The sequence below is a fragment of the Amycolatopsis sp. NPDC004378 genome (assembly GCF_053602455.1).
Map to the genome: position 1 here is coordinate 54,487 of NZ_JBSGDR010000011.1, position 52,293 is coordinate 106,779.

75 protein-coding genes and 1 pseudogene (1 of these 76 only partly in view) are annotated in these 52,293 nt (G+C 71.3%); 59 read left to right on the top strand and 17 right to left on the bottom strand.

The window, feature by feature from the left end:
• The 5 genes in view from ACWEN0_RS28555 to ACWEN0_RS28575 are tightly spaced (at most 33 nt apart) and all read right to left on the bottom strand, a layout consistent with a single transcriptional unit that may run on beyond the window.
• Positions 1-311: the beginning of a TIM-barrel domain-containing protein gene (locus ACWEN0_RS28555; protein ID WP_451979996.1), read on the bottom strand. 1,696 nt of this gene lie to the left of the window's left edge; 311 of the gene's 2,007 nt are visible here — the first part of the coding sequence; its start codon is at positions 309-311; its stop codon lies off the left edge, out of view.
• 9 nt (positions 312-320) lie between these two features.
• Positions 321-1,124, bottom strand: a complete 804-nt coding sequence (locus ACWEN0_RS28560) for a carbohydrate ABC transporter permease (protein WP_451979999.1) — start codon at positions 1,122-1,124, stop codon at positions 321-323.
• Entirely contained in the window at positions 1,121-2,059 is a 939-nt protein-coding gene (locus ACWEN0_RS28565; protein WP_451980002.1) for a carbohydrate ABC transporter permease, read from the bottom strand. Before ACWEN0_RS28565 ends, ACWEN0_RS28560 begins: the two co-directional genes overlap by 4 nt.
• Positions 2,056-3,285 (bottom strand): sugar ABC transporter substrate-binding protein, encoded by a 1,230-nt coding sequence (locus tag ACWEN0_RS28570; protein ID WP_451980006.1) that lies wholly within the window; start codon positions 3,283-3,285, stop codon positions 2,056-2,058. The genes ACWEN0_RS28565 and ACWEN0_RS28570 overlap by 4 nt, the downstream gene beginning before the upstream one ends.
• A 33-nt stretch (positions 3,286-3,318) precedes the next feature.
• Positions 3,319-4,326 carry a LacI family DNA-binding transcriptional regulator gene (locus tag ACWEN0_RS28575; RefSeq protein WP_451980009.1) on the bottom strand — a complete coding sequence of 336 codons (1,008 nt, stop codon included), beginning with the start codon at positions 4,324-4,326 and terminating at the stop codon, positions 3,319-3,321.
• Positions 4,327-4,672: 346 nt separating this feature from the next.
• On the opposite strand from ACWEN0_RS28575, the gene ACWEN0_RS28580 reads away from it, so the two are divergent.
• A complete protein-coding gene (locus ACWEN0_RS28580) occupies positions 4,673-5,200 on the top strand; it encodes a glycoside hydrolase family 3 N-terminal domain-containing protein (protein ID WP_451980012.1) in 528 nt (175 codons plus the stop codon).
• Between the two features lie 107 nt (positions 5,201-5,307).
• Positions 5,308-5,904, top strand: coding sequence for a hypothetical protein (locus ACWEN0_RS28585; RefSeq protein WP_451980015.1), 597 nt, complete (start codon positions 5,308-5,310; stop codon positions 5,902-5,904).
• Positions 5,905-6,010: 106 nt separating this feature from the next.
• Here ACWEN0_RS28585 and ACWEN0_RS28590 read toward each other — a convergent pair whose 3' ends face one another.
• The gene (locus ACWEN0_RS28590; RefSeq protein ID WP_451980018.1) at positions 6,011-6,145 is read right to left on the bottom strand and encodes a hypothetical protein; all 135 of its coding nucleotides are present in this window, start codon (positions 6,143-6,145) and stop codon (positions 6,011-6,013) included.
• Here ACWEN0_RS28590 and ACWEN0_RS28595 point away from each other — a divergent pair.
• Both ACWEN0_RS28595 and ACWEN0_RS28600 read left to right on the top strand, forming a co-directional pair.
• Positions 6,117-6,188: pseudogene (locus tag ACWEN0_RS28595) on the top strand (hypothetical protein); the annotation flags it as partial. The gene ACWEN0_RS28590 and the pseudogene ACWEN0_RS28595 sit on opposite strands and share 29 nt — an antisense overlap.
• A 31-nt stretch (positions 6,189-6,219) precedes the next feature.
• Positions 6,220-6,633, top strand: coding sequence for a carbohydrate-binding protein (locus tag ACWEN0_RS28600; protein ID WP_451980021.1), 414 nt, complete (start codon positions 6,220-6,222; stop codon positions 6,631-6,633).
• Here the strand turns inward: ACWEN0_RS28600 and ACWEN0_RS28605 are convergent, their stop codons facing one another.
• A complete protein-coding gene (locus tag ACWEN0_RS28605; RefSeq protein ID WP_451980023.1) occupies positions 6,634-7,449 on the bottom strand; it encodes an SAM-dependent methyltransferase in 816 nt (271 codons plus the stop codon).
• A 102-nt stretch (positions 7,450-7,551) separates the two neighbouring features.
• Here ACWEN0_RS28605 and ACWEN0_RS28610 point away from each other — a divergent pair, with 102 nt between their 5' ends.
• From ACWEN0_RS28610 to ACWEN0_RS28620, 3 genes are all read left to right on the top strand, one after another.
• Positions 7,552-8,880 carry a cytochrome P450 gene (locus ACWEN0_RS28610; RefSeq protein ID WP_451980026.1) on the top strand — a complete coding sequence of 443 codons (1,329 nt, stop codon included), beginning with the start codon at positions 7,552-7,554 and terminating at the stop codon, positions 8,878-8,880.
• Between the two features lie 72 nt (positions 8,881-8,952).
• Positions 8,953-10,044 carry an alpha/beta hydrolase gene (locus tag ACWEN0_RS28615; RefSeq protein ID WP_451980030.1) on the top strand — a complete coding sequence of 364 codons (1,092 nt, stop codon included), beginning with the start codon at positions 8,953-8,955 and terminating at the stop codon, positions 10,042-10,044.
• Positions 10,045-10,134: 90 nt separating this feature from the next.
• Positions 10,135-12,234, top strand: a complete 2,100-nt coding sequence (locus ACWEN0_RS28620) for a putative bifunctional diguanylate cyclase/phosphodiesterase (protein ID WP_451980033.1) — start codon at positions 10,135-10,137, stop codon at positions 12,232-12,234.
• Here the strand turns inward: ACWEN0_RS28620 and ACWEN0_RS28625 are convergent.
• On the bottom strand, positions 12,224-12,886 hold the full coding sequence (locus ACWEN0_RS28625) for a nitroreductase family protein (RefSeq protein ID WP_451980036.1): 663 nt from the start codon (positions 12,884-12,886) through the stop codon (positions 12,224-12,226). The genes ACWEN0_RS28620 and ACWEN0_RS28625 overlap by 11 nt on opposite strands.
• Before the next feature lie 219 nt (positions 12,887-13,105).
• Here ACWEN0_RS28625 and ACWEN0_RS28630 point away from each other — a divergent pair, with 219 nt between their 5' ends.
• Positions 13,106-13,540 carry a hypothetical protein gene (locus ACWEN0_RS28630; protein WP_451980039.1) on the top strand — a complete coding sequence of 145 codons (435 nt, stop codon included), beginning with the start codon at positions 13,106-13,108 and terminating at the stop codon, positions 13,538-13,540.
• 31 nt (positions 13,541-13,571) lie between these two features.
• Positions 13,572-15,674, top strand: coding sequence for a (Fe-S)-binding protein (locus tag ACWEN0_RS28635; protein WP_451980042.1), 2,103 nt, complete (start codon positions 13,572-13,574; stop codon positions 15,672-15,674).
• A gap of 5 nt (positions 15,675-15,679) precedes the next feature.
• Here the strand turns inward: ACWEN0_RS28635 and ACWEN0_RS28640 are convergent, their stop codons facing one another.
• Positions 15,680-17,173 carry a CBS domain-containing protein gene (locus ACWEN0_RS28640; protein ID WP_451980045.1) on the bottom strand — a complete coding sequence of 498 codons (1,494 nt, stop codon included), beginning with the start codon at positions 17,171-17,173 and terminating at the stop codon, positions 15,680-15,682.
• A 140-nt stretch (positions 17,174-17,313) separates the two neighbouring features.
• Here ACWEN0_RS28640 and ACWEN0_RS28645 point away from each other — a divergent pair, with 140 nt between their 5' ends.
• The gene (locus tag ACWEN0_RS28645) at positions 17,314-17,859 is read left to right on the top strand and encodes an FHA domain-containing protein (protein WP_451980048.1); all 546 of its coding nucleotides are present in this window, start codon (positions 17,314-17,316) and stop codon (positions 17,857-17,859) included.
• 29 nt (positions 17,860-17,888) lie between these two features.
• On the opposite strand, the gene ACWEN0_RS28650 is transcribed toward ACWEN0_RS28645, so the two are convergent.
• Together ACWEN0_RS28650 and ACWEN0_RS28655 are read right to left on the bottom strand one after the other, a co-directional pair.
• On the bottom strand, positions 17,889-19,205 hold the full coding sequence (locus ACWEN0_RS28650; RefSeq protein ID WP_451980051.1) for an MFS transporter: 1,317 nt from the start codon (positions 19,203-19,205) through the stop codon (positions 17,889-17,891).
• Positions 19,206-19,556: 351 nt separating this feature from the next.
• Positions 19,557-20,201: a TetR/AcrR family transcriptional regulator gene (locus ACWEN0_RS28655; protein WP_451980053.1), complete on the bottom strand. Its 645-nt coding sequence runs from the start codon at positions 20,199-20,201 to the stop codon at positions 19,557-19,559.
• A 113-nt stretch (positions 20,202-20,314) separates the two neighbouring features.
• Here ACWEN0_RS28655 and ACWEN0_RS28660 point away from each other — a divergent pair, with 113 nt between their 5' ends.
• From ACWEN0_RS28660 to ACWEN0_RS28695, 8 genes are all read left to right on the top strand, one after another.
• A complete protein-coding gene (locus tag ACWEN0_RS28660; protein WP_451980056.1) occupies positions 20,315-21,163 on the top strand; it encodes a shikimate dehydrogenase in 849 nt (282 codons plus the stop codon).
• Complete coding sequence (locus tag ACWEN0_RS28665) at positions 21,153-22,955, top strand: TIM barrel protein (RefSeq protein WP_451980059.1); 1,803 nt, start codon at positions 21,153-21,155, stop codon at positions 22,953-22,955. Before ACWEN0_RS28660 ends, ACWEN0_RS28665 begins: the two co-directional genes overlap by 11 nt.
• 312 nt (positions 22,956-23,267) lie before the next feature.
• A complete protein-coding gene (locus tag ACWEN0_RS28670; protein WP_451980062.1) occupies positions 23,268-24,572 on the top strand; it encodes a sugar ABC transporter substrate-binding protein in 1,305 nt (434 codons plus the stop codon).
• Complete coding sequence (locus ACWEN0_RS28675) at positions 24,569-25,555, top strand: carbohydrate ABC transporter permease (RefSeq protein WP_451980065.1); 987 nt, start codon at positions 24,569-24,571, stop codon at positions 25,553-25,555. Before ACWEN0_RS28670 ends, ACWEN0_RS28675 begins: the two co-directional genes overlap by 4 nt.
• On the top strand, positions 25,552-26,382 hold the full coding sequence (locus ACWEN0_RS28680) for a carbohydrate ABC transporter permease (protein ID WP_451980068.1): 831 nt from the start codon (positions 25,552-25,554) through the stop codon (positions 26,380-26,382). The genes ACWEN0_RS28675 and ACWEN0_RS28680 overlap by 4 nt, the downstream gene beginning before the upstream one ends.
• 3 nt (positions 26,383-26,385) lie before the next feature.
• Positions 26,386-27,825, top strand: a complete 1,440-nt coding sequence (locus ACWEN0_RS28685; RefSeq protein ID WP_451980071.1) for a glycoside hydrolase family 3 protein — start codon at positions 26,386-26,388, stop codon at positions 27,823-27,825.
• Positions 27,826-27,972: 147 nt separating this feature from the next.
• Positions 27,973-28,245, top strand: coding sequence for a hypothetical protein (locus tag ACWEN0_RS28690; RefSeq protein ID WP_451980074.1), 273 nt, complete (start codon positions 27,973-27,975; stop codon positions 28,243-28,245).
• Positions 28,246-28,263: 18 nt separating this feature from the next.
• Positions 28,264-29,850 carry a recombinase family protein gene (locus ACWEN0_RS28695; protein ID WP_451980076.1) on the top strand — a complete coding sequence of 529 codons (1,587 nt, stop codon included), beginning with the start codon at positions 28,264-28,266 and terminating at the stop codon, positions 29,848-29,850.
• Between the two features lie 46 nt (positions 29,851-29,896).
• On the opposite strand, the gene ACWEN0_RS28700 is transcribed toward ACWEN0_RS28695, so the two are convergent.
• Positions 29,897-30,193, bottom strand: coding sequence for a hypothetical protein (locus tag ACWEN0_RS28700; RefSeq protein ID WP_451980079.1), 297 nt, complete (start codon positions 30,191-30,193; stop codon positions 29,897-29,899).
• Between the two features lie 211 nt (positions 30,194-30,404).
• Complete coding sequence (locus ACWEN0_RS28705) at positions 30,405-30,821, bottom strand: hypothetical protein (protein ID WP_451980082.1); 417 nt, start codon at positions 30,819-30,821, stop codon at positions 30,405-30,407.
• 165 nt (positions 30,822-30,986) lie between these two features.
• Between ACWEN0_RS28705 and ACWEN0_RS28710 the strand changes: the two genes are divergently transcribed.
• The 41 genes from ACWEN0_RS28710 to ACWEN0_RS28910 all read left to right on the top strand — a co-directional run bounded on the left by ACWEN0_RS28710 (position 30,987) and on the right by ACWEN0_RS28910 (position 50,712).
• Positions 30,987-31,235, top strand: coding sequence for a helix-turn-helix domain-containing protein (locus ACWEN0_RS28710; RefSeq protein ID WP_451980085.1), 249 nt, complete (start codon positions 30,987-30,989; stop codon positions 31,233-31,235).
• Entirely contained in the window at positions 31,235-31,390 is a 156-nt protein-coding gene (locus ACWEN0_RS28715; RefSeq protein ID WP_451980088.1) for a hypothetical protein, read from the top strand. The genes ACWEN0_RS28710 and ACWEN0_RS28715 overlap by 1 nt, the downstream gene beginning before the upstream one ends.
• Before the next feature lie 73 nt (positions 31,391-31,463).
• Entirely contained in the window at positions 31,464-32,264 is an 801-nt protein-coding gene (locus ACWEN0_RS28720) for a hypothetical protein (protein WP_451980091.1), read from the top strand.
• Positions 32,261-32,614: a hypothetical protein gene (locus ACWEN0_RS28725; protein WP_451980094.1), complete on the top strand. Its 354-nt coding sequence runs from the start codon at positions 32,261-32,263 to the stop codon at positions 32,612-32,614. Before ACWEN0_RS28720 ends, ACWEN0_RS28725 begins: the two co-directional genes overlap by 4 nt.
• Entirely contained in the window at positions 32,611-32,880 is a 270-nt protein-coding gene (locus ACWEN0_RS28730; protein ID WP_451980097.1) for a helix-turn-helix transcriptional regulator, read from the top strand. The genes ACWEN0_RS28725 and ACWEN0_RS28730 overlap by 4 nt, the downstream gene beginning before the upstream one ends.
• Positions 32,880-33,230, top strand: a complete 351-nt coding sequence (locus tag ACWEN0_RS28735) for a hypothetical protein (protein ID WP_451980100.1) — start codon at positions 32,880-32,882, stop codon at positions 33,228-33,230. Before ACWEN0_RS28730 ends, ACWEN0_RS28735 begins: the two co-directional genes overlap by 1 nt.
• Positions 33,227-33,736 (top strand): hypothetical protein, encoded by a 510-nt coding sequence (locus ACWEN0_RS28740; RefSeq protein ID WP_451980102.1) that lies wholly within the window; start codon positions 33,227-33,229, stop codon positions 33,734-33,736. The genes ACWEN0_RS28735 and ACWEN0_RS28740 overlap by 4 nt, the downstream gene beginning before the upstream one ends.
• The gene (locus ACWEN0_RS28745; protein WP_451980105.1) at positions 33,733-33,969 is read left to right on the top strand and encodes a hypothetical protein; all 237 of its coding nucleotides are present in this window, start codon (positions 33,733-33,735) and stop codon (positions 33,967-33,969) included. The genes ACWEN0_RS28740 and ACWEN0_RS28745 overlap by 4 nt, the downstream gene beginning before the upstream one ends.
• Positions 33,966-34,880: a PD-(D/E)XK nuclease-like domain-containing protein gene (locus ACWEN0_RS28750; RefSeq protein WP_451980108.1), complete on the top strand. Its 915-nt coding sequence runs from the start codon at positions 33,966-33,968 to the stop codon at positions 34,878-34,880. The genes ACWEN0_RS28745 and ACWEN0_RS28750 overlap by 4 nt, the downstream gene beginning before the upstream one ends.
• Positions 34,877-36,103, top strand: a complete 1,227-nt coding sequence (locus ACWEN0_RS28755) for a hypothetical protein (protein ID WP_451980111.1) — start codon at positions 34,877-34,879, stop codon at positions 36,101-36,103. The genes ACWEN0_RS28750 and ACWEN0_RS28755 overlap by 4 nt, the downstream gene beginning before the upstream one ends.
• Positions 36,100-36,348 (top strand): hypothetical protein, encoded by a 249-nt coding sequence (locus tag ACWEN0_RS28760; protein WP_451980114.1) that lies wholly within the window; start codon positions 36,100-36,102, stop codon positions 36,346-36,348. The genes ACWEN0_RS28755 and ACWEN0_RS28760 overlap by 4 nt, the downstream gene beginning before the upstream one ends.
• Before the next feature lie 172 nt (positions 36,349-36,520).
• Positions 36,521-36,874 carry a hypothetical protein gene (locus tag ACWEN0_RS28765; RefSeq protein ID WP_451980117.1) on the top strand — a complete coding sequence of 118 codons (354 nt, stop codon included), beginning with the start codon at positions 36,521-36,523 and terminating at the stop codon, positions 36,872-36,874.
• A complete protein-coding gene (locus ACWEN0_RS28770) occupies positions 36,871-37,395 on the top strand; it encodes a hypothetical protein (RefSeq protein ID WP_451980120.1) in 525 nt (174 codons plus the stop codon). The genes ACWEN0_RS28765 and ACWEN0_RS28770 overlap by 4 nt, the downstream gene beginning before the upstream one ends.
• The gene (locus ACWEN0_RS28775) at positions 37,392-38,345 is read left to right on the top strand and encodes a hypothetical protein (protein ID WP_451980123.1); all 954 of its coding nucleotides are present in this window, start codon (positions 37,392-37,394) and stop codon (positions 38,343-38,345) included. Before ACWEN0_RS28770 ends, ACWEN0_RS28775 begins: the two co-directional genes overlap by 4 nt.
• The gene (locus tag ACWEN0_RS28780; RefSeq protein WP_451980126.1) at positions 38,342-38,497 is read left to right on the top strand and encodes a hypothetical protein; all 156 of its coding nucleotides are present in this window, start codon (positions 38,342-38,344) and stop codon (positions 38,495-38,497) included. Before ACWEN0_RS28775 ends, ACWEN0_RS28780 begins: the two co-directional genes overlap by 4 nt.
• A complete protein-coding gene (locus ACWEN0_RS28785) occupies positions 38,488-38,895 on the top strand; it encodes a response regulator transcription factor (protein WP_451980129.1) in 408 nt (135 codons plus the stop codon). The genes ACWEN0_RS28780 and ACWEN0_RS28785 overlap by 10 nt, the downstream gene beginning before the upstream one ends.
• Positions 38,892-39,638 (top strand): hypothetical protein, encoded by a 747-nt coding sequence (locus ACWEN0_RS28790; protein ID WP_451980132.1) that lies wholly within the window; start codon positions 38,892-38,894, stop codon positions 39,636-39,638. The genes ACWEN0_RS28785 and ACWEN0_RS28790 overlap by 4 nt, the downstream gene beginning before the upstream one ends.
• The gene (locus ACWEN0_RS28795; RefSeq protein WP_451980135.1) at positions 39,635-39,757 is read left to right on the top strand and encodes a hypothetical protein; all 123 of its coding nucleotides are present in this window, start codon (positions 39,635-39,637) and stop codon (positions 39,755-39,757) included. Before ACWEN0_RS28790 ends, ACWEN0_RS28795 begins: the two co-directional genes overlap by 4 nt.
• Positions 39,757-40,290: a DUF6011 domain-containing protein gene (locus ACWEN0_RS28800; protein ID WP_451980138.1), complete on the top strand. Its 534-nt coding sequence runs from the start codon at positions 39,757-39,759 to the stop codon at positions 40,288-40,290. The genes ACWEN0_RS28795 and ACWEN0_RS28800 overlap by 1 nt, the downstream gene beginning before the upstream one ends.
• Positions 40,283-40,636, top strand: a complete 354-nt coding sequence (locus ACWEN0_RS28805) for a hypothetical protein (protein WP_451980140.1) — start codon at positions 40,283-40,285, stop codon at positions 40,634-40,636. Before ACWEN0_RS28800 ends, ACWEN0_RS28805 begins: the two co-directional genes overlap by 8 nt.
• The gene (locus ACWEN0_RS28810; RefSeq protein ID WP_451980143.1) at positions 40,633-41,523 is read left to right on the top strand and encodes a DUF2303 family protein; all 891 of its coding nucleotides are present in this window, start codon (positions 40,633-40,635) and stop codon (positions 41,521-41,523) included. The genes ACWEN0_RS28805 and ACWEN0_RS28810 overlap by 4 nt, the downstream gene beginning before the upstream one ends.
• 213 nt (positions 41,524-41,736) lie before the next feature.
• A complete protein-coding gene (locus ACWEN0_RS28815) occupies positions 41,737-42,009 on the top strand; it encodes a hypothetical protein (RefSeq protein WP_451980146.1) in 273 nt (90 codons plus the stop codon).
• The gene (locus tag ACWEN0_RS28820) at positions 42,009-42,923 is read left to right on the top strand and encodes a hypothetical protein (RefSeq protein WP_451980149.1); all 915 of its coding nucleotides are present in this window, start codon (positions 42,009-42,011) and stop codon (positions 42,921-42,923) included. Before ACWEN0_RS28815 ends, ACWEN0_RS28820 begins: the two co-directional genes overlap by 1 nt.
• Positions 42,923-43,351: a hypothetical protein gene (locus ACWEN0_RS28825; protein ID WP_451980152.1), complete on the top strand. Its 429-nt coding sequence runs from the start codon at positions 42,923-42,925 to the stop codon at positions 43,349-43,351. The genes ACWEN0_RS28820 and ACWEN0_RS28825 overlap by 1 nt, the downstream gene beginning before the upstream one ends.
• A 226-nt stretch (positions 43,352-43,577) precedes the next feature.
• Positions 43,578-43,949: a hypothetical protein gene (locus ACWEN0_RS28830; RefSeq protein ID WP_451980155.1), complete on the top strand. Its 372-nt coding sequence runs from the start codon at positions 43,578-43,580 to the stop codon at positions 43,947-43,949.
• 49 nt (positions 43,950-43,998) lie between these two features.
• Positions 43,999-44,379, top strand: a complete 381-nt coding sequence (locus ACWEN0_RS28835; protein WP_451980158.1) for a hypothetical protein — start codon at positions 43,999-44,001, stop codon at positions 44,377-44,379.
• Complete coding sequence (locus tag ACWEN0_RS28840) at positions 44,372-44,785, top strand: hypothetical protein (protein ID WP_451980161.1); 414 nt, start codon at positions 44,372-44,374, stop codon at positions 44,783-44,785. The genes ACWEN0_RS28835 and ACWEN0_RS28840 overlap by 8 nt, the downstream gene beginning before the upstream one ends.
• Positions 44,778-44,993, top strand: coding sequence for a hypothetical protein (locus ACWEN0_RS28845; RefSeq protein ID WP_451980163.1), 216 nt, complete (start codon positions 44,778-44,780; stop codon positions 44,991-44,993). Before ACWEN0_RS28840 ends, ACWEN0_RS28845 begins: the two co-directional genes overlap by 8 nt.
• Positions 44,986-46,014, top strand: a complete 1,029-nt coding sequence (locus ACWEN0_RS28850) for a hypothetical protein (RefSeq protein ID WP_451980166.1) — start codon at positions 44,986-44,988, stop codon at positions 46,012-46,014. The genes ACWEN0_RS28845 and ACWEN0_RS28850 overlap by 8 nt, the downstream gene beginning before the upstream one ends.
• Complete coding sequence (locus ACWEN0_RS28855) at positions 46,007-46,423, top strand: hypothetical protein (protein WP_451980169.1); 417 nt, start codon at positions 46,007-46,009, stop codon at positions 46,421-46,423. The genes ACWEN0_RS28850 and ACWEN0_RS28855 overlap by 8 nt, the downstream gene beginning before the upstream one ends.
• Positions 46,420-46,602, top strand: coding sequence for a hypothetical protein (locus ACWEN0_RS28860; RefSeq protein WP_451980172.1), 183 nt, complete (start codon positions 46,420-46,422; stop codon positions 46,600-46,602). The genes ACWEN0_RS28855 and ACWEN0_RS28860 overlap by 4 nt, the downstream gene beginning before the upstream one ends.
• Complete coding sequence (locus ACWEN0_RS28865; protein WP_451980175.1) at positions 46,595-46,912, top strand: VRR-NUC domain-containing protein; 318 nt, start codon at positions 46,595-46,597, stop codon at positions 46,910-46,912. Before ACWEN0_RS28860 ends, ACWEN0_RS28865 begins: the two co-directional genes overlap by 8 nt.
• Positions 46,909-47,895, top strand: coding sequence for a hypothetical protein (locus ACWEN0_RS28870; RefSeq protein ID WP_451980178.1), 987 nt, complete (start codon positions 46,909-46,911; stop codon positions 47,893-47,895). Before ACWEN0_RS28865 ends, ACWEN0_RS28870 begins: the two co-directional genes overlap by 4 nt.
• Positions 47,892-48,164 (top strand): helix-turn-helix domain-containing protein, encoded by a 273-nt coding sequence (locus ACWEN0_RS28875; protein WP_451980181.1) that lies wholly within the window; start codon positions 47,892-47,894, stop codon positions 48,162-48,164. The genes ACWEN0_RS28870 and ACWEN0_RS28875 overlap by 4 nt, the downstream gene beginning before the upstream one ends.
• 7 nt (positions 48,165-48,171) lie before the next feature.
• A complete protein-coding gene (locus ACWEN0_RS28880) occupies positions 48,172-48,750 on the top strand; it encodes a hypothetical protein (RefSeq protein ID WP_451980184.1) in 579 nt (192 codons plus the stop codon).
• A complete protein-coding gene (locus ACWEN0_RS28885; protein ID WP_451980187.1) occupies positions 48,747-49,253 on the top strand; it encodes an NUMOD3 domain-containing DNA-binding protein in 507 nt (168 codons plus the stop codon). Before ACWEN0_RS28880 ends, ACWEN0_RS28885 begins: the two co-directional genes overlap by 4 nt.
• 29 nt (positions 49,254-49,282) lie before the next feature.
• Positions 49,283-49,540 carry a hypothetical protein gene (locus tag ACWEN0_RS28890; RefSeq protein WP_451980190.1) on the top strand — a complete coding sequence of 86 codons (258 nt, stop codon included), beginning with the start codon at positions 49,283-49,285 and terminating at the stop codon, positions 49,538-49,540.
• Positions 49,537-49,797 (top strand): hypothetical protein, encoded by a 261-nt coding sequence (locus ACWEN0_RS28895; RefSeq protein ID WP_451980193.1) that lies wholly within the window; start codon positions 49,537-49,539, stop codon positions 49,795-49,797. The genes ACWEN0_RS28890 and ACWEN0_RS28895 overlap by 4 nt, the downstream gene beginning before the upstream one ends.
• Positions 49,794-50,192, top strand: a complete 399-nt coding sequence (locus ACWEN0_RS28900) for a hypothetical protein (protein WP_451980195.1) — start codon at positions 49,794-49,796, stop codon at positions 50,190-50,192. Before ACWEN0_RS28895 ends, ACWEN0_RS28900 begins: the two co-directional genes overlap by 4 nt.
• Entirely contained in the window at positions 50,189-50,419 is a 231-nt protein-coding gene (locus ACWEN0_RS28905) for a hypothetical protein (RefSeq protein ID WP_451980198.1), read from the top strand. Before ACWEN0_RS28900 ends, ACWEN0_RS28905 begins: the two co-directional genes overlap by 4 nt.
• Positions 50,416-50,712 carry a hypothetical protein gene (locus ACWEN0_RS28910; protein ID WP_451980201.1) on the top strand — a complete coding sequence of 99 codons (297 nt, stop codon included), beginning with the start codon at positions 50,416-50,418 and terminating at the stop codon, positions 50,710-50,712. Before ACWEN0_RS28905 ends, ACWEN0_RS28910 begins: the two co-directional genes overlap by 4 nt.
• 223 nt (positions 50,713-50,935) lie before the next feature.
• Here the strand turns inward: ACWEN0_RS28910 and ACWEN0_RS28915 are convergent, their stop codons facing one another.
• The 4 genes from ACWEN0_RS28915 to ACWEN0_RS28930 all read right to left on the bottom strand — a co-directional run bounded on the left by ACWEN0_RS28915 (position 50,936) and on the right by ACWEN0_RS28930 (position 52,232).
• A complete protein-coding gene (locus ACWEN0_RS28915) occupies positions 50,936-51,256 on the bottom strand; it encodes a hypothetical protein (RefSeq protein ID WP_451980204.1) in 321 nt (106 codons plus the stop codon).
• A gap of 140 nt (positions 51,257-51,396) precedes the next feature.
• A complete protein-coding gene (locus tag ACWEN0_RS28920; protein ID WP_451980208.1) occupies positions 51,397-51,585 on the bottom strand; it encodes a hypothetical protein in 189 nt (62 codons plus the stop codon).
• Positions 51,576-51,809 (bottom strand): hypothetical protein, encoded by a 234-nt coding sequence (locus ACWEN0_RS28925; protein ID WP_451980211.1) that lies wholly within the window; start codon positions 51,807-51,809, stop codon positions 51,576-51,578. Before ACWEN0_RS28925 ends, ACWEN0_RS28920 begins: the two co-directional genes overlap by 10 nt.
• A gap of 12 nt (positions 51,810-51,821) precedes the next feature.
• Complete coding sequence (locus ACWEN0_RS28930; RefSeq protein WP_451980214.1) at positions 51,822-52,232, bottom strand: hypothetical protein; 411 nt, start codon at positions 52,230-52,232, stop codon at positions 51,822-51,824.
• Positions 52,233-52,293 lie beyond the last annotated feature (61 nt).

The window sequence follows — 52,293 nt, forward strand, 5'->3', positions numbered from 1 at the left end:
CGCTGCTCGGACAGCAGCTCCTCGCCGGTGTCGGTCCGGACGAACGTCAGCTGCGCGTCGATGCCCGTGTCGGTGTCGGCGATCTCGACGACGACGGTGAGCGCGCCGTTGACCACCCGGCCGGTGCGGCCTTCGGCCGACGCCGTCGCCGCCGAGGGCTTCGCGGGCAGCAGGGCCCCCGGGACGTCGTCGAGGATCCGGTGCCGTCCCGCGCGCACGCGCAGGCTGCCGTCGCCCCACGGCTCGACGCGCAGCACCTCGTGCCGCACGGTCACTTCGAGCGAGCGGCCGTCTTCGGTCGTGGCGATCACGCGGTCTCCTTAGTCTTTGACGGCGCCGCTGGTCAGCCCGGCGACGACGTACCGCTGGGCGACGACGAGCAGGACGGCCGCGGGGATCGCGGCGAGGACGGCGGTGGCCATGATCCCGTTCCAGTCGGCGGACTGGTTGCCGACGAATCGGTAGATGCCCACCGTGACGGGTTCGAACGACTGCCCGGTGGTGAGGGTGACGGCGAACAGGAAGTCCGCCCAGGCGAACAGGAACGCGAACAGCCCGGCCGTCACGAGCGCGTTGCGGCTGACCGGGAGGACGATCGAGAAGAACGTCCGCCAGTGCCCGGCACCGTCCACCCGGGACGCTTCGGTCAGCTCTCGCGGCACGGAGATCATGAACGCGCGCAACAGGAGCACGGCGAACGGGATGGTCGCGGTCGAGTCGGCGAGGACCAGCCCGAGGTAGTTGTCGATCAGGCCGAGGTTGCCGAACACGGTGTAGAGCGCGTTGGCCATCACGATGCCCGGGATCATCTGCACGATGAGCAGCACGAACACCAGCACCGGGCCGCCGCGGACCTTGAGCTGCGCCAGCGCGTAGGACGCGGGCGCGGCGATCGCCAGCGACACGACCACCGTGCCGAGCGCGACGACGACGCTGGAGAGCAGGTGCGGGCCTTGGGAGGACAACGCCTTCCGGTAGCCGTCCAGGGTGCCGCCGACCGGGAAGAACGCCGGGTCCGGGCGCAGGAGCGCGCCGCTGGGCTGCAGCGACGCGTTGACCATCCAGTACAGCGGGAACAGCAGGACCGCGACGATCAGGACGCCGAAGACCGTCCGGGCCTTCACGACGCCGCCTCGGCCAGCGTCGCCTTCGCCGAACGCAGGTAGAGCAGCCCGAACACCGTCGCGACGACGATGAGGACGTTGCCGACCGCCGCGCCCTGGCCGAACGCGAAGTCCTGGAACGACAGCCGGTAGGACCACGTGGTGAGCGTCTGGGTCGCGTTGGCCGGCCCGCCGCCGGTGACGACCATGATGACGTCGAACACCTTGATCGTGTAGACCAGCCCGAGCATGAGCACGATCCCGGTGACCGGCCGCAGCAGCGGCCAGGTGATGTGCCGGAACCGCTGCCACGCGCCCGCGCCGTCCAGCGACGCGGCTTCGTAGAGCGTCGCCGGGATCGCGCGCAGCCCGCCGTGCAGGATGACGAGGTTGAACGGGATGCCGATCCAGACGTTGGTGAGGATCACCGCGGGCAGCGCCCAGCTCGTGCTGCTCAGCCACGGCACCGCGTCGAGGCCCAACAGGCGCAGGGCCGCGTTCAGCACGCCGTGGTCCTGGTCGAACATCCACCGCCAGACCGCGCCGCTCACCACCAGCGGCAGCAGCCACGGCAGCAGGAGCAGCGAGCGCAGCAGGGAGCTGCCGGGGAACCGGCCGCTGAAGAACACCGCGAGCGCCAAGCCGAGGCCGAACTGGAAGACGAGCGACCCGGCGGTGAACAGGACGGTGGTGAGCGCGGCCGTCGAGAACAGGGGGTTGTCGAAGACGGCCGAGTAGTTGGCGAAGCCGACGAAGGGCGCTTCGCCGGTGTAGAACGACTTGACCGTGTAGTTCTGGGTGCTCATCACGACGTTCGCGGCCAGGGGATAGCCGAAGAACACCGCGAGGTAGGCCAGCGCGGGCAGCAGGAACAGCCAGGCGGCGAACCGGTTGTCCCGCTGGGGTTTCCGGCCGGCGCGGGGTGGGGCCGCGACGGCCGGGGCGGCCAGCGTCACGACCCGCTCGCTTGCTGGGCCGCCTTCAGGGCCTGGTCGGCCGGCTGCTTCCCGGTCAGCGCCGCCTGGATCGCGTCGGCCAGCGCCTGCGAGACCTTCGGGTACTTCTCGCCGAGTTCGGCGGTGCGGGAGCGGGCCGAGCCGACCTCGTCGACGAACGCCTGCATCGCCGGCTGCTCGGCGCCGAACTTCGTGGCCGCGGCCGTCTTCGACGGGACGTAGGCGTGCGCCTTGCTCCACTGCAGCATCGTCGGCTCGGACAGGATGCAGGAGAGCACCTTCCCGGCGGCCTGCTGCGCCGGCCCGCTGGTGACGGGCACGGTCCCGACCTCGCCGCCGAGCGCGACCACCGGCTTCGCGCCCGCCTGCGGCACCGGGATCGGCACGACGCCGTAGTGCAGCGACTTCTGCTCGTCGAGCCGGGCCAGGTTCCACGACCCGTTGACCATCATCGCCGCGTTGCCCGCGACGAACTGGTCCGCGACGTCGTTCTGGTTCCAGGTCACCACGGACTTGGACGCCGAGCCGGAGTTCACGAGGTCCGTGACGAATCGAAGCGCTTTCACGGCCTGCGCGGAGTCCACTTGCGACAGTTCCGCGCCGGTGCTCCAGAAGAACGGGAGGAACTGCCAGGTGCCCTCTTCGGACGGGATCGCCGAGAACGCGAGGCCGTACTTGCCGTCCTTGGTGAGCTTCGCCGCGGCGGCCTTCAGCTCGTCCCACGTCCGGGGTGGCTGGACCCCGGCCGCGGCCAGGAGGTCCTTATTGTAGATCAGCGCGAGGCCGTTGACGCCGGGGGCGACGCCGTACACCTTGCCCTGGTAGGTCCCGGCCTTCACGATGCTGTCGAAGTACCCCTCGGTGGTGATGCCGTAGCCGTCGAGGGGAGTCAGCGCGCCGGTGGCGGCGACCTGCTGCAGCGTCGGGTTGTCGGTGAAGAGCAGGTCGGGCAGCGTTTTCGAGCTCGCGCCCTGCAGCACCTTCGGCAGCATCTGCGCGGTCGGCACGGTCTGCCGCTCGACCTTGATGCCGGTCTGCGACGCGCAGGCGTCGAGGATCTTCTGCCACGCCGCGGAACCCTGCTCGTCGGCGTAGTAGTCGAGCTCGGTGATGGACGACGCGGGCGCGGCACCCGAGCCGACCGGCGGGGTGGCGGGGCTGGGGCTGCAGGCGGCGGCGAGCGCGGCGCTCGCGGCCAGGACGAGGGCGCGACGGGGTAGGGACATGGTGATCCTCCTTCGGCGCTGGAGCAGAACCGGTCAGGCGCGCGGCGCGGCGGTGCTGGCGCGCCGGGTGAGGCGGGGCCCGAGCAGCCGGACCTCCGGGGTGGTGTGGCCGGCGAGCCGGCGCACGGTCATCTCGACGGCCTGGGCCCCGACCTCCTCGGCCGGGATCGCGACGGTGGTCAGCGCGACCGGGTGCTGCTCGGCCATGGTGTCCGGGCAGACCGCGACGACGGAGATGTCCTCGGGCACCCGCAGGCCGCGGTGGCGCAGGTCGGAGAGCAGCCCGGGCAGGACGGCCTCGTTGTGCACGACCAGGCCCGTCAGATCCGGGTCTGCGGCGAGCAGCTCGTCGAGGCAGGCGCTCACCGCTTCGTAGGAGTGGGCGCACGGCCGGTTGGTCGCGCGGACGTCGTGGCTCTTCGCGGCATCGTCGAACCCGCGCAGGAACCGGGTCGCGTAGCTCGTGCCGCGCCGGTAGACGGCGGGGGAGGGGCCGATCAGCGCGATCGAGCGGTGGCCGAGCTCGGCCAGGTGCGCGACGCACGCCGAACCGGCGGCGGTGAAGTCCAGGTCCACGCAGCTCAGCCCGGCCGGGTGGTCGGGCACGCCGATGAGCACCACCGGCCGGTCGAGCGCGATGAGCATCGGCACCCGCGGGTCGGCGGCTTCGACGTCCATCACCATCAGCGCGTCGGCGATCGCCGACGACGCCACCCGCTGCAGCGCGGCGGGTCCTTCGTCCTTCGTGAGCAGGAGCAGGTCGTGGTCGTGCGCGCGGGCCGCGGTGACCGCCGAGGCGACGAACTCCATCACGACGGCGACGTTGAGGTCCGTGCGCAGCGGCACGACGAGGGCCAGCACGTTCGTCTTGCTGCTGGCGAGGGCCCGGGCCCCGGCGTGCGGGTGGTACCCGAGCTTGCGGATACTCTCCTCGACCAGCCGGCGGGTCTTCGGCGAGATCGAGCGCTTGCCACTGATCACGTAGGACACCGTGCTCGGTGCCACGCCCGCCGCCGTGGCGACGTCGTTGATCGTGACCACGGGCGGCCTCCTGGGGACGGTGCGAGCAGAGGTTGTCGAAGCGCATCGACGGTGGCACGAAGGTAAGTGACGGACGGCCGGAACACAAGCGTGATTTACCGTCCGCGAATATTCGATTCCCCTTCGACGAGCACCACCTCCGTCGAAACTTTCGAACGTCCCTGATGGCGCGACTTCCCGCAGCTCAACGGCCGGATTTCCGGACGGCCCGGAGTTACTGGGTGCGCTCCCAGCGCGGGCTTGACCGGGTACTCGGGCGGCTGTAATAGTCGTCACCATCTTCACCTCCGGCGTGTTTATCCACGCCGTGCTGTCGAAGCGATTCGACGAATTCGGGAGGCCGTCCGTGCGCCACTTCCCGCTCCGCCGCGCCCTCGTGCCCGTGCTGACCGCGACCCTGCTGGCGCCCGCGCCGACGGCACCGCCGATGCCGTTCCGCGACCCGGCCCTGCCGCTCGCGACGCGGATCGACGACCTGCTGTCCCGGCTCACGGCGGACGAGAAGATCTCGCTGCTGCACCAGTACGAGCCCGCCATCCCGCGGCTGGGCATCGGCGTGTTCAAAACCGGGACGGAAGCGCTGCACGGCGTCGCGTGGTCGACCGACCACGACGACAACGGCGCGGTCGTGAAGGCCGACGGCACGGTGTTCCCGCAGGCCGTCGGCCTGGCCACGACCTGGGACCCCGCGCTGGTGAAGCGGGTCGGCACGGCCGTCGGGGAGGAGGCGCGCGGGTTCAGCGCGCGCAACCCGGCGCTGTGGGGCCTCAACCTCTGGGCGCCGGTGAACCTGCTGCGCGACCCGCGCTGGGGCCGCAACGAAGAGGGCTACTCGGAGGACCCGTACCTCACCGGGCGGCTCGCGACCGCGTAGAAGAAGGTCGCCGTCGTCGGCCCGCTGTCGGACACCCTGTACGAAGACTGGTACAGCGGCGCGATGACTTACCGCGTGACGCCAAAGCCGGGCATCTCGGCGCCCCGGTGACGTCCTCCGAAGGCGTCGACCGGATCGCGCTGAACGACCTCGCGACCGGCCGGTACCTGACCGCGCCCGCGGCGCCGGGCAAGGTGACCGCGGGCGGAACCACGGCGGGCCCGGCGGAGTCCTTCGACTGGGGCGCGGGCAGGTACACCCTGCGCGCGGCGGCGAACGGCAAGTACCCGAGCTATTCGGGCGGGGCCCTGGTGAACGACGCCGACCAGCCCACCGGCTGGTTCGCGCAGCAGCAGCTCAAGCTCGACCCGCAGCCCGACGGCAGCTCCGTGCTCGAGTACGCGGGCAACGAGGTGACCGAACCGTGGTTCGGCCCGGACCGCTACGCCGTCGTCGGCGCCGACGGGATCCTCACGATCTCCGCGCCCGACGCGGCCCACGCGACGAAGTTCGGCCGCGACATGCTGCGCGGCGGCGTCTCCGACGCGGTCGCCGCGGCACGGGGTGCCGACACGGCGGTGGTCGTGGTCGGCAGCATGCCGTTCATCACTGGACGAGCCACGCGGGGCAGGAAACCGGGCACGCGCTCGCCGACGCCGGGTTGCCGAGCATCCTGGACTACGACATCGCGAAGACCGGCATGACGTACCAGTATCACCGCGGGAAGCCGTTGTACCCCTTCGGATACGGGCTCGGCTACACGAGCTTCCACTACGGCGCGATCCGTGCTTCGCTCGCCGGTCCGGCGGTTCAGGTCAGTGTCGACGTGACGAACGCCGGCGCCCGTTCCGGCACCGACGTCGTCCAGCTGTACTCGAAGGCGTCCGGCGTGCAGCGGCTGCGGGACTTCTCGCGCGTGACACTGGCGCCGCGCGAGACGCGCACCGTGCGGTTCTCGGTGCCCGTGGCCGACCTGGCCGCCTGGAACGCTTCGCTGGGCCGATCCGCGGTGATGGCCGGTGACTACGACTTCGCGGTGGGCCGCAACGCCACCGACCTCTCCGCGGCGCAGCGGGTTTCCGTGCCGGGCGAGCGGCCGGCGCCGCGCGACCTCAGCCTACTCCGGGACGACGCTGACGGACACGGCGAAGACGGCGGGCACGTCGGTGGCGGCCGCCTCCGGCAGCTGGCGCGTCTACCGCGATGTTGCCTTGGCCGGACCGTCACGGTTCACGGCCTCGGTGTCCACAATGGAGTCAGCGCACGTCACCGTCCGGCTGGACTCGCCGACCGGCCGGATCCTGGGCGCGGCCGCGGTACCGTCCACCGGGGACCACTACGCCTCCACGTCGGTGACAGCCGGCCTGACCACCGTGACCGGCCGCCACGACGTCTGCCTCGCGTTCGACGGGCCGGTGAACCTGGTGCGGTGACTAGGGTTTCCGGCCGACCCCGGCGTAGGGCAGGGTGTTGATCGCCGGGTCCTCGGACATGTCGCCGACGCCTTCGGGCTTCCACATCGCGCAGCCGACCACACCCGGCTCGACCATCTCGAAGCCGTCGAAGAAGGCGAGGACCTCGTCGTGCGTGCGGGGGACCGGCTGGTTCTGCTGGTCCTGGTTGCTCTTGTACACCTCGACCGCCTCGTCGAGCCGCTCCGACTCGGAGTCGGCCGCGACGTGCGAGACCGCCAGGAAGCTGCCCGGGGCCAGGCGGTCGCGGTAGCGGGCCAGGATGCCCACCGGGTCCCACGAGTCCGGCACGAAGTGCAGCAGCAGCAACATGAACACGCCGACCGGCTCGTCGAGGTCCAGCAGCTTGCCCGCGCCGTCGAAGATGTCGTTCACGTCGCGTAGATCAGCCTGCAGCACTGCGCAGCCGGCGTTGTCCTGCAACAGCAGTTCGCTGTGCGCCACGGCCACCGGTTCGCGGTCGACGTAGACCACGCGGCACGACGGGTCGGCCTGCTGGACGATCTCGTGCAGGTTCCCCACGGTCGGGATGCCGGAGCCGACGTCGAGGAACTGGCGGACGCCGGAGTCCACCATGAACTTCGCCGCGCGGCGCAGGAACGCGCGGTTGAGGCGGGCCGCGTCGCGCACACCCGGCATGATCTTGAGGATCTGCTCCCCGAGGGCCCGGTCGGCGGCGAAGTTGTGGTCGCCGTCGAGCCAGAAGTCGTACACCCGCGCCGGGTTCGGCACCGCGGTGTCGATCTCCGGCGGTACCCAGCTCAGCTCCCCGGTCACGGGACCTCCCACCCTCGCTTCGAGGTGTCGGAGTGTAGCGCTCTCCTCCGTTCGTGTGGACTCGCGCTCGGCGGCCCGGCCGCCCCGTTAGGGTGACGCGACATGACCGACGCGCGTCCCGTGCCCGGCCGCCGGCCCGTGCTCGGGCATTCGGTGGCGCTCCTGCGCGACCCGCTGAAGCTCTTCACTTCCCTTCCGGCGCACGGAGATGTCGTCGAACTCCGGCTCGGGCCGCTGCCGGTGCACGTGGTCACCACGCCCGAGCTCGCGTGGCAGGTGCTGGCCACCGACGCCGACAAGTTCGACAAGGGCCTGGTCTTCGACAAGATGCGCCCGCTGTTCGGCGACGGGCTCGCGACCTCGAACGGCGAGCTCAACCGCCGTCAGCGCCGGCTGGTGATGCCCGCCTTCGGCCGCACGCGGATCGCGGGCTACGCCGAGCACACCATGACGAAGCTGGCGGACGGGCTGGCGAGCTCGTGGCGGCCCGGCGAGGTCGTCCAGGTCGACCGGCGGATGCAGGACCTCGTGCTGACCATCGCCGGCCAGACGCTCTTCTCCACCGCGCTGGGCGAAGACGCGCTCGCCGAAATCCAGCGCTCGATCCCGATCATGCTGAAGTACGTGCTGGTCCGGGCGTTCTCGCCGAAGTTCGTCGAGAAGCTGCCGATCCCGCCGAACCGGAAGTTCGACGCGGCCGCCGCGCGGTTGCGCGACGTCATCGGCGAAACCGTCGTCACCGCGCGGGAACAGGGCGCCGACCACGGCGACCTGCTGTCGATGCTGCTGCTGGCCCGCGACGAGGACACCGGCGAAGGCATGTCCGACCGGCAGGTGCACGACGAGGTCATCACGATCCTCACCACCGGCGCCGAGACCACCGCCGTCGCGCTGGCCTGGTTCTTCCACGAGCTCGGACAGCACCCGGACGTCGAACGGCGGTTCCACGCGGAGGTCGACGACGTCCTCGGCGGCCGGCCCGCGCGCTTCGAGGACCTGCCGGACCTGGTGTACACGCACCAGATCGTCAACGAGATCGTCCGCCGCACGCCGCCGCTGATCCTCATGCGCCGCGCCCGCGAAGACGTCGAACTCGGCGGCGTGAGGATCGCCGCGGGGAGCGAGGTCGCGGTCAGCCAGCACACGCTGCACCGGGATCCGCGCTGGTTCCCCGATCCCGAGCGGTTCGACCCGGACCGCTGGACGCCCGGGCACACGGCCGAGTTGCCGAAGGGCGCGTACATCCCGTTCGGTGCGGGCGCCCGGCTGTGCCCGGGGCACGTGTTCGCGCCGACGGAGATCGGCATCGTCGCCGCCACGATCGGGGCGCGCTGGCGGCTGGTTCCCGTGCCGGGCAAGAAGGTCCGGGCCCAGCTGAAGGCGACGATGCAGCCGAACCGGCTGCCGATGACCGTGGTGCCCTGGACCTGACGGTACCCGTTCGGCTACCGGGTGTAGTGTTCCGGAGTTCCTTCACCTGTCCGAGTTCAGAGGGAGTGCGGCGTGAAGCTGCCCGTAAAGGTGACGTCGGCCCTGTTCGCCTGCGGTGTTCTGCTCGCTTCGCTGACGGCCGCGATGCCCGCGGAGGCCGCCGCGATCTCCTGCAGCGACACGGATCTGCCGGTCAGCGGCCCGGGCCTGCCTCCGCTGGTGCCGGGCGCGCCCGCGACGATCCACGGCCGGCTGTGCCTGCCCGGCGGCGACGCCCCGGACACGGTCCAGCTCCTCGTGCACGGCGGGACGTACAACAGCGCGTACTGGGACCTGCCGTACGAGCCGGAGCGCTACTCCTACCAGCGCGACATGGCCGCGCACGGCTACGCGACCTTCGCCGCGGACCAGCTCGGCGCCGGGCAGAGCAGCCACCCGCTGAGCCTGCCGCTGTCGGTCTGGGCGGCGGCCGAGTCGATGCACGAGGTCGTCGGCCACCTGCGTGCCGGGCACATCGGCGGGGTGCCGTTCGCGAAGGTCGTCATCGTGGGGCACTCGGTCGGGTCCGGGGTCGTCGCGGTGGAGGCGTCGACCTACCACGACGTCGACGGCGTGGTCCTGACCGGCATCACGCACCTGCCCGCGCTGCCGGTGCTGGCCCTCGGCGCGGCTTTGGGCCTGCAGCCCGCGTTCCTCGACGGCCAGCTCGGCCAGGTCGGCAGCGACCCGCTGTACTTCACGACGCGGCCGGGCGCGCGGGCCGGGCTGTTCTACGCGGCCGGGGACGCCGACCCGGGCGTGATCGCCGCCGACGAAGCCACCAAGGACCAGGTCTCCGTGCCCGGTATGGGCACGGTGGCCCTGTTCGGGATCGTCTTGCCGGCGACGAAGGGGATTACCGTACCGGTTTTCCAGGTGGTGGGGGAAAAGGACGTCCTTTTCTGCGGTTTGCTCGCCCTGCGTGACTGCGCGGACCCGAACGTCCTTCGCGCGCAGGAAGCGCCGTATTACGCCGATCCGTCGAAACTGTCGATGTACGTCCTTCCGGGTGCGGGTCATTCCGTTGCGTTGCACGAGAACGCCGGCGAATACCGTGACGCCACCCGGTCGTGGCTGCGGGATCAACTCGAGATCGCTCCGCAGGGTTATCACTCGATTGGATGAATGCTGTTTCGTGCGCCGGACACGAATTCGCGCCAAGATATATCGGCTACCCGAACCGGAGTGTCTGCGTAGAACCCAGGACAGGCTGACGTGACTGCTCCCCACCCCCGTGGTGAGGTCCCGCGGAAGAAGCCGTCCGCCGAACGAGCGGCGCGACGGCTCGGCACCCTCGCGCGCAAGTGGGGCTACCTGATCAGCACCACCGCGTACCTGCCGCACACGCCCGAAGAAATCGAGCGTGAGCTGTCGGTCCTGGTGGGCCGGCTGTTCGAGGCCGTCGCGAGCGACCCGCCGGGCCTCGAGGACGCGGCCGCCGCGGGCGGGCGGCTGGTCGAGCTGCGCTGCGTCGGCGCCGACAGCCTGCGTCGCAGCCTGGAGGTGCTCGGGAAGGCGCTGCTGCGCGAGCCGGAGCTGCGCCGGGTCGACGACCTGGCCGAGCGGGTGGTGCTGGTGCTCGGCGCGCTCAGCTCCGGCTACGGCGAGATGCTGCGCGAGGACATCCAGAAACGCCAAGAGGGCCTGAGCCGCGCGTTGCTGAAGGTCGAGCAGGAGACGCGGGCGAAGCAGGTCATCACGCGCGCGCAGTTCGAGGAGGTCTTCGCCGGTTCGGCCAGCGGTGTCGCGCTCACCGAGCTGGACGGCCGGGTGCTGCGGGCCAACGCGGCACTCGCCAAGACGCTCAACCGCACGCCGGCCGAGATCGCCGCGCTGACCCTGTTCGACCTGGTGCACCCGGACGAGGTCGAGCAGCTGCGCGAGGCCTACCGGGAGCTGGTCGCCGGCCGGCTGCACCGGCTGCGCGTCGGCCGCCGCCTGGTCGGCAGCGACGGCGAGCCGATGTGGGCCACGTTCGCGGCGTCCGTGATCCGCGACGCGGTCGGCACGCCCCGGCAGCTGATCACGATCGTCGACGACGACACCGAGGTCTCGCTGCTGCAGCGGCGGCTGTCCCACCAGGCGCTGCACGACGTGCTCACGGGGCTGCCGAACCGGCAGTTCTTCGGCACCCGCTTGGAAAACCTCCTTCGCGACGCGGACGCGTCTCGCGGCGTCACGCTGTTCCACCTGGACCTCGACGGCTTCTCGCAGATCACCGGCGGGCTCGGCCAGGAGCTCGGCGACCGGGTGCTGCGCGGGGTCGCGGCGAAGCTGAAGACGGTCTTCGACGGCGAGAAGGCGCTCGTCGCCCGCCTCGGCGGCGACGAATTCGGCGTGCTGGTGCAGAACGCGGAAAACACGCCGGACGTGGTGACGCTCGTCCGCCGGATCACCCACGAGCTCGCCGAACCGGAGTACGTCGACGGGCACCGCGGCGTCGCCGTCTCGGCCAGCATCGGCGTCGTGCACCGCCCACCGCGCGACGTCGCGCCGGACGAGCTGCTGCGCGCGTCGGACCTGACGCTGCGGCGCGTCCAGCGGGCCGGGAACCAGTGGGGCCTGTTCGACCGCGAGCTGGACCGCCGCGACCGGCACGACTTCGGCCTCGCCGCGGCGATGGCGGGCGCGTGGGAGACCGGCGAGATCGAGGTCGGCTTCCGCCCGCTGACCTCCGCGGCGGACGGCTCGGTCCACGGCGTCGAGGCGCGGATGCGCTGGAACCACCCGGCCGAAGGCGTGCTGCCGCACGAGACGTGCGTGCGGCTCGCGGCGGAGACCGGGCTGGCGCTGCCGCTGGGCGCGTGGCTGCTGCGCACGGCGGCCGAGCACCTCGCGGCCGCGGACGTCTGCCTGCCGCTGACCGTCGAGCTGACCCCGCACCAGGCCTCGGATCCCGAGCTGGTCGGCGAGATCCGCGGTGTGCTGGAGGCCACCGGCCTGGCGCCGGACCGCCTGCGGCCCGGCTTCCCGGCGGCGTCTCTGCTCGCCGACACCGGCGACGCGGCCGACAACCTCAAGGTGCTGGCGGAAATCGGGGTCGTGGCGGAGATCCACGACTTCGCCGACGTCACCTGCCTGACCGAGCTCGCGGCCGGCGCCGTGCGCGTCGCGGCCTCGCTGGCGGCGCGCCGGGAGCACCCGCTGGTGACGGGCTCGCTGGTGGCCCTGATCGAGGCCGCGCACGCCGCCGGCGCCGAGGTCGGCGTGGCCGGGGTCGACTCGTGGGAGCAGGCCGAGTGGTGGCGGGAGCGCGGCGCGGACCGGTTGTCGGGCCCGCTGTTCGCCGAGCTGCCGGGCGGCCTCAAATCCTGACGAGAACCTCGTCGAGCGCCTTGCGCCGCAGGTCCGGCACCACGCAGTCGTCGGCCGGGTAGCCCACCGGGACCACCGCGAACGCCCGTTCGTTGCGGGGCCGGCCCAGCAGCTCGCCGAGGAACCGCATCGGCGACGGCGTGTGCGTCAGGGCGGCGAGCCCGGCCACCTGCAACGCCGTCAGCAGCATGCCGACCGCGATGCCGACCGACTCGTCGACGTAGTAGTGCTTGCGGACGCCGCCGTCGGCGGAGAGCGCGAACCGTTGCTGGAACACGACGATCAGGTAGGGCGCGTCGGTCAGGTGGGGCTTGACCGCGTCCGTGCCCAGCGGCCGCAGCGCGTCGAGCCACTCCTCGCCGAGCCGGCCGTCGTAGGAGACCCGTTCCTCCGCTTCGGCCGCTTCGCGGATCCTCCGCCGCACCGCGGGATCGGTGACGAGGACGAACGTCCACGGCTGCTGGTGCGCCCCGCTCGGCGCCGTCGAGGCCACCGCGATCGCGTCGAGCACCGCGCACTCGGGAACCGGGTCGGGGGAGAACATCCGGACCGAGCGCCGCGCTTCCATCCGGCGGCGCAGGGCGGCGGACTCGGCGACGGCTTCGGCGGCGGGGAGCCGGGCCGGCCGGTACGGGACGGGGCGATACGTCATGCCCGGATTGTGGCGGGGGCCACGCCCGGGACAGCAGGGCCGAACGTACGATTTTCGCGACAGCAGCGTCCGCCATACGGACAGTAAGGTCATCCTTGCCTCGATTTTTACGCCGAACGGCGCAATGTAACTAGGCTGTTTGGTCCTGTCGCGTGAAGTGACCTCCTCATTACCCTCCAGTAGTCAGTGGTGCCGATCACAGTCGCCGGAGGAGGCCCCATGGCGTCGCGCGTCCGAGGACCCCGTTCCGGAGACCCGCGCGAACAGGACCGGCGCGAGCTGCGGCTCAGGCACATCGCGGGCTGCCTCTCCTGCACCCTCAAGTGCGGGTACTGCGGGCTTCCGGTGCGGCTCACCGGGCTGGGCGACCACCCCGGCTACGGCGTCGTCGAAGAAGTCGGCGGCGACCTGGTGCTGCTGCACCGCTTCTGCCGCGGCGCGCTCGGCCGCTGCCGGACGCGGGGGTGCGTGCTGCGGCGCGCCCACCTCGGCCGGGCGACCGAGCAGTACGAAACCGGCCGCCGCCGTCCGGGGCGCTACCAGCGCCTCGGCGTCCGCCGGTCGGCCGACCTCGATCTGTACCGGAAACACTGGCGGGTCGCGAAGATGCGGTACGCGTGCAAGGCGTGCCGGTACTACACCGGCTCGCACTGAGCCGGTCCTTCACAGTACGTCCGGAGGACTCGTGCTCGTTCGTCTCATCCTCGGCCTGCTCATGACGGTCGTCGGCCTCGCCGTCGCCGGCAAGCGAGTGGCCTTCCTGTACCGGCTGATCAAGGCCGGCCAGCCCGACCACAAGCGGTCGGACGAGCTGGGGGCCCGCCTCTTCGCCCAGGTGCGCGAAGTGTTCGGCCAGCGCAAGCTCCTGAAGTGGTCCGTGCCCGGCCTGGCGCACTTCTTCACGTTCTGGGGCTTCGTGATCCTCGCTTCGGTGTACCTCGAGGCGTACGGCGCGTTGTTCGACGAGCGGTTCGCGATCCCGTGGATCGGCCACTGGGCGGTGCTCGGCTTCCTCCAGGACTTCATCGCCGTCATGGTGGCCGTCTCCCTGGGCGTGTTCACCGTGATCCGGATCCGGCAGGCCCCTGAGCGCAAGGACCGCGCGTCGCGCTTCTACGGCTCGCACACCGGCGGCGCGTGGCTGATCCTGTTCATGATCTTCAACGTCGTCTGGACGATGTTCTTCTTCCGCGGCGCCTCCTCGGCGTCCGGCAACTTCCCCTACGACAACGGCGCGTACGTCTCGCTCGGGGTCGGGAACCTCCTGGAACCGCTGGGCCACTCGACGACCGAGGTGCTCGAAACGGTCGGGCTGCTGCTGCACATCGGCGTCATGCTGGTGTTCCTGTCGATCGTGCTCTACTCCAAGCACCTGCACATCTTCGTCGCGCCGATCAACGTCTCGGCGAAGCGGCTGCCGGACGCCCTCGGCCCGCTGCTGCCGATGGAGTCGGCCGGCAAGCCGATCGACTTCGAGGACCCGGGCGAGGACGACACGTTCGGCCGCGGCAAGATCGGCGACTTCACGTGGAAGGGCATGCTCGACTTCGCGACGTGCACCGAGTGCGGCCGCTGCCAGTCGCAGTGCCCGGCGTGGAACACCGGGAAGCCGTTGTCGCCCAAGCTGCTCATCATGGGGCTGCGCGACAACCTGTTCGAGGAGGCGCCCTACATCCTCGCGGGCAAGGAGCACGAGGACGCGCGCCCGCTGGTCGGCCCGGAGGCCGACGGCGGCGTCATCGACCCGGACGTGCTCTGGTCGTGCACCACGTGCGGTGCGTGCGTCGAGCAGTGCCCGGTCGACATCGAGCACGTCGACCACATCGTCGACATGCGCCGCTACCAGGTGATGATCGAGTCGGCGTTCCCGACCGAGCTGGGCGGGCTGTTCAAGAACCTGGAGACCAAGGGCAACCCGTGGGGCCAGAACAACTCCGAGCGCCTGGCCTGGACGAAGGACCTCGGCTTCGACGTCCCGGTGTTCGACGGCGAGCTCGCCGAAGACGTCGAATACGTCTACTGGGTCGGCTGCGCGGGCGCGTTCGACGACAACGCCCGCAAGACCGTCCGCGCGACGGCCGAGCTGCTGCACATCGCCGGCGTCAAGTACGTGGTCCTCGGCAAGGAGGAGTCGTGCACCGGTGACCCGGCGCGCCGCGCGGGCAACGAGTTCCTGTTCCAGATGATGGCCCAGCAGACGGCGGAGACGCTCAACGCCGTGTTCGAGGGCCGCGAGCCCCGGCTGCGCAAGATCGTCACGACGTGCCCGCACTGCCTCAACACCCTGAGCCGCGAGTACCCGGACCTGGACGGCCACTACGAGGTGGTCCACCACACGCAGCTGCTGAACCGCCTGGTCCGCTCGGGCGTCTTGACCCCGGTCAAGCCGGTCGAGGACGGCCCGCGCGTGACCTACCACGACCCGTGCTACCTGGGCCGCCACAACAAGGTCTACACACCCCCGCGCGAGCTGGTCGGCGCGGCGGGCGCCTCGTTGACGGAGATGCCCCGCCACGCGGACCGGGCCCTCTGCTGCGGCGCGGGCGGCGCCCGCATGTGGATGGAAGAGCAGATCGGCAAGCGCATCAACCTGGAGCGCGTGGACGAGGCGATCGCCACGGACGCCGAGACGATCGTGACGGGCTGCCCGTTCTGCCGGGTGATGCTGACCGACGGGCTGGTGCAGCGGCAGAGCGAGCAGAAGGCGGAGAACGTCGACGTCCGCGATGTGGCCCAGCTGCTGCTGGAACGGGTGAAGACACCGGAGGAGGCGCCGAAGCCGTCCTGACGAGTTCAGTGCGCGATCTGGTCGACGGCTTTGATCGTCGAGCAGAACCCTTCGATGGCCGGGAGATCCTGGTCCTGGATCTCGTCGCCGGAGAAGTGCATCAGCTCGTTCCTGATCCGGCGCGCGTCGCGGAGCAGTTGGAGGAATGCCTCGTGATCGAGCGGCCAGTTCAGCATGTCGAAGTGGTGCTGCTTCTCGAAGAGACTCACGTAGTTGCCGAACGTCGGGTTGCCGTTCGCCCACTTCGGTGCCGCTTTCTCCAGCACGTCCTCGGGCAGGCACCGCTTGGTGTGCCGGCGAAGCCGCAGCTCGGCCTCTTCGAGCAGGGCGAACGGCCGGGCGAGCTTGCCGAACTGCAGAGCCAGGTCGTTCGCGGTCACGACGCCGATGAGCGTCCGGCGGTCCTCTCCTTGGACGAAGACGTACCCGCGGCGGTAGATCTCGTCGATCTGGCCGAACAGTTCTTCGTCGATGCCAATGACCCGAACCTGGACAGTGGCGTCCTGCAAGGTCGGCTCGGGGTGCGCCAGGCGGGCCCTCCCGATGGACTCCCAGCTGACCGCTCCGGCGTAGTAGCCGTCTTCCGTGATCACCGCCAGCTGTGAGTAGTTCTTGGCCAGCATCAGGGTCACGGCGGCGGCGAGCGGCTTGCCGACGGTGACGGATTCGATGGCCGGCTCGTCGGGCAGGATCGCGCGCACCATCCACTTGGTTGGCAGGTCGTCCGGCACCTCGACCTCCCGGGAATCCTGCTCCGGATCCGCCGTGTTCGGCTCGACGGCGACCGGGACCAGCTCGACGACCGTGTCCATCCTGGCCGTCGTGAACGGCGGCCGGGTCGAAAGTCCCCGGTCGGCCAGCTCGGACTGGACGGTCACCAGTGAGGTTGCGGTGCGTCGCCGGTAACCCCATTTCGACAGCAGTTCCCGGACGGTGAGTTTGACGGGCGCGTCCCCGGTCTCGACGGCTTCCCAGAGGTCGGCTCGGGTCGCGTCCGGGTCGAGGTTCGCCGCAGCGTGCTGCCAGCCGGGGTCGGGTCGCCCGGCCGCGATCTCCCCGATCCGATGTGCGGCGTCGTGGCGGGTCAGCCGGCAGACTGTCAGGAGCGAGCCGAGGCTGCTGCGCAGGTCCGCCTTGAACTCGGCGGTGCCGATGTCCGTGCGGAGCCAGCGGACCGGCCGGGCGTGGCGGCATTCCGGCACTGCGTCGGCACGGAAGCGGTACGGTCCGGTGATCTCCCCGATGGCGAACCGCCGCACGTTCTTCAGCGGCATCACGACAAGGTCGCCTTCAGCCATCTCATGGTAGAAGCGCCACAACTGGCCGGTCCAGTTCCCGAGGACGGAGTTGGATCGCTGGGGATAGCAGTCGCGGAGCCCGGCCTTCAGTGATTCCCGGCTGTCGAAGTCGCTGAGATCCGGCACGCCGCCCCAGCCGACGATGGTGAGGCCTTCGGTGAGGGATTCGTGGTCGCGTTCGCCGTTTCTCCCGGCACGCACCTGCCAAGCTGAGGTCATACGCACCAAGTCGGCCGAAGCCTGACCGCCGTCGCCGAAAGTCCGACGAGTTCACCCGTTCGCCGGATATCTTCCGCGCCTGGCCCGGCTCTGAGAGGAGCCGGGTCAGGACGGGAGGGGCGATGGGGCGACAGGAGGCGGCGACGATCGAGATGCTCGACGGCGCCGTGGCGAGGCTCGAGGTGCGGCGGGGTTCGTGGCTGGTCGGCCGGGGGCCGGATGCGGACCTGCGGGTGCACTCGGACCACGTGAGCACGCGGCACGCGTGGGTGCGGCGTGACGCGCGTGGCACCTGGGTCAGCGATGCGGGGTCGCGCAACGGCACCTGGGTGAACGGGCAGCGGCTCGCCGTGCGGGAGGCGCGGCTGCTGCGTGACGGGGACCAGCTGTCCTTCGGGCCGATCGGTGCCGTCTACTCGGACGCCGCAGGGGTGCCGCAGGACTTCGGTGTCTCCCTCGGGGAGGTCACCGCCGGGACGGTCAACGACGCCGGGCGCGCGATCGTGGTGGTGGGGCTGCTGGTGCTGCTCGGCGGGTTCGGGATCTGGGCGTCGGGCACCGTCGGGTTCGTCAAGGACATCCCGCTGGGGCTGGTGCTGGCCGGTCTCGGCGGCGTCGTGACGCTCTCCGGGACGGTCCTGTCCAAGGGGCCCCGGCGGAGGCGATGAGATTCCCCCGCGACCGCCGGGGTTCCGGACTAACCGTCCACAGTGGAAGGGACCACAGTGGACGACGGCGTCGCCGCCACGCGGCTGCCGAGCTGGGCGGTCGGCACGCGGTAGGTCTCCCGGGCCGTCGCCGCGGCGGCCGCCGCCACCAGGCAGACCACCGCGGTGAAGACCGCGACGCCGAGCCAGTCCTCCTTGGCCGAGCCGATCGCCGCCACGACGCTGGGGGCGAAGCCCGCCACCGCGAAGCCGATCTGGGTGCCGATCGCCATGCCCGAAAGGCGGACTCGGGCGCTGAACATCTCGCCGTACAGCGACGGCCAGACGCCGTTGACCCCGGAGTACGCCACGCCGAACAGCGCGACGCCGAGCACGAACAGCAGCGCGTACGAGCCGATCGAGATCGACCACAGGTACGGGAAGATCAGCACGCCGCAGGCGAGGCAGCCGGTGATGAACACCGGCTTGCGGCCGATCCGGTCGGCCAGCGAGGCCAGCAGCGGGATCGCCGCCAGCGCGACGATGTTCGCCAGCACGCCGACCCACAGCATCGGGGTGCGCGCCAGGCCGATCGTGTTGACCGCGTAGCTCAGCGCGTACACGGTGAAGATCGTGCTGACCGAGGCGATCGTCGCGGCGACGACCACGCGCAGGACGTCGGCCCAGTGCGTCCGGAACAGCACCGCGACCGGCAGCTTCGCGACCTCGGTGCGTTCGAACACCGGCGTCTCGTCGAGCTTGCGGCGGATGACGAACCCGACGACCACGACCGCCGCGCTGCACCAGAACGGGATCCGCCAGCCCCACGTCAGCAGGTCGGCCTGGGGGAGCGCGGCGACCGGCAGGAAGATCGCCGTCGCCAGGATCTGGCCGGCCTGCGTGCCGCTGAGGGTGAAGCTGGTGAAGTACGCGCGCCGCCGTTCCGGGGCGTGTTCGAGCGACATCGAGTTCGCGCCCGCCTGCTCGCCGGCGGCCGAAAGTCCTTGCAGCAGCCGGAGAGCGACCAGCAGGACCGGCGCGAGCACCCCAACGCTCGCGTACGTCGGGAGGCACCCGACGGCGAACGTCGCGACGCCCATCAGGAGCAGCGTGAAGACGAGGACCCGCTTGCGGCCGAACCGGTCCCCGACGTGGCCGAGGATGAACGCGCCGACCGGCCGCGCCAGGTAGCCGACGCCGAAGGTGGCCAGCGCCAGCAGGGTGCCGGTCGCGGGGGAGGAGGCGGGGAAGAAGACCTTGTTGAACACCAGCGCGGCGGCGGTGCCGTAGATGAAGAAGTCGTAGTACTCGAGCGCGCTGCCGATCCAGGCGGCCAGCGCCGCCTTGCGGGGCATCGATCCGGTCACGGGGATGAGCTCCTGACGTCCGTGCTTCGTTGCTCAGAGTCGGCGGGAAGCAATGTACGGTCTAGTTAGTTAATAAAGAGTGCGAGAAGCGTGCGCGGGTGTCAAGAGATCCTTTTTCGGCGGCCGCCGGGCGCTGCTGGTGAGGCGGGGTGTGCCGCGGCGGACGGCCGCTGGGTGCTGGCGGTCGGCTGAGGTTGTGCTGCGGGCGAACGGTCGCCGGGTGCTCGCGGTCAGGCGGGGGCGAGCGGCGCCGAGCAGGCGAGTGCGCGGCGGCGGATGGTGCCTCAGCGGGCGGTCAGGCGGGGGCGTGCGGCCCCGAGCAGGCTGGGGCGCGCCGCAGGGGGCGGGGCGTCAGCGGGCGGTCAGGTAGTCGATCAGCAGGTCGCCGAGCATGGTGCGGTAGTGCTCGCGGCGGGCCGGGTCCAGCATGTCGCGGCCGAAGATCGCCTGGAACGTGTGGCGGTTCGCGAGGCGGAACACGCAGAACGAGCTGATGACCATGTGGACGTCCAGCGGGTCGGCGTCTTCGCGGAAACGGCCGGCCGCGCGGCCGCGCTCGAGGACGATCGTCAGCCCGCCGAGTGCCGGGTCGGCCAGGCCGGCCAGGATCTCCGACTGCTTGAGGTGCTCGGCGTGGTGGATGTTCTCGATGCTGACCAGCCGGATGAAGTCCGGGTGCGCCTCGTGGTGGTCGAAGGTCAGTGCGGCCAGCCGCCGCAGGGCGTCCTCCGGCTCGAGGTGCCGGACGTCGACCTGGGCCTCGAGCGTGCGGATCTCGGCGTACGCCTTCTCCAGCACGGCCAGGTAGAGCTGTTCCTTGCCGCCGAAGTAGTAGTAGATCATCCGCTTGGTGGTGCTGGTGCGCGCGGCGATCTCGTCGACGCGCGCGCCGGCGTAGCCCTTGTCCGCGAACTCCCGCGTGGCCACCGCGAGGATGTCCGCCCGCGTTCGTTCCTTGTCGCGCTGGCGCTCGGCCTCCGACGACGGTGCGGCCACCGGGCTCCCTCCGCTGCAGGTGAACGGCCCCACTCTAGCCCAGCCCTTCCGCCGGGGCGGACACCGCGCTAACGTGAACGTACTAGTTCGTACATTAATCCGGAGGACGCGGCGTGACCAGCTACCTGATCGGACTCGTCGGCTCGGGCATCGGGCCGTCCGCCAGCCCGGCGTTGCACGAGCGGGAGGCCGACGAGCTCGGCCTCCGCTACGTCTACCGCCTGCTGGACCTCGACGTGCTGGGCCGCCCGGTCGCCGACGTCGTCGCGGCGGCCCGTCTCGCCGGGTTCGACGGCCTCAACGTCACGCACCCGGCCAAGCAGGCCGTCCTCCCGCACCTGGACGAGCTCTCGCCGGAGGCCGCCGCGCTCGGCGCGGTCAACACCGTCGTCTTCGAGCAGGGCCGCGCGATCGGCCACAACACCGACGCGACCGGCTTCGCGCGCAGCCTCACCCGCGGCCTGCCCGACGTCCGGATGGACGACGTCGTCCTGCTCGGCGCCGGGGGAGCGGGCGCCGCGGTCGCGCACGCGCTCCTGTCGCTCGGCGCCGGGCGGCTGACGGTCCACGACGTCGACGGGACGCGCAGCGCGAACCTCGTCCAGGCGCTGCAACGCCGCTTCGGCGCCGCCCGGGCCGAGGCCGGCGGCCTGGACGCGGTCGAGAAAGCCGACGGCCTGGTGCACGCGACCCCGACCGGCATGGCCGCCCATCCCGGCTCGCCACTCCCGGCGGAGCTGGTGCGTCCCGAGCTCTGGGTGGCCGACATCGTCTACCGGCCCCTGGAAACCGCGCTGCTCGCCGCCGCCCGCGCCCGCGGCTGCCGGGTCCTGCACGGCGGCGGCATGGTCGTGCTGCAGGCCGCGGAGTCGTTCCGGCTGTTCACCGGCGTCGAGCCGGACCCGGCCCGGATGCTGCGCCACTTCGACGCGCTCGAAGGCGAGGCCGCCCGTGCTGCCTGAGCCGCGCACCGCGATCGCCACCGTCTGCCTGTCCGGCACCCTCGAAGACAAGCTCGCCGCGGCGGCCGCGGCCGGGTTCGACGGCGTCGAGCTGTTCGAAAACGACCTGCTCGTGTCGCCGTCGCGCCCGGCCGAGATCCGCCGCCGCTGCGCCGACCTCGGCCTGTCGATCGACCTCTACCAGCCGTTCCGCGACTTCGAGGCCGTTCCGCCGTCCGTGCACGCGGCCAATATGCGCCGCGCGGCCCGCAAGTTCGACGTCATGGCCGAGCTCGGCACGGACACGGTCCTGGTCTGCTCGTCGGTGTCGCCGGACGCGATCGACGACGACGAACTGGCGGCCGGGCAGCTGCACGCGCTCGCCGAGCTGGCGCAGAAGCGCGGCCTGCGGGTCGCCTACGAAGCCCTGGCCTGGGGCCGGCACGTCCACGGGTACGAGCACGCGTGGCGGATCGTGCGGAAGGCCGCCCACCCCGCGCTCGGCGTCTGCCTCGACAGCTTCCACATCCTGTCGAAGGGCCACGACCCGGCGCCGATCCGCGCGATCCCGGGCGACAAGATCTTCTTCCTGCAGCTCGCCGACGCGCCCGAGCTGCCGATGGACGTCCTGCCGTGGAGCCGGCACCACCGGCTCTTCCCCGGCCAGGGCGACTTCGACCTGACGGCCTTCACCGGGCACGTGCTCGCCGCGGGTTACCGCGGCCCGTTGTCGCTCGAAGTCTTCAACGACGTGTTCCGCCAGGCCGACCCGCGCCCGGCCGCGGTCGACGCGATGCGGTCGCTGCTGGCGTTGAAGGAGTCCTTGGGCGTCCTCGACGTGCCGGCCGCGCCGAGACTGACCGGGCACGCGTTCGCCGAGGTCGTCACCGATCCCGGCGCGGGCCGGGTGCTGGCTTCGCTGGGGTTCACGCGCACCGGCGTGCACCGCACCAAGCCGGTCGAGCTGTGGGAGCAGGGCGACGCCCGGGTGGTGGTCAACGAAGGCGGCGCGGCGCATGGCGCCGTCGGCGCGGTCGCCCTGGCCAGTACCGATTCGGCCCGTTCGGCCCGCCGGGCGGAGGCGTTGCTCGCGCCGGTGCTGCCGCGGACGCGCGGTCCGCGGGAGGCGGACCTGGCGTCGGTCGCGGCCCCGGACGGCACCGAGGTCTTCCTGTGCGGCGGCGACGACTGGCGCGGCGACTTCGTGCCGGCCGGCGAGACGGCGGACGGCTTCGGCGTCCTCGGGATCGATCACGTCGCCCTCACGCAGCCGTTCGACCACTTCGAGGAGGCGGCCCTGTTCTACCGGTCGGTGTTCGGGCTGACGCCGTCGCCGGTCACCGAGTTCGCGGCGCCGTTCGGGCTGGTCCGCAGCCGCGCGATGGCGGCGGGGGAGGTGCGGCTGACGCTGGACAGCGCGCTGGTCCGGCGTGGTGGCTGGGCGCCGGCGGTGCCCGAACCGCAGCACGTGGCGTTCGCCTGCGCGGACGCCTTGGCGGCGGCCGCGGCGATGCGGGCGGCGGGGGCGCCGCTGCTGGACATCCCGGCCAACTACTACGACGACCTCGAGGCTCGGCTCGAGCTGCCGCCGGACCGGCTCGCCGGGCTGCGGGCGCATTCGGTGCTCTACGACCGCGACGAGGACGGCGAGTTCCTGCACTTCTACACCGCCCTGGCCGGGGCCCGGGTGTTCTTCGAAGTGGTCCAGCGCATCGGTGGGTACCGCGGGTTCGGGGTGGTCAACGCGCCCGTGCGGATGGCCGCGCACCGCGCCCGGCGACACGCGGCCCTACCAGCGACAACGCCGGCCTGATCGACTTCGCCGCCCCGGGATTTCTTTCCCGGGGCGGTTTTCGTCGTGCCCGCCGCGTGCCGGTGCACGGCTTTCGGCTTCGCTGCGGTGAAAAACGGCCCGGACACCTTCCTATTCGGACGACTTCTGGCACGCAGGCGTCGCCCTCCGGTAACCACCCGGCTACTCCCTGTACAACTCCCGGGCGGGTTTACAACGTTCCGGCAACCGCCTTGACAGGGCCTGTGGTACGTACCACTCTAGCTCCAACATTGGTCTACACCATTTGGGGCGCTCGGCCGCGGTGGCCGGGCAGGGAAAGGACGGCATCGAGTGAAACGCTGGCTCAAGCTGGCGGCGGGCGCCGCCGCACTCACGCTCGCGACCGCAGGCTGCGCGGGCTCCAGCGGAACCGACACGGCCGCTTCGTCGAGCGGTGCTCCCGCGCAGATCACGGGCGACGTCACGGTCTGGCTGATGACGGGGTCCGCGCCGGCTTCGCTGACCGACGCGCTGAACAAGGAGTTCGAGGCCGCGCACCCCGGGGTCAAGGTCAAGTACGAAGTCCAGCAGTGGGACGGCATCCAGCAGAAGCTGACCACCGCGCTCGCCAGTGGCGCGCCGCCGGACGTGATCGAGATCGGCAACACGCAGACCGCCGCGTTCGCTTCGCAGGACGGCGTCCTGACCGACCTGACCGCCGACAAGGACAGCTTCAACGGCGCGCAGTGGCTGAAGGGTCTCGCGGACTCCGGCACCTACGACGGCAAGGTCTACGGCGTCCCGTTCTACGCGGCCAACCGCGAGGTCATCTACCGCAAGGACATGTTCGAGCAGGCCGGCATCGCCAAGCCGCCGACCTCGAACGACGAGTGGATCGACGCGATCACCAAGCTGAAGACCAAGTTCGGCTCCGACCCGGACTTCCAGGCGCTCTACATGCCCGGCCAGAACTGGTACGCCCTGCTGTCCTTCATCTGGGACAACGGCGGTGACATCGCCCAGCCCGACGGCAAGAACTTCAAGGCGACGCTGGACAGCGCCGGCGCGAAGGCGGGCCTGGACTTCTACAAGAAGCTCGTCGACACCTCCGGCACCAAGGCGCCGAAGGACGCCGACGAGGCCAAGCCGCAGCAGGCGACCATCTACGGCGGCGGCAAGGTGGCCATGATGATCGGCCTCCCGTGGGAGCTGGCCACCGCGGCCAAGACCGACGCGAGCCTGACCGGCAAGACCGGCGCCTTCGCCATCCCGAGCAAGACCGCCGGCCAGAGCGCCCCGGTCTTCCTGGGCGGCTCCAACCTGGCGATCCCGGCCAACAGCAAGAACGTGGCCGCCGCCAAGGAGTACATCAAGCTCCTCTCCAGCCCGAAGTACCAGAGCCAGCTCGCCGCGGCGGGTGTCGTGCCCGGCACGTCGACCGACCTCTCCGGCCTGGACAAGGACCCGCTGGGCAGCGTGATGGCCAAGGCCTCCACCAACGGCAAGGCCGTGCCGGCCAGCCCGAAGTGGGGTGACGTGGAGTCCGGCCAGAACCCGGTCAAGGACATGCTGACCGCGTACCTGACCGGCAAGAAGACGCTCGACCAGGCGACCGCCGACGCCAACGCAGCGCTGAACAAGCTCATCGGCGGATGACAGCGACCGCGAACGTGACGATGCCGGCGGGGGCCACCCCGCCGGCATCGCCGCGCGACGCCCGGGCCAAGAAGCGCAGGCGGGGCCGGTTCGGCGACCGGGTGCTCCCCTACCTGCTGCTGCTCCCGGCCGTCGCCGCGATCCTCGTGCTGCTCGCCTGGCCGCTGGTCCAGGTCATCGCGATCAGCTTCCGCAAGCTCGACGTCGGGCAGCTCATCTCCGGCAAGACCGTCTGGGTCGGGTTCGACAACTACACCAACAACCTCGCGGACCCCGAGTTCTGGACGATCACCGTCCGGACGCTGGTCTTCACCGCCTCGATCGTGGCCGCGACCATCGTCGGCGGCCTGCTGCTGGCGGTGCTGATGCGCCACCTCGGCCCGGTCGTCCGGGTGTTCGTCCAGGTGACGCTGGTGCTCGCCTGGGCGACGCCGGTGATCGCCACGACCACGGTGTTCCAGTGGATCTTCGACGAGCAGTACGGCATCCTCAACAAGACCCTCGACCGGCTCGGGTTCCACGGCTTCATCGGCTTCTCGTGGTTCTCCAGCGGGGCCAGCACGCTGACCGTGATCGGGCTGCTCATCGTGTGGCAGGCCGTGCCGTTCGTGACGTTCGCGCTCTACGCGGGCCTCCTCGGCGTTCCGCAGGAGCAGTACGAGGCCGCCGGCATGGACGGCGCCGGGCCGTGGCAGACGTTCCGCGCGGTCACCTGGCCGTCGATCGCGCCGATCACCACGATGGTGACCTTCCTGTCGGTGCTGTGGGACTTCAACGCCTTCGCCCAGATCTGGGCGATCCGCGAGGGCGGCCCGGACGGCGAGAGCACGACGCTGGCCGTCGTGCTCTACCTCAAGGGCATCGCGGGCAACCACTTCGGCGCGGCGGGCGCGATCGCGACGCTGATGCTGATCCTGCTCGCGCTCATCACGGGGCGGTACATCCAGCTGCTCATCCGGACCCCGGAAGGTGATCTCAAGTGAGGAAGTCGCTCCCGCAGCGGATCGCGCTTTCGGTCGTCGGCGTGGTCGTGGCGCTGCTGATCCTCTTCCCGACGTACTGGATGTTCGTCACCTCGCTGCGGACGCCCGGCGAGATCCTCTCGCCCAAGTACGACCTGATCCCCACGTCGTTCTCGTTCGGCAACTTCGCCACGGCGCTCGGGCGGGACAACTTCCCGACGTACCTGCTCAACAGCCTGATCGTCACGGTCGGCGCGGTGCTCTGCGCGCTGGTCGCCGGGACGCTGGCGGCGATCCCGCTGTCGAGGCTGCGCTTCACCGGGCGCCGGGGGTTCCTCCTGCTGGTCATGGTGTCGCAGCTGGCCCCGACGTCGGCCCTGTTCCTCCCGCTGTTCCTGCTGATGCGGGACGCCGGGCTGCTCGACACGCTGCCGTCGCTGCTGCTGATCTACTTCGCGACGACGCTGCCGTTCACGGTCTGGATGCTCTACGGGTTCGTCAACGGGATCCCGTACGAGCTGGAGGAGGCCGCGATGATCGACGGCTGCAGCCAGACCGGCGCCTTCCGCCGGGTGACGCTGCCGCTGCTCGCGCCCGGGCTGGTCACGACGTCGGTGTTCAGCTTCATCACGGCGTGGAACGAGTACCTGTTCGCGCTGGTGTTCATCAAGAGCAAGGACCGGGAGACGCTGCCGGTGTGGCTGGCGACGTTCCGCACGGCGTTCGCGACCGACTGGGGCGGCGTGATGGCGTCGTCGGTCATCTACGCCCTCCCGGCGCTGGTGTTCTTCCTGATCGTGCAGCGCAAGCTCGTGTCCGGCGTCGCCGCCGGCGCGGTGAAGGGATAGCCGTTGAGCTCACCGGAGAAGCTCGCCGAAGCCGTTCTCCTGCCCGGGTTCGCCGGGACCACCGCGCCGGACTGGCTGCGCGGACGCCTCGCCGACGGCCTGGGCGGGGTGGTGCTGTTCGGCCGCAACGTCGTCGACGACGAGCAGGTCGCCGCGCTCACCGCGCAGCTGCGGGGCGAGCGGGACGGCGTCGTGGTCGGGATCGACGAGGAGGGCGGCGACGTCACCCGGCTCGACGTCAACACCGGGTCGTTCGTGCCGGGGCCCCTGGCCCTGGGCGCGGCCGACGACCCGGAGCTGACCACGGCGGTCGCCGCCGCGCTCGGCGAACGGCTGGCGGCCTGCGGCGTCACGCTCAATCTGGCGCCGTGCGCGGACCTGACCCTGGCGGCCGAGGACCCGATCATCGGCGTCCGGGCGTTCGGGTCCGACCCGGCGAAGGCGTCGCCGCACGTCGCGGCGTACGTCACGGGTTTGCAGAAGTACGGCGTCGCGGCGTGCGCGAAGCACTTCCCGGGCCACGGCGCGGCGACCGAGGACTCGCACGTGGCCCTGCCGGTGCTGCCCCGGACGCCCGAGGAGCTGCGGGAGATCGAGCTGGTCCCGTTCGCCGCGGCGATCCGGGCCGGGGTGCGCTCGGTGATGTCGGGCCACCTGGTCGTGAAGGCGTGGGGCGAGGAACCCGCGACGCTCAACCGCGTCGCACTCACCGACGTCCTGCGCGGCGAGCTGGGCTTCACCGGCGCGGTGATCACCGACGCGCTCGAGATGGGCGCGGTGTCCGGCGCGTACGGCAAGCACGACGGCCTCGGCCGCTCGGCCGTGCGCGCGCTGGCCGCCGGTGCCGACGCGCTGTGCCTCGGTGGCGCGGCGTTCGAGGCCGAACACCTCGACGCGTGCGTGTCGGCGATCGTGGCCGCCGTCGCGGCGGGGGAGCTGCCCCTGGAGCGGCTGGCGGAGGCGGCGGCGCGCACGGCGGCGCTGGGCACCGACCCGGTACCGGCTTCGGTGGGCCCGGTGGACCGCCGCCTCGGTCTGGAGGCGGCTCGCAAGGCCCTCCGGATCCGGGGTGACGTGCGGCTGGCCGGGCCGGCGCTGGTGGTCGACGTCCAGACCGAGCCGACCATCGCGGCCGGCCCGATGCCGTGGGGCCTCGGCGCGCACCTGGCCGAGCTGGTGCCGGGCACGCGCACGCTCACGGCGACGCCGGAGGACGCCGACGCGATCCTCGAAGCGGCCCAAGGGGTGCGCAGCGTCGTCGTGGTCACCCGCGAGGCGCACCGGCACCCGCGGGTGCGCGCCCTGCTCGACCGGATGTCCACAGTGGACTACATTCGCGTCGAAACCGGGGCGCCGGGCCCGGTGGACGGCGGCGGCCCCCGGATCGACACGTTCAGCGGCTCCTACGTGAGCCTGCGCGCGGCGGCCGAGTACCTGGCCTGAAGGACCGACGACGAAGCCCCGCCGGACGCGTTCCGGCGGGGCTTCGTCCGGTTTGCCGCATCTTCAGAAGGCGGCCGGGCTTTTGTACGGGCCTTGTACCGGCGCTCGCCATGCTGTCCCCACAACGAATCCTGGAGGGACGGACCAATGAGAATTCGGATCGGGAAGCGGACGGCCGCGGTGCTCGGCGCGGCGGCGGCGATCGCGCTGGCCGGCGCCACCCCGGCCCTGGCGGCCTCGGGCACGGTGCACACCGACTCGGGAGCCGCGCTGACCGTGCGGGCCACCCCGAGCACCAGCGGGAGCGCGGTCGGGTCCATCGCCGACGGCACCGCGGTCACCATTTCCTGCCAGACCAACGGGTCGACCGTCGACGGCAAGTACGGCACCTCGGACATCTGGGACCATATGCCCCTCTAGAGGGCTACAATACGCCGTGTGACAGGCACTCGTCCAGGAACAGCTCAAAGTCCCCCGGTCCTCGCAGCTCACAGCGGCCAAGAGCGCTCCCAGGCCGAGCAGCACAGGCTTCTCCTCCGCCCCTACCTCCGCGTCTCCCAGGACCAGAGTGGCCGCGAGCGCTCGCCCGCCGAGCAGAACAGCGACCTCAATCGCGACACCGAAACGCAGAACTTCGACCTGCACCCCGACCCCTACCGGGACATCGGCAGCGCCTCGATCTATGCCCGCAAAGCCCGCGATGACTTCGAGCAGATGATCGCCGACCTCATCTCCGGTGAGTTCGGCGCCGACGGCCTCGCCCTCTGGGAATCCAGCCGCGGCAGCCGCAAAGTCAGCGAGTGGGCGCACCTCATCGAGTTGCTCGCCGACCGCAAGATGAAGGTCTGGGTCCACACCCACGGCCGCGTCTACGACATGACCCGCGCCCGCGACCGCCGCACCCTCCAGGAAGACGCGGTCGACTCCGAGTACGAGTCCGCGAAGACCTCCGACCGGTCGAAGCGCAGCCACAACGAACGCGCCGAAGAAGGTGGGCCGGCCGGACGGCTGAGCGTCGGCCAGATCGCCGAGTACGACCCACGCACCGGCCGTCTGATCCGCCGCAGCTGGGACCCCGAGGTCTCGAAACTGCCGCTGGAGCTGTTCGACCGGATCCGCGCGGGCGATGCGCTCTCCAGGATCGCCCGCGACTGGAAGGAGCGCGGCATCCTCAACGGAGTCGGCAAGCCGTACACGAGCTCGCAGCTGCTGTCGATCGCCCGGAACCGGGCCTACATCGCGCAGCGCGTGCACATCGTCGGCCAGCCGGGCAAGTCCTGGTGGCAGGTTCCGCCCGAGACGGTGTCGATCACCCCGGGGAAGTGGGAGCCGCTGCTGAAGACCAAGGACGACGAGCCGGACTTCAAGCTGTTCGACGACGTCCAAGCGCTCCTCGCCACGGACGACCGGCGCAACACCTACCGGCCGGCCCGCGCGCGTCATCGGCTGTCCTCGGTCGCGCTGTGCGACCCGTGCGGAGGCCCCCTGCGCACGAAGACCCTGCGCGGGGAGCCGGTGTACACCTGTGCGGCGAAGACCTGCGTGACCGTTCCTGAGCACGACCTGGACAAGTTCGTGACGGAGATGATGCTGGCCTACCTCGCCGACCCTGAGCAGTACGGTCAGCTCGATCATGGCCGCAGCACGCCGCAGGAACTGCGGGCCGCGCGTGCCGAGCGGGACCGGTGGCAGACCCACTACGACGACATGAAGGCGCAGCTGAGGGCGCTTCGCATGTCGGCGGCGGCGTTCGCGGAGACGGAGCCGAGCGTGGTTGCGTCCCTTGAGGAGTGGAAGGTGAAGGTGCAGCGGCTGGAGCGTCCGTCTCGGCTGGCCGGTTTGATCGAGCCTGGTCCGGATGTGGCGGATCGGTGGCCGGAGGACATCGTGGTCGAGCGGAAGATCGCGGCGGCGTTGCTGCAGCGGGATGCGCTGGGCGAGCTGCGGATCGTGCATACGCCGCGGCGGGGTCCGGTGCGGGCGCCGATCGAGGATCGGGTGCGGTTCGTGACGGACGAGGGCTGAGGCCGGGGAGACTGGCCGGGGGAAGCGGCCTGCCCTCCCTTCGGCGTCATGCAGTGCCGTCGCCGTTCCCGCGGAACTCGCGGAGTTGGCGGGTGATCGCGTCGAAGCTGTCGACGGTCTCGTCCGGCTCCGGCTCGGTGGCGGCTCTGCCTAGTTCGGCTCGCCAGCCTCCGCCGACAAGCAGCAGCACCACCAGGAGGTGCGCGTTGAACGGCTGGGCTGGCCAATCCCCCACGATCGACAGGACGAGGTGCGGGACGAGCATGGCTCCTGCCAGGATCGCGGCGATGAACAGCCGGTCCGAGGTGTGGAGTCGCCTGCGGGTTGATGCTGGGCTCGTCACGGACGTTGCCTCCTTTGGCTGTGTGTAGTCACCTGATTGCGGCGCTGGATTGCGCCGCTTGCAGGAGGCTTATCCGTCGTCCGTGACGGGGTGTTAATCCCGAAAAAGAAGATGACCCGGTTAGACGAAGATCACGGTCACGGGAAGGGCACAGTTCGGTACAGGGTTCACTTTTGCTCGTCGTACCACTACGGTGTCGCGCCGCGACAGATCACAGAGGACTGTCCTCCGGGGACAGTGCGGCGTCTCTTTCCTTTGCCCATTCCTGTATCCAGACGACTGCCGTGTGTTCGCCCTCGTCGGCTTTCAACTTCCGACCGAACATAATCGCGTCATCGAGGTCCATTGACCGCATTACGGCGCGCTGTTCGGCTGACCATTCGTGCGGCGTTGTTTCGCCGAGCAGTCGGTCGACTTCGTTGCGTGGCCATTTGAAGACGCGTTCGAGGGCGCGGCGGCGGCGCGGTGGGATGCCGCTGGGGCCCTTGCGGATGTTCCGGATGCCTTCGGTCGTCATGCCGGCGGCGGCGGCCACTTCGCGCCAGGTGAGGTCGAGTTCGGCGCGGCTCTCTTCCATGGCTTCGTCGAGGCGCGCTCGCGCGGCGGGATCTATCGGGTCCGTCGCCATGGATTTTCCTCTCCCCCCTGGTCGGTGTGGCAAAAGTACCGCAAGTGACAACAGATCACAACAAGTCTGTGACCTCGTGATCACGCAGAGGGGCGTGACCGTTCTGTGACCCCAAACTTGGCGAAACTTGTTGTCCTCTGGTGGAACTTGGCCTAACTTGGCGTCATGCCCCACGGATCACCCAGCTACCAGATCGACGGCCCCGAGCTCCGTCGACGCCGGGAGAACGCGGGCTGGTCGCTGCGTGACTTCGCAGAGAAGTGCCGCGAGACCGGACAGCCCGTGGACCACTCCCAGATCTCCACCTACGAGCAGGGCCGACGTAACCCGCGGCCGCGCGCGCTCAAGGCCATGGCCGAGGCCCTCGGCTGCGAGCCGGACGACCTGAAGCGCGCCCTGCCGGAGGCGTCGTGATGGCCAGCGTGCAGAAGCGGCCGGACGAGACGCGCGAGCAGTTCATCGCCCGCGTCGTCGCGAACGCCCGGCCGCTCCCGGACACGCGCATGGCGCTGATCCGCCGCCTGCTCCCGCCCGTCCGCCGCCCGGCCACCAACGCCGACGCGGCCTGAACCCCCACAAGAAGACGCCCGCCCCGGCCGGACCAGGGCCAGAGGCGGGCTCGACCAGAGAGAAAGGGCTCTCATGATCGAAGGAAATGGTACGGCGCTCGCCGACAACGCGTTCGAGGACGCGATCGAGGCGACCGTCTTCATGGCCACCGTGCACGTCCGCGAGGGCGAGCTGGCGCTGCCGGAGCGGATCCGCGGGCACCTCGCCGACGGGCCCGTCATCGTGCACCTGGTGCGCGGCGAGAACGACGTCGCCGTGCACGAGGCCACGCTGACCTCCCGGTCGACGCTCACCGGGATCGTGTGGCCGGAGGACGTCAAGCCGCGCACCTCGCTGACCGTGCTCGCCCCGCGCGGCGCGGCCGGCCACGACATCGGCGTGCTGCTGCCGGACCTGCCGGACCAGGTGCCCGATGTCGCCGAGCCGGAGCCGGTGCAGGAGGTGGTCGCGGGGCTGCTCTCCGCGCTGGCCGAGGCGGAACAGCCCGCCGTCGAGACCGAGCTGCCCGGCCCGGCCGAGTACGACGTCCCGACCGCTCCGCTGGTGGTGACCGGCGAGCTGCCCGCCGCCGAGCCGACCTGGCCGGGCGACGAGGATTCCGAGGAGCGGACCGACCTCCTGCCCGCCGTCGTCGTGCCGGACCTGGTCGAGGACGACGACCCGCGCACGGTGTTCTCCGCCGCGCTGATCGCTGTCCGCACCCCGCCGCCGCCGAAGCCGCAGCGCGGTTGGCTGGAGCGGCGCGTCCGGCTGCTGGCCCGGCTGGTGCTGGCGGAGTCGCGGACCGCGACCCGTATCGCCCTGTCGGCCGTGTCCGGGCTGGTCCTCGCCGGTGCCGGGCTCGGCTACGCCGTGATGGCGGTGTTCCAGTGACCGCCGCCGTCCGCACCGCGGTGCTGCTCACCGCGAAGATCCCCGTCCCGGCCGGGTCGCTCGCCGTCGCGGGGGAGACCCGCGCGCACTACGCCCACGCCGGGCACGTCGGCGAGACCGGCGCCGACGCGTGCACGTACCGGGTCCACGACGGCGACCACGCGGCCACGGTCCGGCTGACTCCGGACCCGGACCAGTTCCTGCGGTGGGCGCACGAGGACGTCATGACCGTGTGCTGGTGCTGCGCGTTCGCGGGCGGCCGCCTGTACGACGAGATGCGCGGCCAGTGCCGTACGTCCGGGCACGTCGGCGTCGAGCTGCGCCAGGACGACGGGCGGTGGCTGTCGTGAGCGGATCCACGGCGAACAACGACCCCGCGTACATGACGACAGCCGAGGTGGCGAAGCGGTTCCGCACGGTCGAAGGGACGGTCCGCTACTGGCGCACGGTCGGCTACGGCCCGACAGGAGTGAAGGTCGGCCGCCACGTGCTGTACCGCGCGGCGGACGTCGAGGCGTGGGAAGAGCAGCTGACGGAAGCGGCCGAGGCCGAGCGCCAGGAACGGATCGCAGCGCTGCGCGCGGAACTGGCCGAGCTTGAAGGGGGACATAGCTGATGGGGATCTTCCGCAAGGCCATCGAGAAGATCGACCGGGCCGCCGAGAAGAAGATCGACACGACGGTCGAGCAGGCCGACGTGAAGCCCGCCGACCGGAAGCCCGCCCCGAAGAAGCCCGGCGACGCGAAGTTCGCGCGCGGGCTGGGAGAGCGGATCGGGTTCGCCGGGATCGCGGTCTTCACCGTCGCGGCGGCGTTGTCCGGTGCGGTCGCGTGCAAGCCGGACAACCCCGGCCGGCCCGCGCCGACGACGGCGGCGACGTGCGAGGAGGACCAGCCGTGGTGCTGGGACTGCCACCGCGACGGCAACAAGCGGTGCGGCCCGGACGACGGGGCGGTGAAGCGATGAGCACCACCGACCGCCCAGAACACATCGTGAAGGCCGAGGGGCTGTTCGCCCTCGCCGCGTTCGTCGAGCAGAACCCCGAGCTGGCCGAGCATTTCCGGCACACGATCGAAGACATCAACATCCCGGTCAGCTCGGCGGACGACCCGGTGTCGCTGATCGCCGCGTTCACCCGCGCTGGCCTGGCTGCCGGTGCGACCGTGACGAAGGAGTACAGCGAGAACCACGGCGGAGTGACGATCTCGTGGGGCGCGGTCGGCATCCACGTCTACGCCGCGCGGGATCAGGTGTGTGAGCGCATCGTCACCGGCACCGAGACTGTCACCCGGCGGGTCCCGGATCCGGCTGCGCCGCTCGTCGAGGTCACCGAAGAAGTCGAGACCGTCGAGTGGCGCTGCCGCCCGCTTCTGGCCGCCGAGCAGTCGTCGACGCTGACGCCGGAGCTGCTGGCCGAGGCCGAGCACTGGGCCGCGAACCCGCTGCCGCGCGACCCGGGAGCGACGTCGTGACCGCCACCGAGGAGCGGACCATCACGCCGCGGTTCGCCGCGATCAACCACCTGCGCGGCGTCGGCTACGGCTACGCCCTCGGCCGCGCCGCCCAGGGGGACGTGCGCGTGCAGGGCAACGACGCGGGCGACTTCGGGGACTACTACGCCACCCACCACTCCCGGCCGCTCGACATCGACGAGCTGTTCGCCGAGTTCATCGCTGCGCGGTCCGGTGAGGACGGTGCACCGTGACGGCCACGCTGCCCGTGCCGGTCAAGTGGAACTTGCAGGCCGGCATCTACGAGGACGTGCCGGACGAGGCGTACCACGCGGACCCGGTCGAGGGCGGCTCGCTGTCCTCGACCGGCGCCCGCGCGCTGCTCCCGCCCGGCTGCCCGGCGAAGTTCCGCTACGAGCAGCTGCACGGCGGCACGCCGAAGAAGGAGTTCGACGTCGGGCACGCCGCGCACCACTTGGTGCTCGGCACCGGCCCGGAGCTTCGCGTGATCGAGGTCGAGAACTGGCGCACGAAGGCCGCCCAGGACGCCGCGAAGAAGGCCCGCGAGGAAGGCGCCGTGCCGCTGCTCCCGCACGAGTACGACCTCGTCGAGGACATGGCGCTGGCGCTCCGCCAGGACCCGGTGGCCGGCCCGCTGCTCAACCCGCGCAAGGGCCGCACCGAGCTGACGCTGGTCTGGCGCGACGTCCAGACCGGCGTGATGCTCCGGGCCCGCGTCGACTTCGCCCGCCCGGAGAAGGACTCCGACGTGGTCTACATCGTCGACTACAAGACGGCGAAGTCCGCCGAGCCGTCCGCGATCGAGCGCGCGATCTACGACCGCGGCTACCACCAGCAGATGCCGTTCTACTGCGACGGCGCGATGGAGACCGGGCTCACGATGAACCCGGTGCCGCTGCTGGTGGTGCAGGAGAAGACGCCGCCGTACGTCGTCACGGTCACCGCGATCACGAAGACCGCGTTCGACTGGGGATCGGTCCTCAACCGCGCGGCGATCAACCTCTATTCCCGTTGCCTCGCAACGGACACGTGGCCCGGCTACGCCACCGACATCATCGCCACCGGGGTGCCGGGCTGGGCCGAGCGGAACTACGAGCAGGCGCAGGACCGGGGCGACTACGACATCGAGGGGATCAAGAGATGAGCAGCAACGGCAAGGAAATCACGCTCCCGCAGGCTGCCGCGCAGCCCAGCCGCGTCGGGCAGGGCACAGTCGTCGAGCAGTCCCGCGCGATCGCCGAGGTGCAGGGCGCGATCATCGTCGCGCAGCGCGTGCCACGGAACGTCGCCGCGGCGACGACGGCGATGGTCGATTCCTGCAAGCAGACGTACATGGCGGAGCGGTCGAAGTTCCGCTACTCGCGCGGCGGCACCATGGTCACCGGCATCTCCGTGTACCTCGCCCGGGAACTGGCGCGCTGCTGGGGCAACGTCCAGTACGGCGTCGACGAGCTGCGCCGCGACGACGAGCACGGCCAGTCCGAGATGCTCGCGTGGGCGTGGGACGTCCAGACCAACACCCGCGTGTCGACGAAGTTCATCGTGCCGCACATGCGCGACCGCAGCGCCGAAAAGGGCGGCCCGATCCGCCTGACCGACATGCGCGACATCTACGAGAGCAACGCCAACGCCGGCGCGCGCCGGGTCCGCGAGTGCATCCTGAACATCCTGCCGCCGTGGTACGTCGACCAGGCGAAGCAGCTGTGCGAGCAGACCCTGCGCGACGGTGGCGGCGCGCCGCTGCCGCTGCGGATCGCCACGACCATCGCGACGTTCGCCGAGATGGGCGTGACGCAGCAGCAGCTGGAGCGCAAGCAGGGCCGCGGCTCGAACGCGTGGACCGTCGACGACGTCGCCGTGCTGACGGTGCTGGGCCGGTCGCTCCGGTCGGGGGAGACCACGAAGGAGGAGGAGTTCGAACCGGACATCCCGTCGGCCAAGAACTTCAAGGACGCGGAGTCCGTGCCGGACCAGAAGCCGGCCCCCGCTGCCGAGGCGGTTCCCGCGGTCGGGGCATCGGTGTCCCCGCCGGAGAACACGGAGGCTGGGGCAGTGGAGGACGACCCCGCCGAGACGGCCGACGAGGGCGGCCAGGAGGACGCCGAGCAGGAGAAGGTCCCGAACGGCGACGCGCCGGTCTCCCGGCTGCAGGTGGCCGAGCTGGTGAACCTGCTCAACGACAACGAGGTCAAGACGCGCAACGACCAGCTGGCCGTCGTGTCGCTGCTCGTCGACGAGCGCGTGGCCGGGCTCAAGGACTTGCGCGTCCAGGAGCACGCCTACCTCATGAAGCGGATTCCGGAACTGGTCGCCGGTGGCGATTTCGCCGGGACCATCGCGCGCGCCCGACAGGCGGCGAACGCATGACCGCCGTCGCTCCGGAGCGGGCCACTCGCAGCCAGTTGACCGTCATCAACGCCGGGCTCACCGAGCACGGCGCGAAGAAGCGCGAGCACCGCATCGCGATCGTCGCCGGGCTCGCCGGCCGCCCGAACCTGACGTCCACACGGGACCTCACCCGGGCGCAGGCCAGCTCGATCCTCCGGCACCTCGACCAGCTGGAGCAGATCGACGAGATGCGCCAGCTCGTCGAGCAGTACCGCCCCGAGTAGCCACGCGGGCCCGGCCGCACCCCTCGCCGGACGGGCCCGCCTCCCACACCCGAACGGAGAAATCGATGACCGCCACCTCGCTCATCGCGTGGCTGCCGCTCTTCCTCCTCGCCGCCGGCGCCTGGGCGGTGTCCGCCCACCTGCGCCACCTCGTCCGGAAAGACGCCCGCCGATGACCACCCTCGCCACCGTCGCGCACATCGCGCAGCACGCCCGCAACCGCCACCTCTCCGACCGGCTCGCGTTCTTCTGCGTCACCGAAGTCCAGACCGTGCTCGTCCTCCCCGACGACGCGCTCGACCTGTTCGTCGACTGGGCGCGCAGCCTGGAGAACCCCGAGATGACCGGCGTCGCCCCGGGCCCGATCGGCACGCTCGAGGTGACCGGCCGGATCCTGTCCGGCGACCCCGTCCAGATCACCGTGCACACCGATGGCGACGCCTTGCGCGCCGCCGGGCTGGTCGGCGCGCTGGTGCTCGGCCAGGTCGAGCAGCACGCCCGCAAGCGGACGGCGGTGCCGGCATGAGCTACTTCCCCTTCCGCGACCACCCCGACCTCGCCAAGCTCGACAGCGAGCTCGTCGGCCGCCTCGTCGACCTCACGGGCCAGGCCAACGCCGTCACCGTCGCCGGAGTCCACAAGGACCTCTGCGGCTGCAGCGACTCCGGCTGCGACTACCTCGGCCAGCTGCAGCTCAATACCACCGCGTCGGGCCCGGAGGTGCTCGCCTACCTGGCCGCACGAGGCATGCTCCGGCTCGACGACGAACACCCCGGCCCGTTCCGGCTCGGCCGTTCCCACAACGACATCGTCTACGAGACCATCGAAGGCGAGGAGCACCGTAACCACCCGCGCGTGTGCGTCGCGACCTCGCCCGCGTACGCGCGGCGGATCAAGTTCGCGCTGAACCAGATGGGCGGCTCCGTCTCGCACGGCACGCTCGTCGGCGCGGTCATGGAGATGACCGGCTGCGCGCCCTCCGATGCCCGCAAGGTCATCGAGGTGCTCCGGCCCGATCTCTCGCCCACCGCGGGCGGCGAGTCATGACCGCCACCGTGGCCGCGCCGACCATCGACAGCGTCCTCAAGCGCACCGACGCCCAGTGGGCGCGGCGCTTCGGCGACGACCCGGCCCCGCCGGAGTACCTCGCCGCGCACGCCGCCGCGCTCCGCCCGCTGCTCGAGCAGAACGGCGGTCCGGGTGTCGACGCGGAGGAGGTGGCCCGGCTCCGGAGCGAGTCCGACGCTCGCGGTCGGATCATCGCCCAGCGCGACGCGACGATCGAGGGCCTCAAGGAGCGACTGGCCAAGGCCCGGCAGGCCGGCACGGCCGGGGTCGAGCGCGTCACCCGTGAACGCGACGAGGCCCGGCGCCAGCTGGCCGACGCGCGGGCGCAGGGGACTGGCGGCGCCGCGGCCGCCGAGGTCGAGTCGCTCACGCGTGAGGTCGCCGAGCTGAAGGAGAAGCTCGCCGCCGCCGACGAAGACGCGCGGCGCCGCATCGACGCCGCCGTCGGCGCGGTCACGGCCGCGACCGACGGCATGGCCGGCAAGGTCGACGAACTCCGCCGGGCGCTCGCGGCGAAGGACCGCGAGATCAACGAGGCCCGCGCGGAACGCGACACCGCCCGCGGCCAGCTGCGCGACGCCGCCCCGGCCGCGGACACCTCGCGCCTCACCGCCGAGATCGCCGAGCTGAAGCAGCAGCTGGCCACCCAGGGCCAGCAGCTCGCCGCGGCGACCCGGGACCTCGCGCTGGCGAACCGGACCCTCGACGAGATCGCCGACGAAGAGGCCGACCGGCAGGCGGCCGTGCCGCACCGGCACCAGTTCGAGGTCGACCTGAAGACCGGCAAGCACGCGAACTGCGAGTGCGGGCAGCCGTGGATCCGCGACCTCGCCGAGGACGGCGACCCGGTCGTCCCGGACGTCGAGCCGCTGGCCGTGATGTTCGACCGGATCCGCGCCGAGGTCGCCGAGGCGGGGTGGGCGTCATGACCCGCGCCCAATGGCGCCAGCTGGCCGGCCGACTCCGCGCCGCCGTCGCCCGCCGCCCCGAAACCGCCGACATCCCGCCGCGCCTGCAGACCGACCTCTGGCAGGCCACCGAGCACCGCATCCACGCCTCCCGGAGGACCCGATGGCTCTGACCGCCGACACCCAACCGACCGCGCCACCGAAGTACGCCGCCGCCTACCTGATCGCCACCGACGTCGCCGAAGGCGTCGCCGCTCTCCTCGTCATCGGCGGCTACCGCGTCACCGCCGCGGTCGTCAACGGGCCTGGGCAGATCCCGCGCTACCTCGTCCAGTCCGCCGACCCGCACGCCGCCGGCCGGGATGCCGGGCTAACGGACCGGGAGATGGAGGTGCTGGCCCGCATCGCGCGTGGACAGTCCAATCCGGACATCGGCCGCGACATGTACCTCGCCGTCGACACGGTGAAGACGCACGTTCGGAGGCTGTTCCGGAAGCTGAACGTGGGGGACCGGGCGGAGGCGGTCGCGGTGGCGTACCAGCGCGGCATCCTCGGACAGGCGGCGGCATGAACACGCGCCCCGAGATCGCCAAGCGGTTCGCGAACGAGACCGCCGACCACGTCATGACCGTCGCCCACGACGACGACCTGTACCGGCACCTGAAGTTCCGGCACACCGGCAAGAACTACTCGGGCTACTACTGGTTCGACCTGATCACCGTGCCCGGCACGCTGATCTTCCAGGGTGACGGGGACTCGTACGTGTTCCAGCGCGTCGAGGACATGTTCGCGTTCTTCCGTGGCCGCGTCGGCGAGATCAACCCGCACTACTGGTCGGAGAAGGTCGTCTCCGGCCGCGACCGGATCCGCACCTACGACGAGCGGATCTTCCGCGCGCGTGTGCTGGAGGAATTCACCGAGGCGTGTCAGTGGGGTGTGCCGCGCGGCACCGGTCGGGCGCTGCGCGAGCAGCTGCTCGACGACGACTACTCCGAGCTCCACTACGAGCAGGGCGCCCGGGACGCGCTGGCCCGGTTCGAGCACGACGGGTTCACGTTCTCCGACACGTGCGAGTGGGATTTCCGGGACTACGACTGGTGGTTCCTCTGGGCCTGCCACGCCCTCGTGTGGGGCATCGCCTACTACGACACCGGCGAGCGGCCCACCGTGCCCGTCCCGGTGGGCGAGAAGCCTCGGACGAAGGTGCGGCCGCAGCAGCGCGTCATCGCCGATGCGGAGCTGAATCCTCCGACCCGGCCGCGCGCCGGTGCGCGTCCGGTCGTCGACGTCCACCTGCCGGCGGTGACCTCGTGACCGCCGACGAGCAGCTCACCCAGCTGCTGTCCGCGTGGCGCGACGACGTCGACTCCGCGCCACTCCCGCCGATGCCGCGCGTCGAGGCGCTGCTCGAGCAGCTGGAGGCTGCGGCCTGATGTCGACCCGGTGCCAGCGCACGCAGTGCGGCAGGAAGCTCACGGACCCCGCTAGCCAGGACCGCGGCTACGGGCCCGTGTGCTACCGCAAAGTGCACGGCCACGGCCCGCGGCTGGTGCCGATCACCAAGCCGCCCCGGTACACGCCGGGCGTCGCGGTGCCGCTGTTCGACCTGCCCGACGCGCCGGCACCGGACGCGCCCAAGCCGTCCCGCGAGACGCGACGCACGCTCCGGCAGGCCGAGGCGATCCGCCGCGGCTACCACCCGCTCGGCGTCGCGCTCCGGGTGAACATCCCGCTGCACCCGGACGCGCCGCGCGGCGACGACCGCAAGGCGCCCGGGCCGCGGTGCGGCACCTGCGTACACCGCGTCGTGCCGCTGCGCGAGGTCTCCGGCGCCTACCCGAAGTGCAACTACAGCTCGTCCGGACGCGCGTGGGAGCGCGCGTCCGGCGGACCCGGCACCGACTGCCGCGCCTGGTGGCCCGCCTGCCAGGCATACCAACCGAAGGAAGGAACCACAGGTGAGTGACGAAAAGTCCACAGAGGACACCAAGGAAGAGCCGCCACCGGACTTCGCCGCGTTCCTCGCCACCCTCAACCGCGGCCGCTCCAACCGCGACCTCTCGGCCAAACTCGCCGAGCTGGTCGAAGCGATCGAGGAGACCGGCAAGCAGGGCAGCCTGACCTACACGATCAAGATCAAGCCGCAGAAGGCCGGCGGCATGGTGATCCTCACCGACGAAGTCCGCGCGTCCGTCCCGCGCGGCGAGCGCCCCGAGGCCGTCGCGTTCATCGGCCCGAACTTCGCCCTGCTCCGCAACCCGCACGACCAGCCGAGCCTCTACGACGAGGTCACCGAAGGGACCGCCAAGTGAGCGACTTCGATCCGCTCGACGCCACCAACGCCGTCGAGGCCATCGCCGAGCTGGCGCACCGCGCCGCCGCAGCCGAGGCACCGGCACCGCACCCCATCGTCCAGGACGACTCGCTCGTCGTCCGCGTCGTCCCGAACGACCAGACGATCCGCACCGTCGACCTCGAACGCCACCTCGGCACGCCGCGGCGCCCACGCGGCGACGCCACCATCACCGACCCCGCCGACTTCTGCACCTACGTCCGCCGCCTCGAGGGCACGCAGACCACGGTGTGGGCCAACGAGGACGCGGCCACGGTCACCGCGGTGTTCAACGACCACGGCGAGACCGAGGATGGCGACGCCGAGGGCTTCGGTGGTTGGCGGGACCACACGGCCACGCTGCGGCTCAAGGTCGACCGCGACTGGGCCGCCTGGGCCGAATTCGACGGCAAGTTGTTCGAACAGGAGACGTTCGCCGAGTTCCTCGAGGACAACGCGCGGCTGATCGTCGACCCGGACGCCGCGACGATGTACGAGGTGGCCCGATCGTTCCAGGCCCGCAGTAAGTCCGACTACTCCCGCGTCGTGCGCGTCGACAACGGCGACGTCCAGATGACGTGGAACGAGCAGACCGACGCGAAGGTCGGCGTGGGCAAGGGGACCTTCGAGGTGCCGGCGACCTTCACGGTGCGGCTGGCGCCGTTCGTGGGCACACCCATGCAGGAGCTCACCGCGCGCTTGCGGTGGCGTCTGCGCGAGGGACGGCTCGGCATCGGCTTCGCCTTGCTGCGGCCGGACCTCGTGGTGCGTGAGGCCTTCCAGGACGTCGTCGCGACGGTCAACGGCGACATCAATTCGCCGGTGCTGCTCGGCGTGTCCCCGAAGGCCTTGACCGCGCCGCAGTGACCTCGCTGGCCGGGCCAGGGGGCTCGGCCAGCACGCCGCGGAGGGGAGCGCCGACCGCGCCCGGCCCCACCTCCGCACCCCGCCGCCCGCCCCGGCCGCCCGGTTCCAGCCACGGCGCCGGGCGGGCGGCACCCCGAACTGCTCTGCCCCGGGCACAGGACTCCAGGCCTGCCCGGGGCAGAGCACCCCACCACCCCGAGGAGGTGTACCCCGATGGCGTACCGCGCACGCGCCGTGCTGGCCGAGAAGCCCGCAACGGCCCCGATCTCGCGCTCGCGCCTCATCGACGCCTGCAGGCGCGGCCAGCTCCCCGCAGAGCTGCTCGAGCAGGCCGACCGCGAGCACCTCGTCTACGACCTCTGGGCAGACGGCTGGACCGACGTCGAGATCGCGCAGCACACCTTCATGACCACCTACACCACCGGCCGGATCCGCGACCGTCTCGGCGTCCCGGCGCACCCGAGCACGAGGGGAGCAGACGCCTGATGGCCGACGAGCGCACCTACATCCGCGTCCACGACGGAATCGAAGACCACCCGAAGACTGCGGCCTTGTCCGACAAGGGCTTCCGCCTGCTCGTGACGACGTGGGGCTGGTGCTCGCGGCACCGCACCGACGGACGGGTTCCGCTCGCGGTGTGGAAGAAGCGCGGCACGTCCAAGGCTCGCGCCGAGCTCGCGGTCGCGGGTCTCGTCGAGGTCTACGCGGACCACATCGTGATGCACGACTACCTCGAGCACCAGCGTTCGGCCGGCGAGATCGCGGAGAAGATCGAGGCCAAGAAGGAGGGTGCGCGAAAGGGCAACCACGTGCGATGGCACGAGGTCCCCGGCAAGTTCGACCCCGACTGCAGGTACTGCGTCGAGGGCGCCGCACCGCCGGATCAGCCACCCCCCAAGGGATCGCATAGCGATCGGTCTAGCGACTCGCATATGCGATCGGGAAGCGATCGCAAAACATCGCCAGAGACAGAGACAGAGACAGAGACAGAGAAAGAAGAAGCGAGGCTTTTCGAGGCAGCTCCCGTAGGCAACGCGCGCGGCCGCGGAGCGACCGGCCCGCACAGCGCCGCCGCCTACCGGCTCGTCGACCGCGCCATCGGCCGACGCCTCACCAGCGGCACCCGCACCGCCCTCGCCATCGAAGTCGCCACGCTCCTCGCCGAAGCCACCGAACCCGAACTCACCGCCGCCCTCGAACGCTGGAACACCCGCACCGGCATCGGCCCCCGCATGCTCGGCGCCCTCGTCGACGACCTCCGGAAAGAAGCCGACGGCGCCACCTCGAAGCCCACACCCGTCGGCGCAGCAGCCAACGCCACCGACGCCTACGCCGCCCAACTCCTCGCCGGCGGCCAGCCCCACCAGCCCGCGCTCCGCGCACTCCCCGGAGGAGCCTGATGCTCACCGACGACCAGATCCGAGCCCTCCTCGCCGTCGCCATGGGCTACGACAACCGCCGCCCCGGCGAACTCAACGTCGCCGCCTGGCGCGAAGCCGCCACCCGCGGCCGCTGGACCTTCGACGCCGCCGTCGATGCCATCCACGACCACTACGCCCGCAACACCGACTTCCTCATGCCCGGCCACATCACCACCAAGATCACCACAGGCCACGGCCAACCGCCCCAGTACGTCGCACTCCCCGCCGCCCAGCCGGCCAGCGACGAACACCGCCGCCGCATGCGCGACCTCATCGGCGAAGCCTTCGCCCTGCCACGTGGCCGCCGCCGCTGGGCGCCGCGCACCGGCGAAGGCGACCCCGCCCGCCAGGCCGCCCGCGCCGAACTCGACGCCATCCGCCGCGCCGACCCCGGAGGCCCGCCGTGACCCGCCGCAAAGGCCGCGCCAACCTCCGCCAAGGCCTCTGGCAGGACACCGCCGAACAGGCCTACGTCCCCGCCCACGACCTCCGAATCGAGCAGGAAACCAGCCCCCTCCTGCGCGAATGCCCCGCCTGCCACGCCGCCCCACGCCAACGCTGCACACCCCTATGGGGCGGCCGAAAACCCCTCCGCGGTTACCACAACAGCCGCCTCAACCCCCAGGAGAACCCATGACCAACCCAACTGACCAAAGCGCACTTCCCGTCGAGGACGACGGTCTCGCGCCCGTGGAGGCCTCGTCGGCGGCGAAGGCCCGGGAGTACCTGGCGCTGGCGGAGCGGCAGATCGCGAGCGGGTTCTCGGCGAACGCGACGCCGTTCGCGACGATCGCGGTGGGGTACGCGTTGCTGGCCGGCGTCGAGGCGCGGGGCTCCGGGCCGGGTGTGGTGCTGTCGATGCCGGGGGAGTTGTCGGCGGAGCAGCTGGCTGCGTTCGGTGCTGCGGTTGAGGCGTCGGAGGCGGCTTCGGGCGGCGACGGGGGGCCGAGGTCGGCGCGGCGTGGGAAGCCGGGTGCGCGGTCGGGGGAGGCGCTCCGTGGCTGAGTCGGTTGCCGGTGCGGTGCGCCGAACCCAGCGGCCTGATCTTGCTGAGGTGCCCGAAACGGGCGGCCGATCTTGCGCAGGAGCGGAGAAGATCGCTTCCGAGGGTAAGGACACCGACCCCCAGGTTTCAGCCCGCGAGAGGCTCGCTGAGCTGATCGTCTCGGCGCGGTGGTCCGGCGCGCCCCTGCACCCGGCCGAGGCCCTGTGCGACCACTGCCGGGGCGCGCGGGCCGCCGCCGACCGGATGCTCGCCGAGGGCTGGACCCGGATGGTCGGCGAGCAGTGGGCGTACCGGCTCGCCGACGTGGCGAACGCCGTCGCTGTACCTGCGTCCGAGGCCACCGCGCGGAAGCAGGCCGAACTCGACCCCGACACCACCGAGGTTGTCCGCCGGCCCGTCGGCGAATGGGAGGTGGTCACCCGTGCCTGACTTCAACGTCGAGGCCGCTGCCGAGCAGCTGATCACCGACGCCGCCTACGTCGTCCACGCCGCGTCAGCGGAGGAGCTGGGCGTGTCCGCCGACGGCGCACCGGCCCCGGTCGACTACGCCGCCGTCCGCGCGCTCGCCGCCCGCGGCATGCTCGCCCCGGTCGAGCTGTTCGAGGAGCGGAAACGCCGCGCGCCGCGGGTGTTCTTCCCCGGCGACACCATCCCCGGCGGAGTCTGGACGGTGGCAGAAGGTCCCGACGGCCGCACGACGTCGCCGAGCTGCTCGCCCGGGCCGCGCATCGCCCGGTTCACGCCGAAGCTCGAGGTCTTCATGCCGACGCTGCCGCAGTTCCACGCGGCCGTCGAGCGGGCCCGCGCCGAGCGCGAGGAGGCCGGCCGTGGCTGACCGGACCCACGCCTGCCCGGGCAAGTGCGGCGCGCAGATCCCGCGCCACCGCCTCGCCTGCCCCGCCGACTGGGCCCGGCTCCCGCGCGACCTGAACACCGCCATCACGGACAACTACCGCCGCAACCCGAGCGCCCACTTCGCCGCCGTCCGCGACGCCATCGAGTGGTACGCCGCCAACCCACTCCAGGAGAACGCCCGTGGCTGAGCCGAACCCGGCCGAAAACGGCCACCAGTTCCACTTCACCGTCGACATCCAGGGTGCACACCGCGTCGGCGACGGCCCGTACGTCGACGAGGAACAGCCAGCCGGGCTGCCGTTCACCGTTACGGTGCGGGCCTGGAACCTGCGCGACGCCTGCATTGCCGCGGCGGCGCTCTCGCTCGCCGACTGGACCCAGCCGGACGAGAACGGAGCCGGCAGCTTCGAGCTGCTTGACGCCGCGGCCGAGCGCGGGCACAACGCGATGTTCGAAGGTGAGCTGGCCGCCGACGGGATCGAGCGCGATCTGTGGCACAAGGTCGTCCTCGCCGTGCTGGCCGACCCGCAGCTGCTGTCGCACTGGGCCCGCGCCGCACGCATCGACGCCGACAACTGGCACCGCCAGTGCCGCGACCTCGACGCCGAACTCGAGGAGTGGCGCTCCACAGCGAAATCCGGGACCCGCGCCGGCTGGGTTCTGTCCCGGGTCCGCGAAGCGCTCGGCACCCCGGATGGGCGCGCGGTCAGCGTCCACGCCGCCGAAGTCCGCGCCGAGCGGGACGCGGAGCGGCAGACGGCGGTCGCGATGAGCGACGCTTACCGCAAGGCGGTTCGCGAGCGCGACCAGATGCGCGATGCGGTGCTCGCGCTGTGCGACACGTGGTGGCGCGGCAAGCAAGGTGAGGTCTCCGCCGGGCACACGTTCACCGCCATCCGCGCCGCGCTGCAGGGCGACCAGCCCACCGAGCAGCCCGTGCGCCCCCGGTTCTCCGGCCCGATGGAGCCGGTGCACCCGTGCCGGCAGATCCCCACCCGGCACTGCCCGGCGGTGTACGACGACGTGTGCGGGGACCGGCCGTGCGCGCGGTTCGAGTCCGAGGACGAGACGCCGTGGCTGCCGGAGCTGCCCGCCGCCAAGCGGCCCGCCGAGCCGGACGTGACGCCGCCCGACCCGTCCGGCCGCATCGTCGACGGCGGCCCCGTCCAGCCCTTCACCGACACCGACCACGAGGTGCCCCATGCCTGACGACACCTGCCGCGGCTACGACATCGACGGCGAGCCGGTCGTCGTCCACGGCGGCGGCCAACTCGACGCCGAGGGCCAGGAGCACCTCGCCACGATCGTCCGCGCCACCCGCCGCCGGTTCGGCACCGACGCGCTGAAACGCCTCCTGGCCGAGATCGAGCGCAACGACACCAACTACGTCATCCGCTACCCGCTCGTCGTCCGCGCGCTCGGCATCGCCGCCGAGCTCGGCTACGTCGTCGGCATCGCCCTCGACCCCGCCGAGCCCGCCTGGCCGGTCGTCTACATCGAACTCCCCACCGGCCAGGTGTCGTGGCACATGCCGGCCTACGGCGGCACGTACGACGGCCACACCACCCCGGAGAAGTACCAGCGCACCCGGGACTACATCGCCCAGGAGGCTCCGTGACGATCCTGTCCCGCGTCGTCAAGCCAGGCTTCGATCTGACCGTGTGCGGCACGCCGAGCAAGGCGTGGCTCGACTGGCTGCGCACCACCGACGCACCGCTTACTGCGGACCAGATCCGCTGGCGTGACGGCAACTTCGGCGCGCCCGCATTGGACTGCGAGGAACGCGAGGATGGCTGAGCACGAGCTGTCCGAAGAGGAGCTGCAGCAACGCGTCCTGCAGACGGCCCGCCTGTACGGCTGGCGTGCCGCGCACTTCCGCCCGGCGCAGACCGCGAAGGGCTGGCGCACCCCGATGTCCGGCGACCCTGGCTTCCCCGACCTCGTCCTTGCCCGCGACGGCGTCGTGCTGTTCGCCGAGCTGAAGTCCCGCCGCGGCCGCACCACCCCGGATCAGGACCTGTGGCTCGACCAGCTCGGCGACCACTCCGTGCTGTGGCGGCCGGCCGACTGGCCCGCGATCCAGAACGAACTCAGGAGGACCCCGTGACCGAGACCCCTGCCCGCCGGTGGCCGAAGACCGGCACCGTCGGCGCGCACATCAGCAAGGACGTCGGCGACCACTGCACCACCGGCGACCCCGCACCGGAGATCCCCGCCCGCCCGTACCCCGGTGAGACTCGCCCGTTCGCCACCGGCGGCCTGATCCGGCTACCCGGCGACCACGGCGACGCCGTGCCAGCGCCGATCTCCCGGTGCCTCTACGAGCAGCCATTGCCGACGCCGCCGCCCGCCGCCGAGCTGCTCGCCATGGCCGACGACCTCAACGCGCACGGCGGCCTCGACGAGACGTTCGTCGCCGAGCTGATCCGCCAGGCCGTCACCGACGAACCGCTCGACGCCGCGTACAAGGCCCTCGGCGTGCCCCGCCCGGCGCCCGGCAGCGTGCCGCCCGTGACGACGACCGCGGCCGAGACGATCAGCTACGAGACGATCGTCGAGGCGCTGGAGAAGGTCGCCCCGCTCAGGCCGCCGCCGGAGCCGATCAAGCTCACCCGCGAGCAGTGGGCCGCCGTGCCGAAGGCGTCGCCGGGCGAGCCTTGGGAGCTGTACCCCGGGCTCGTCGGCACGCGAGTGGAGCTCGTCGAGACCGTCCAGGAGTCAACCCCGTACCGGCTGTGGCTCGAACAGGCCGAGGCAGAGTCTGGGTTGAAGGCCGTGGTCGAGTTGCCCAGCGGCGCTATCCTCGGCGACCCGGCGTGGCTCGTCGAGGCGGACCGCGAGTTCGTCGCCCACGTCAACGACGGCGTGGACCGGGGCGCCGTGCTCGACGCCGTCCGGGCGGCCGCCGACGAGGCCGTCGCGAACACCGCCCCGTACGGGCCGAAGCTGGAGTTCGGCGCGGCCCGCCGCCCGCGCGCGCACCAGCACATCTGGACGACCACCAGCCCGACACGCTGCGTGGCGTGCCGCCGCTACCTGCGCCCGTGGTGGCGCCGCGCCCTCGACCGCGCACGGCGGTGGTGGAGATGACCACCCGAACCACCAACACCGGCACCGGCATCGGCCGACACCTCCGTAGCCTCCGCGAACAAGCAGGCCTCTCCGCCGCCCAAGTCGCCGACCGGCTCGGCACGAACATCGGCCGCGTCTACCAGATCGAGAACGACCACCGCGACTCCCAGATGTCCACCATCGTCCGCTACTGCAACGCCATCGGCGCACGAATCCACATCGGACTCGACACCCGAGCGCACACTGAACCCAGCACCAGCCCGCCCACAACACCCGAGAGGACGTGAACCCCCAATGGCACAAGGCCAAGACAACCGCAGCCCCGAAGAACGGGAACGCGCCGCCGCCATGGACGCGGACATCATCGCCCTCCGCCGCAAACGCGTCCCATTCGACGAAATCGGCCGGCTCATGCTGGACAAGTACGGACGCACCGGCTGGTCCGGCCCCGACGGCGACAGCGAACGGCCGTTCACCCGCCAGTACATGAGCGACCGCTACACCGCCGCACTCGCAGCCATCCCCGCCCGCGAAGCCGCGAACCACCGCGCCGAGCTCGGCGAGCTGTTCAACCAGGTGATCGACGAGGCGTACGCGATCGCGCAGAAAGATCACTGGGCGCACTCGAACGGCCGCCTGGTCCGCGAAGGCAAGCCGTACATCAACGGCGACGGCGAAGCCGAGATCGCCGAAGGTGCCGGCGCGCCGGTGCTCGACGACGGCCCGAAGCTGGCCGCGCTGGCCGAGGTCCGCAAGGCCGCGGTCGAGGTGATGCGCCTCTACGGCCTGGCTGTGCCGGTGAAGCAGGAGGTCGGAGTGAATGCGGCCTTGGAGATCCGGGTCAACGGGGTGGACCTGGAGACACTGAAGTGACCAACTTCAAGCACGGGCACACCTGGCGCGGCGGCCACAGCCCCACCTACACCTCTTACCGCAGCATGATCCAACGCTGCACCAACCCGAACCACGCCAACTACGAGCACTACGCCGGCCGCGGCATCACCGTCTGCGCGCGGTGGCTGGCCTCGTTCGAGGCGTTCCTCGTCGACATGGGTGAGCGGCCCGACGGCACCACCATCGACCGGATCGACCCGGCCGGTGACTACGAGCCCAGCAACTGCCGATGGGCAACGGCCGACGTCCAGGCCGCGAACCGAACTGTGCTCGGTTCCCGCAGCTGCGAGCCGGGCTGCGTGTGCGGCCGCCATCGTTCTCACCCGCACACGTCGGAAACCCGGGCGAAGATCAGCGCCTCGAAGATGGGGCACACGGTCAGCGACGAGGCCCGCGCCAAGATGTCCGCCCGTGCGAAGGCTCGCGGCGGCCGCCGATGTCCACCCGGCTGCACATGCGGACGACACCGCCGGCTCACCTGACAAAAACCCACCAACGACAGGACAAAAGCGTGACAACCTACAGCATCACCCGCTACCAGGAAGACGTGATCGCCACGATCGGCGAGTTCCTGCGCGCGCACGACATCGAGCCCGGTGACGTTCCCATCCCGAGCGACATCACCGTCGACAACGGCAAGGTCACCCTCACCCGGCTGCAGCGGGGCGACAACGGCAACGTCGTGTTCGTCGACGGCGCCGGTGTCGTCGAGACCGTGACCGTCGACCAGGTCGCGCCGTGGCCGCTGCCCGAAGGGACCGACCTGTGACCCGCCGCGCCAAGCCGAAGAAGCCGCGCCCCGAGCTGGTGAAGCACAGCCTCTCCCTCGAGGTGTCCCTCGACGACCTCGCCATCGTCGGCCGCGACGCCTGGGAGTTGCGCGCGGAGAAGGACCACAACATCCCCGAGCGGCACCGGCTCATCCGGACGTGGCTGCCCGGCGACGTCTACCACTACCAGTGGAGCTGGCTCGCCCCGAAGCCCACCGAGCCGGCCACGGCGACCGCCGAGGAGGTGACCGCGTGAAGCACTGGGCCCTCGTCATCGAATGGCAGACCCCCGACGACGCCGACCACCACGCCGCCATGACCTCCATCGTCGACAAGTTCCACCAGGCGAACGAACTCCCCGCCGAACGCGTCACGGCCTACGCCGGCGTCTCCGCCGAGCTGATCGCGCAGGCCGCCGAGACCGGCGCGATCGTCGAGCAGGCCTCCCGGCTGCAGCTGGCGCCCGGCGACGTCGTCACCATCCGCCCCGCGCCTGACCTTCGCGACTACACCGCCCAGGAGTTCCACGAGTACTGCCAGGTGGCGAAGGCCGCGTTCCCTGGGCACCAGGTCGTCGTCCTCGAGCGCGACGCCACGATCGAAGCCGGACCGGCCGGAGAATCCACCGACGAGCCTGAGGAGACCTCATGACCGACCCCACCCCCGACCCCACCCCCACCACCTGGCCCGACTGGACCGCGATCACCACCACCTACAACGGCCCCGCCGAAACCGACCCCGACCACTACACCGCCACCTGCTACCGCTGCCAAACCGCCCAGCAAGAACCCTGGACGCACAACGGCACCCGCGACGAATGCATCACCTGGGCCCAGGGGCACGCCGACGACCCGGAGCACGGCGAGGTCAACGCGTGAGCGAGACCCACATCCCAGGCGAGTGCATCACCCTCGGCGGCCGCTTCATGCGGCAGCGCTGCGGCTGGTGCGGCAAGACGCTCCTCGACTACGACCTCACCCGCGTCGCCGTCGAGGTGGCGCCAGGGGAGGAGCCGCGGCCGCCCGCGCACTACCCGACCGGCTCCCTCGTCAGGTTCGACGGGCCCGTGTCGGCCGTCCTCGACGCGGACGACTGCGGCCGGGACGCGGCCGGCCACGTGCTGACCCCGCCCGACGCGTGCACCCGAGTGGACCCCACGGTGACCGCCTGAGCGCAACGACGAAGGCCCCCAGCATCACGCTGGGGGCCTTCGCTAGTTCAGCCCGCCGCGGGCTTCCCGCAGGTTGTCCTCGCGGGGCCCGCTGGTCCTCGGTGTCGAGGCCGTGCGCGGCGCGTTCGATCAGCTGCTGCTCGACCTCGTCGAGCTCACGGTCGAGGCGCCGCGCCGGTTTCCCGATCTCCGGGTTCCGGGCGAACGGGTACAGCTCGGCTCTTCAGACCGCGCCGATGGCGTCGGCTGCCCGGTCGATCGCGACGAGCACGTCGGCGACGTCGGTCCAGAGGTTGTCGAGGTCCGCCTTCGCGCTCTCGCCGGACGTCTGGATGCTCGCCTTCGCGCGCTCGGCGGCGCCCTGGATGTCGGTCAGGTTCGGCGAGCCGCTGTCGAGGTGTTGCGCGGCCGACGCGACCATGTTGTCGATGTTCGCGAGCGACTGCTGGACGGCCGCGTCGACGGCGGACATCAGGTCGGGCGTGGGGTTGGCCGGCTCCTCGATGGCGCGGAGCGCGGCGGCGATGCCCTGGGGGGTGGTCAACGGATCCTCCTGAAAATGGCATGGTTCGACCGCAACAGGGATTGTCGGCGAACGCCTTGGGTGTGTCAGACGGGGGAGCCCTCGTCAGCCCGGTCTCGATTCCGGGGACGCCCACGCCTCCCGGCGCGGGTCGTTTCGGCTCAGCTGGCTGGAAAGATCACGTGGCGGTTCGGCTCGGCGTCCGGCCGGTGCTCCAGCAGCACCCGCGCGACCGCCGCGGTGGTCGGCGACGCGGACGCGGCCATCTTCCGCAGCACCGGCAGCGGCATGTTCCGGAGCGTCCGGGTCAACGTCGCGACCGCCTCGCGCTCCGCGTCGGTCAGCGCCACTGCCGGACGCCGACGCCGCAGCACCCGGGCGGGCAGCCGGTACCGTGCCGCACGGGAGCGGGCGCGGGCGTGGGGGCGGGCCGCGGCGCGACCCGGAGCAGCTCCAGCCGCACACCGAACTCGGCCTGCGCCGCCTTGTTCATCTCCGGCAAGGTCCGGCTGATGAAGTGGCGCAGCTCGTCGTCGGTCAGCGTCTCCAGCCACTCGGTGAAACCGGGGATCATCGCGGTGTCCTTTCAGGACTCGGAGGGGTGGTAGTCGATCTCGCAGCTGGCCGGGACGGTGTCGCCCGGGCGGCAGATCAGCTCGCCGTACAGGTCGCGGCCGTCGACGACCTGGCTGGCGTCGAGCGGGGCGTCGTCGGCGAACTCGTGGTGTCCTGGCGTGTCGGCCACGGTCGGGGCGCCGAGGAGGAGCACGGCGGAGAGCAGCAGCGCGCGGAGCATCCGGTTCCTCTGGGGTTGGGGGAGCGGGTGGGTGGGGTCGGCGGCGACGGCTTCGAACGTGGCCTGGGCTTCGGCGAGGACGGAGGTGCGGCGCCACCCGGTGACCTCGACGTCGACCGTGACGCCCCGGGCCCGGCCGGTGAGGCGGGCCCGGGTGCGTCCGCACCAGGTGCGGGTGACGTCGATGCTGAGGTCGGTCACCAGTCGTCGCCGGGCTGGTCGTCCTCGATCCAGCGGCCGCCGGTGAAGGTCTGGCCGTCGC

Bases quoted from the DNA above. Each gene is read 5' to 3' on its own strand.
- ACWEN0_RS28755 (WP_451980111.1), top strand. From the start codon at position 34,877: ATGAGCAGCAACGGCAAGGAAATCACGCTCCCGCAGGCTGCCGCGCAG.
- ACWEN0_RS28820 (WP_451980149.1), top strand. From the start codon at position 42,009: ATGGCCGACGAGCGCACCTACATCCGCGTCCACGACGGAATCGAAGAC.
- ACWEN0_RS28830 (WP_451980155.1), top strand. From the start codon at position 43,578: ATGACCAACCCAACTGACCAAAGCGCACTTCCCGTCGAGGACGACGGT.
- ACWEN0_RS28815 (WP_451980146.1), top strand. From the start codon at position 41,737: ATGGCGTACCGCGCACGCGCCGTGCTGGCCGAGAAGCCCGCAACGGCC.
- ACWEN0_RS28705 (WP_451980082.1), bottom strand. From the start codon at position 30,821: ATGGCGACGGACCCGATAGATCCCGCCGCGCGAGCGCGCCTCGACGAA.
- ACWEN0_RS28625 (WP_451980036.1), bottom strand. From the start codon at position 12,886: ATGACGTATCGCCCCGTCCCGTACCGGCCGGCCCGGCTCCCCGCCGCC.
- ACWEN0_RS28770 (WP_451980120.1), top strand. From the start codon at position 36,871: ATGAGCTACTTCCCCTTCCGCGACCACCCCGACCTCGCCAAGCTCGAC.
- ACWEN0_RS28715 (WP_451980088.1), top strand. From the start codon at position 31,235: ATGGCCAGCGTGCAGAAGCGGCCGGACGAGACGCGCGAGCAGTTCATC.
- ACWEN0_RS28675 (WP_451980065.1), top strand. From the start codon at position 24,569: ATGACAGCGACCGCGAACGTGACGATGCCGGCGGGGGCCACCCCGCCG.
- ACWEN0_RS28880 (WP_451980184.1), top strand. From the start codon at position 48,172: ATGGCACAAGGCCAAGACAACCGCAGCCCCGAAGAACGGGAACGCGCC.
- ACWEN0_RS28825 (WP_451980152.1), top strand. From the start codon at position 42,923: ATGCTCACCGACGACCAGATCCGAGCCCTCCTCGCCGTCGCCATGGGC.
- ACWEN0_RS28925 (WP_451980211.1), bottom strand. From the start codon at position 51,809: ATGATCCCCGGTTTCACCGAGTGGCTGGAGACGCTGACCGACGACGAG.
- ACWEN0_RS28735 (WP_451980100.1), top strand. From the start codon at position 32,880: ATGGGGATCTTCCGCAAGGCCATCGAGAAGATCGACCGGGCCGCCGAG.
- ACWEN0_RS28775 (WP_451980123.1), top strand. From the start codon at position 37,392: ATGACCGCCACCGTGGCCGCGCCGACCATCGACAGCGTCCTCAAGCGC.
- ACWEN0_RS28720 (WP_451980091.1), top strand. From the start codon at position 31,464: ATGATCGAAGGAAATGGTACGGCGCTCGCCGACAACGCGTTCGAGGAC.
- ACWEN0_RS28790 (WP_451980132.1), top strand. From the start codon at position 38,892: ATGAACACGCGCCCCGAGATCGCCAAGCGGTTCGCGAACGAGACCGCC.
- ACWEN0_RS28785 (WP_451980129.1), top strand. From the start codon at position 38,488: ATGGCTCTGACCGCCGACACCCAACCGACCGCGCCACCGAAGTACGCC.
- ACWEN0_RS28875 (WP_451980181.1), top strand. From the start codon at position 47,892: ATGACCACCCGAACCACCAACACCGGCACCGGCATCGGCCGACACCTC.
- ACWEN0_RS28865 (WP_451980175.1), top strand. From the start codon at position 46,595: ATGGCTGAGCACGAGCTGTCCGAAGAGGAGCTGCAGCAACGCGTCCTG.
- ACWEN0_RS28710 (WP_451980085.1), top strand. From the start codon at position 30,987: ATGCCCCACGGATCACCCAGCTACCAGATCGACGGCCCCGAGCTCCGT.
- ACWEN0_RS28855 (WP_451980169.1), top strand. From the start codon at position 46,007: ATGCCTGACGACACCTGCCGCGGCTACGACATCGACGGCGAGCCGGTC.
- ACWEN0_RS28800 (WP_451980138.1), top strand. From the start codon at position 39,757: ATGTCGACCCGGTGCCAGCGCACGCAGTGCGGCAGGAAGCTCACGGAC.
- ACWEN0_RS28610 (WP_451980026.1), top strand. From the start codon at position 7,552: ATGACCGACGCGCGTCCCGTGCCCGGCCGCCGGCCCGTGCTCGGGCAT.
- ACWEN0_RS28570 (WP_451980006.1), bottom strand. From the start codon at position 3,285: ATGTCCCTACCCCGTCGCGCCCTCGTCCTGGCCGCGAGCGCCGCGCTC.
- ACWEN0_RS28645 (WP_451980048.1), top strand. From the start codon at position 17,314: ATGGGGCGACAGGAGGCGGCGACGATCGAGATGCTCGACGGCGCCGTG.
- ACWEN0_RS28760 (WP_451980114.1), top strand. From the start codon at position 36,100: ATGACCGCCGTCGCTCCGGAGCGGGCCACTCGCAGCCAGTTGACCGTC.
- ACWEN0_RS28765 (WP_451980117.1), top strand. From the start codon at position 36,521: ATGACCACCCTCGCCACCGTCGCGCACATCGCGCAGCACGCCCGCAAC.
- ACWEN0_RS28780 (WP_451980126.1), top strand. From the start codon at position 38,342: ATGACCCGCGCCCAATGGCGCCAGCTGGCCGGCCGACTCCGCGCCGCC.
- ACWEN0_RS28630 (WP_451980039.1), top strand. From the start codon at position 13,106: ATGGCGTCGCGCGTCCGAGGACCCCGTTCCGGAGACCCGCGCGAACAG.
- ACWEN0_RS28690 (WP_451980074.1), top strand. From the start codon at position 27,973: ATGAGAATTCGGATCGGGAAGCGGACGGCCGCGGTGCTCGGCGCGGCG.
- ACWEN0_RS28905 (WP_451980198.1), top strand. From the start codon at position 50,189: ATGACCGACCCCACCCCCGACCCCACCCCCACCACCTGGCCCGACTGG.
- ACWEN0_RS28740 (WP_451980102.1), top strand. From the start codon at position 33,227: ATGAGCACCACCGACCGCCCAGAACACATCGTGAAGGCCGAGGGGCTG.